Raw genomic sequence first — 55,867 nt, forward strand, 5'->3', positions numbered from 1 at the left:
CGGCCCCAGCTGACCGCGAGGGCGCGCGGCACGGGCCGCAGCGCCGCGAGCATGTCCGCTGCCGCGCGGGCGACCCGCTCCAGCGCGGCGCCGGCCTCTTCGGCTGTCGGCACGACGACGGCATCCTTCAGTCCGAACCGCTCGACGAGCGCGCGCTCGGCGCCGAGCCTGCGGGCGCGCGGGTGCACGATCTCGATGCGCACGATGCCGCGCTCGCGGGCCTGCACGAGCAGCCGCCCGACCTTCCAGCGCGAGATCCCGAGGAGGGCGCCGATCTCGTCCTGCGTCCTGTTCTCGTCGTACGAGAGCTCGGCCACGCGCACCATGAGCAGTTCGTCGTCCACGGCATCCTCCTTCCGCGTTCCAGCTTAGGAGCAGACCGACGCACGCGCATGGCTCTGCTCAGATGAGCAGAGATGCTGTGCGCAGGTGCGCATCCGTTGCCGGACACGCGAAAGGGCGGCCCGGCGTGATGCCGGACCGCCCTTCTGCGATGACGCGCTCAGCCGCGCTTGCGCGAGGTGAGCACCTGGTCGACGATGCCGTACTCCTTGGCCTGCTCGGCCGAGAGGATGTTGTCGCGATCGATGTCGCGGTTCACCTTGGCGACGTCCTGGCCGGTGTGCTTGGCCATGGTCTCCTCGAGCCAGGTGCGCATGCGCAGGATCTCCGCGGCCTGGATCTCGATGTCGGATGCCTGGCCCTGACCGGCCTCGCCCATCGCCGGCTGGTGCATGAGCACGCGCGCGTTGGGCAGGGCGAGCCGCTTGCCGGGAGCGCCGGCGGCCAGCAGCACCGATGCGGCGGATGCCGCCTGGCCGAGCACCACGGTCTGGATCTGCGGCGCCACGTACTGCATGGTGTCGTAGATCGCCGTCATGGCCGTGAACGAGCCGCCGGGCGAGTTGATGTACATCGTGATGTCGCGCTCGGAATCCTGACTCTCCAGGACGAGCAGCTGCGCCATCACGTCGTCGGCGGAAGCGTCGTCGACCTGCACGCCGAGGAAGATCACACGGTCCTCGAACAGCTTGTTGTACGGGTCCTGGCGCTTGAAGCCGTAGGCCGTGCGCTCCTCGAACTGCGGCAGCACGTAGCGGCTGGAGGGAAGGTTGCCCGCGGCGCGGAAGGTGGGGGTGTACATGTGTGTCGTCCTGCCTTACTTGTCCGCGCCGGTTCCGCCACCGCCGTGCACGTCACTGGCGTGCTCGCGGATGTGGTCGACGAATCCGTACTCGAGTGCCTCGTCGGCGGTGAACCAGCGGTCGCGGTCACCGTCCTCGTTGATCTGCTCGACGCTCTTGCCGGTCTGGCCCGCGGTGATCTCAGCGAGGCGCTGCTTCATCGAGAGGATGAGCTGCGCCTGCGTCTGGATATCGCTGGCCGTTCCGCCGAAGCCGCCGTGCGGCTGATGCAGCAGCACGCGAGCGTTCGGGGTGATGTAGCGCTTGCCCTTGGTGCCGCTGGTCAGCAGCAGCTGGCCCATCGACGCGGCCATGCCGATGCCGACGGTGACGATGTCGTTCGGCACGAACTGCATGGTGTCGTAGATGGCCATGCCCGCGGTGATCGAGCCGCCGGGCGAGTTGATGTAGAGATAGATGTCCTTCTCGGCATCCTCGGCGGCGAGAAGGAGGATCTTCGCGCAGATCTCGTTCGCGTTCTCATCGCGCACCTCAGAGCCCAGCCAGATGATGCGATCCTTCAGCAGCTTGTCGAAGACGCTTGTCGCCATCAGGGGTTCAGCCATGTCAGCTCCTGTTTCCGTGTTTCGGTGATTCGAATCTACCGGCGACAACGCGGGCGTCCGGCCGTGTTCGCCCTGAGCACAGAGCGTGTCACTCGCCGCGCGGGTTCACCAGCTCCGCCGCGTATCCGGTGACCGAGCGCGTGTACCGGGTCAGGTGCGGCGCGAGTGCACCCAGAGCGATGGATGCCGCGCGCATGGCGTCGCCGGAGGACGCCAGCGCAAGGGCGTAGAACGCCGCTGCCTCGTCGGCCATCTCTCCCCCGCGGGTCGCGACGTACTCGTCGCCGAGCAGGTCCAGCGCCTCGTCGATCTTGCCGAGGTTGCGGATGGTGCTGGCGAGCTGGATCACCGCTCGCGTGCGGCGCACCGGATCGAGACCCGCCTCGAGCGCCGCCCGGTACAGCGGCTCGGCCTCCAGCTCGCGGCCGGCGCTGTCGCGGGCGCCGGCGCACTCGAACAGAGCGATCGGATGCTCCCGGCCGAGCTCCCCTGCCAGCTCATCGATCGGATCGACGCGGGCGTCGTCATCGAGGCCGCCGTCCTGCCACACGGCATCCACCCGGCGCTGCCAGTCGTCACTCACGTCGGTCATGTCTTCCCCTGAGACGGAGAAGGCGGATGCCGCAGCATCCGCCTTCTCTCTGAATCGATCGACCCTCGGAGTCGATCGGCGATCACTCGGCCGTCTCGGCCTCGTCCTTCTTCGCGGCTGCCTTCTTCGCGGCTGCCTTCTTCGCGGGAGCCTTCTTGGCGGCCGGCTTCTTGGCGGCCGGCTTCTCTTCCGCGGCGGCCTCCTCGGCCTCGGCCTCGTCGACGTCGCCGATGAACTCGGACAGATCGACCGGCTTGCCGTTGCTGTCGACGACCTTGACCTTGCCCAGCACCGAGGCGAGCGCCTTGTTGCGCGCGATCTCGCCGACGAGCGCCGGGAGCTGGCCGGCGCCCTGCAGCGCCTCGACGAACTCCTGCGGAGCCATGCCGTACTGCGCGGCGGACTGCACGATGTACTGGCTCAGCTCCTCCTGCGAGACCTGCACGTCGGCGCCCTCGGCGATGGTGTCCAGCAGCACCTGCGTGCGGAACTGCTTCTCGCTGGCCTCGGTCACCTCGGCGCGGTGCTCGTCGTCCTCGAGACGGTTCTCGTTCTCGAGGTGGTTGTGCACCTCGTCCTCGATCAGCTGCGGGGGAACCGGGATCTCGACCTTCTCGAGCAGTACGTCGAGCAGCTGGTCGCGAGCGGCGGCACCCTGCGTGAAGACCCCCTGCTGGCCGACGCGCTCGGCCAGGCTGTCACGCAGCTCGCCGATCGTGTCGAACTCGGATGCCATCTGAGCGAAGTCGTCGTCGGCTTCGGGGAGCTCGCGCTCCTTGACCGCCTTGACGGTCACCGAGACCTCGGCCTCCTCGCCGGCGTGGTCGCCGCCGACGAGCTTGGAGCGGAAGGTGGTCTGCTCACCGGCGGTGAGCGACTCGATCGCCTCGTCGATTCCCTCGAGCAGCTCGCCCGATCCGACCTCGTAGGAGACGCCGTCGGCGCGGTCGATCTCGGTGTCGTCGATCGTGGCGATCAGGTCGAGCTCGACGAAGTCGCCCTTCGCGGCGGGGCGGTCGACGGGGATCAGCGTGCCGAAGCGCGCGCGCAGGCCGTCGAGCTCGGCGTCGATGGCGGCGTCGTCGGTCTCGACGGCGTCGACGGTGAGGGTGATGTCCTCGAAGGACGGGACCTCGATCTCGGGGCGCACGTCGACCTCGACGTCGACGAGCAGGTCGCCGGAGAAGTCCTTCTCGTTCGGCCACTGCGTGATGTCCGCCGACGGACGACCCACGATGCGCACGTTGTGCTCGGTGGCGGCCTCGCGGAAGAACTTGTCCAGGCCCTCGTTGACCGCGTGCTCGATGACGGCACCGCGGCCGATGCGCTGGTCGATGATCGGCGCGGGGACCTTCCCCTTGCGGAAGCCGGGGATCTGCACGTCCTGAGCGATGTGCTCGTACGCGTGCTGGATGCTGGGCTTGAGGTCGTCAGGGGTGACCGTGATGCTGAGCTTGACCCGGGTCGGGGAGAGCTTCTCGACGGTGCTGTTGGCCATACTGGTGTGTTCTCCTTGTGGTTTCCGCGCGGAACGCGCGGTCATGAAGTCTGATGCCGTGGTCGGGGCGACAGGATTTGAACCTGCGACCTCCCGCTCCCAAAGCGGGCGCTCTACCAAGCTGAGCTACGCCCCGGCTTGAACCCGCGCGCACGGGAACGGCCCCCACGAGTCTAACGGACGGGAGCACTCCCGACGTCCGCTATGCTTTACGAGGTGCTTCGCCGCGTGCGGCACCGAGCGGGGATGTAGCTTAATGGTAAAGCCTTAGTCTTCCAAACTAATGACGCGGGTTCGATTCCCGTCATCCCCTCCATCACGACTCTCCTCCGGTGACCAGGACTCACTTCCGGAAACCCCGGCTGTCACTACGCTGACGCCAAGCGTGCTACCCACACGCGATCGAGAGGGGAATCTCATGAATCGTCCATCCACCGCATCCCTGCACCGCCGCAGGGTCTACGCCGTGCTCGCCGGCGGACTCGTCCTGGGAGTGGGCGCCGCCGTCACGCTCGCCGCCTGAAACGACTCCGAGTGGGCGAAGTCCACCTTCACAGCCGGATCCTTCGTCTTCCAGGGCTCCGACGATGGCACGACGTTCGACGATCACGCATCCGAGGCCGGTGCTGCCGACCTGGCGTTCACCGTGAACCCGACCAACCTCGCCCCCGGCGACGTCGTGTACGCCCAGTACGCCCTGAAGCTCACGGGTTCGGCGGACGCCGATCTCTCGCAGACGGTCGCCATCGCCGCCGGCAGCACGCTCACCGCCGACGAGGTCGCGTTCGACGCCGTGCAGACCGCGACGCTCGGATGCGACGCGGATGCCTTCGACGCGGGCAGCGCGGTGCCCACCTCCATACCCCGGGGTCACGAAGGCCGCCTGGATCCAGCTGAAGACGTCCGGAACGCTGGGCGGCACGATCACGCTCTCGGGCGTGACCGCCCCCGCATCCGGAGCGGCGAACGTTGATCTGCGGGATGCACTCAGGTCGGTGGTCGTGCAGGTCGACGATCCCAGCCTCTGCACCCCCTCGACCACCAGCACGACCATGTCGCCGTCGCCGTTGCTGCCAGGACCGACAACGACTCAGCTGCCACCCGCCACACTGCAGGGCGGCGGCGCGAGCACCGTGACGTACTGCGTGATCGTGACGCTGCCGGTCGATGCACCCTCCACAGCCCAGGGCGGCGTCGTCACGCCCACCTGGACGTTCACCGGGACGACGGGGTGATCACGTGAGCGCGGCGGGAACGAGCATCCGGCGCGTCGGCCGCGCGCTGCGCGAGACGCTGCTCACTCTCGCCGCCGCCGGCGGGGTGATCTGCATCGTGCTCACGATCCTCGCCTTCACCGGCGGCTTCTCACTGATGATGTTCAGGACCGGCTCGATGTCGCCGACGATCCCGGCGGGGTCGGTGGCGCTGGTGCAGCGGATTCCGGCATCCGGGATCGAGATCGGCGACGTGGTGACGGTGGATCGCGCCGGCATGCTGCCGATCACCCATCGCGTCACCAGCGTCTCCGCCGGGCCCTCGCCGGACGCGCGCACGATCACGATGAAGGGCGACGCGAACGAGGTGGCGGATCCGGAGCCGTACACGATCACCGAGGGACGCATCGTGCGCGGATCCGTGCCGAACCTGGCGTACGTGATCGTCTGGTTCGGGAATCCGTGGGTGCTCGGCGCCCTCACCATCGCCGCCGCGCTGCTGGTGTCGTGGGCGTTCTGGCCGCGCGAGGGCCGCAGCGGACCGGATGCCGAGCCGGAGACGCAGGAGACTGCGGATGCCGTGGAGGATGCGGCGGACGAAGAGCCCACCACGCGAGCCGAGCTCCGGCGGCGCCGCACGGCGGGCGTGCTCGCGATCGGTCTTCTCGTGGGGGCGGCGGGCGCACTGACGCCGGCTCCGCCGGCATCCGCCGCGGGCATCCTGAGCATCCGCTCCAGCCTGCAGGACGGGGCGACGTACCATCTCGACGCGCACACGCCGTTCTTCTGGGACCTCGACGTGGACGCCTCCGCCGCTCCCGACGATGGCGAGCTCACCGTCGAGCTGTCCGGCGAGGCGCCGGCGGAGATGCAGGTCGTCGCCGAGGTGCGGGGATGCCGGGCGGCGTGGACCGAGCAGGGCTGCCCCGCGGGCGAGCAGGTGCTGCGGACAGCGGACGCGCTGAGGATGGATGGCACCGCCACCCTGGTGCAGCGGCGGCCGACGCCGAGCATCGCCCATCTGCGCATCGCCCTCACGGCGGCCGTCGACGGCGTGCCCTCCGCCACGGCGACGTTCGGCGTGCATGCGCTGGCCGAGCAGGATGCCGCGCAGCAGCAGATCGGCGCAGATGCGGGTCTCGCGCGCACCGGCGGGGCATCGCAGGCGTTCCTCGCCGCGCCCGCCGCCGTGCTCATGGGCCTCGGCATCGCGTTCATCGCGCAGGCACCGCCGGAGGGCGGCACGATGAGGCATCGGATGCTGGCGGCCGGAGTCGGCGTGCTGTGCGTCACAGCCGCACTGATCGGGCCCGCGCATCCCGTGCCGACGGAGGGGGCGTGGGCGTCGGGTCAGGTCGCGAAGACGGCGATCTCAGCGGCGCAGCTCACCGCCCCGACGATCACCTCATGCACCGTCAGCACGGTCTCGGTCCTCGGAATCGGATTGGTCTTCAAGGACGTCACCGTCAAATGGAAGTCTCCGTATGAGACGTCGAACCAGCGCGTCTACTTCGGCACGGCTCTCGGCACGAAGGCGCCGACGCGCACCGGGCCCGTTGAGGGCGTCTACACCTACTCGGTGACCTACGACTCTGATCTGCTCAGGTCGCTCGTCAGCAACCTCCTGGGCTCCTCGACCCCCATCAGGGTGCAAGCCCAGTACGGTGCCGACTGGGTGTCGCCGGCAGCGACGAAGACTCTGAAGATCGCCCTGCTCGGACTCAGCCCCAGCTGCACGTGAGCCCGCACAGCACTGATCCCCAGGGCGGATGCCCCGGGGATCAGTCGATTCGGTCTGCTGTCAGCCCTGGCCGCGGCGCTCGCGCAGCTGGGTGAGAGCATCCTCGAGAAGCTGTGCGGCCTCTTCGTCGGTGCGGCGCTCCTTCACGTACGCGAGATGCGTCTTGTAGGGCTCCGCCTTCGCCAGCGCGGGCGGGTTCTGCTGGTCGCGTCCGGCGGGCAGACCCGAGTGCGGGTGGTCGATCGTCTCGGGGATCTCCTCCTCGGGGAGCCCCGCCGCGAAGTAGCGCACCGTCTCGTTGCCGAGGCCGTCCCAGTACGAGACCGCGATGCGGTCGGCGTGGTAGCCGTGATCCTGCTCGCCCATCGGGCCGGATCCGACGCGCGTGCCCCGGATCGCGTTTCCGCCGGTCGCCATCAGATCACCGAGAACTTCGTGATCAGGCCGAGCGCGACGATCGCCACGAACCAGACCAGCGCGAGGATCACGGTGAACCGGTTGAGGTTGCGCTCCGCGAGGCCGGACGAGCCGACGGCCGCGGACATGCCACCGCCGAACATGTCGGACAGGCCGCCACCGCGGCCCTTGTGCAGCAGGATGAGGAGTGTCAGCAGAACGCTGCTGATACCCAGCAGCACCTGCAGCACGAACTCGAGAACAAGCACGAGATTGAAGCCTTTCGCCAGGGCCGGAAACGACCCGCCTAGCAGTCGATTATAGGACGAGGCGCCGAGGCGCCCCGTCCGACTCACACGCCGACGTGCTTCTGGAAGCGCACGATCGCCGCGAACTCGTCCACGACCAGGCTCGCTCCGCCCACCAGGGCGCCGTCGACATCGGGCTCGCGCATGAAGCTCGCGATGTTTCCGGACTTCACCGAGCCGCCGTACAGCACGCGGGTCCGCGCGGCGGCATCCTCGTCCAGCGCCTTCGCGAGCACGCCGCGAAGAGCGGCGCAGACATCCTGCGCCTGCTGCGGCGTCGCCGCCTGGCCGGAACCGATCGCCCAGACCGGCTCGTAGGCGACCACGATGTCGGCGGACGCGGGCACGCCCTCGAGCGCCTTCTCGAGCTGCCCGGCAGGGACCGCACTCGCGCCGAACCTCTCCAGGTCCTCCGCGGTCTCGCCGACGCAGATCACCGGCACGAGCCCGTGCTTGAGCGCGGCCTTGACCTTCGCCGCCACCACGTCGTCGTCCTCGCGGTGGTACTCGCGGCGCTCGGAGTGGCCGATGATCACGTAGCCCACGCCCAGCTTCGAGAGGAACGCACCCGACACCTCACCGGTGTAGGCACCCGAGTCGTGCGCCGACAGGTCCTGAGCACCGAGCGCGAACGGGATCCGGTCCGCATCGATCAGCGTCTGCACCGAACGGATGTCGGTGAACGGCGGGAACACGGCCACCTCGACGGAGTCGTTCTCGTGACCGGCGTCCTTGAGAGTCCAGTGCAGCTTCTGCACCGTGGCGACCGCCTGCAGGTGGTCGAGATTCATCTTCCAGTTCCCCGCGATCAGCGGGGTGCGGGTCGTCACTGCCATCCGAGGACCTCCAGTCCGGGTAGTCTCTTGCCCTCGAGGAATTCGAGGCTGGCGCCGCCACCGGTCGAGATGTGGCCGAACTGGTCGTCGGCGAAGCCCAGCTGGCGCACGGCGGCCGCCGAGTCCCCGCCGCCGACCACGCCGAGGCCGTCGACCTCGGTGAGCGCCTGCGCGACCGCACGCGTGCCGGCCGCGAACGCCGGGAACTCGAACACGCCCATCGGGCCGTTCCAGAACACCGTCTTCGAGTCCCGGATCGCCGCCGCGAAGCGCTCGGCCGTGTCCGGCCCGATGTCCAGGCCGATGCCCGAGGCGCCGAACGAGCTCTGCTCGATGGCATCCGCGGCGACGGTCTCGTGCTCGGCATCCGCCGCGAACCCGGAGGCGACCACGACATCCGTCGGGAGCACCAGCTCGACGCCTCGCTCCTTCGCCTCGGCGATGTATCCGCGAACCGTGTCGAGCTGGTCCTTCTCGAGCAGGCTGGATGCCACGGCGTGGCCCTCCGCAGCCAGGAAGGTGAACAGCATCCCGCCGCCGACCAGCAGACGGTCCACCCGCGGCAGCAGGTGCGAGATGACACCGAGCTTGTCACTGACCTTCGAGCCGCCGAGGACGACCGTGTACGGACGCTCCGGGTTCTCGGTCAGACGATCGAGCACGTCGAGCTCGGTGGCGATCAGCAGGCCGGCCGCGGACGGCAGCAGCTGAGCCAGGTCGTACACGCTGGCCTGCTTGCGGTGCACGACGCCGAACCCGTCCGAGACGAGGGCATCGCCGAGAGCGGCGAGCTCGCCCGCGAAGGCCTGACGCGTCGCGTCGTCCTTGGAGGTCTCGCCCGGATTGAATCGCAGGTTCTCCAGCACGACGACGCCGCCGTCGGTGAGCGAGGCGACCGCGTCGCGGGCGGACTCCCCCACCGTGTCGCGCGCGAACGCGACCGGGTTGCCGAGCAGCTCGGAGAGCCGCTGCGCGACCGGTTCGAGGCTGTACTGCGGGTCGGGCGCGCCGTCGGGGCGACCGAGGTGCGAGCACACGATCACCCGCGCGCCGGCGTTGATCAGGGCGTTCAGGGTCGGCAGCGAGGCGCGAACACGACCATCGTCCGTTATGACCCCGTCCCGCAGCGGGACGTTGAGGTCACAACGGACGATGACGCGCTTGCCCTCGAGGGAACCGAGCGATTCCAGGGTGCGCAGAGTCATGTGTACGAGCTTAGAGGCGCTCGGCGACGTACTCGGTCAGGTCGACGAGGCGGTTGGAGTAACCCCACTCGTTGTCGTACCAGCTCGACACCTTGACCAGGTTGCCGCTGACGTTGGTCAGCTCGGAGTCGAAGATCGAGGAGTGCGGGTTGAGCTGGATGTCGCTGGAGACGATCGGGTCCTCGGTGTACTGCAGGATGCCCTGCAGTCGTCCGTCAGCGGCAGCGGCGCGGTACGCGGCGTTGATCTCGTCGACGGTCAGGTCGTCGCGCTCGGCGATGATCGTCAGGTCGACGATGGAACCGGTGGGAACCGGCACGCGGTACGAGGATCCGCTGAGCTTGCCGTTCAGCTCGGGCAGCACCAGGCCGATCGCCTTGGCCGCACCGGTCGAGGCCGGCACGATGTTGATCGCCGCGGCACGGGCGCGACGCAGGTCGCTGTGCGGACCGTCCTGCAGGTTCTGGTCGGCCGTGTAGGCGTGCGCGGTCATCATGAAGCCGCGCTCGATGCCGAACGTGTCGTTGAAGACCTTCGCCAGCGGCGCCAGGCAGTTGGTGGTGCACGACGCGTTCGAGATGACGTTCATCGTGGCGGGGTCGTAGGCGTCCTCGTTCACGCCGACCACGAAGGTGCCGTCCACGTCGGTGCCGGGAGCCGAGATGATGACCTTCTTGGCGCCGCCGGCGATGTGCTTGGAGGCGTCGGCCGCCTTCGTGAAGCGCCCGGTCGACTCGATGACGATGTCCACGCCCAGCTCGCCCCACGGCAGAGCCGCAGGGTCGCGCTCGGCGAAGACCTTGATCGCCTTGCCGCCGACGGTGATGACGTCGCCCTCGTGCGAGACCTCGACGCCCAGCGGGCCGCCGACGGAGTCGTACTTCAGCAGATGCGCCAGCGCGGCGTTGTCCGTGAGGTCGTTGACCGCGACGATCTCGAGGTCAGCGTTCTGTGCGAGTGCTGCGCGAAGGAAGTTTCGCCCGATACGACCGAAGCCGTTGATACCGATCTTGACAGACACGAAAGTCTCCTGGTTCTTAAGAGGGTTTCCTGCGGGTTACGCGGACAACGGCGTCCTGACGGGCGAATCGCCCATCAGGACGCCCATCTTTTACGACAGTACCAGCAGACCGTTGGTCTTCTCGCGCGCTGTTTCAAACCGCTGGGCGACGTTCTCCCAGTTGGCGATGTTCCAGGCCGCCTTGATGTAGTCGGCCTTGACGTTCAGGTAGTCCAGGTAGAAGGCGTGCTCCCACATGTCCAGCTGGAACAGCGGGACGGTGCCCTGCGCCGTGTTGCCCTGCTGATCGAACAGCTGCTGGATGATCAGCCGCGCGCCGATCGGGTCCCAGCTCAGCACGGCCCAGCCGGAGCCCTGGATGCCTGCGGCGGCCGCCGCGAAGTGGGCCTGGAACTTCTCGAACGAGCCGAAGAACTCGTCGATCGCGGCCCTCAGCTCGCCTTCCGGCTGTCCGCCGCCGTTCGGGGAGAGGTTGGTCCAGAAGATCGAGTGGTTGACGTGACCGCCGAGGTTGAACGCCAGATCCTTCTCCAGCTTGTTGACGTTCGCGAGGTTGCCCGTCTCGCGGGCCTCTGCCAGGCCGTCCAGCGCGGCGTTGGCGCCGGCGACGTAGGCCGCGTGGTGCTTGTCATGGTGGAGCTCCATGATCTTGCCGCTGATGTGGGGCTCGAGGGCCGCGAAGTCGTAAGGAAGGTCGGGGAGCGTGTAAGTCGCCATGTCGAATTCATCCAATCCGCGCCGCGCCGCGGCGCTTGCGTTCTCCGCGGTGCCGTGTGCGTCGCGGAGCAGACCTCTCACATCCTACTGAGGACAACCGCCCCGGCGACAGGAACCTTCCCGGTCAGTCCTCCAGGCCGGCGGGAACCGCGGACTCGGTGCCGGGCAGTCCCTCCTGCTGGGCGCGCTTGTCGGCCATGGCGAGCAGGCGGCGGATGCGGCCGGCGACGGCGTCCTTGGTCAGCGGCGGATCGGCGTGATGACCGAGCTCGTCGAGGCTGGCATCGCGATGCGCGAGGCGCAGATTGCCCGCCGTGCGCAGATGATCCGGCACGTCGTCGCCGAGGATCTCGAGTGCACGCTCGACACGCGCGCAGGCGGCGACCGCCGCCTGCGCCGATCGACGCAGATTCGCGTCGTCGAAGTTCACCAGGCGGTTCACGCCGGCGCGCACCTCGCGCCGCTGGCGCATCTCCTCCCAGGCCGCCGCCGTTCGTCGCGCTCCCATCGCCGCGAGGATGGCGCGGATCGCCTCGCCCTCGCGCACGACGACGCGAGGCAGCCCCCGCACTTCGCGCGCCTTGGCCGCGACGCCCAGCCGGTGCGCGGCGCCGACGAGCGCCATCGCCGCCTCGCCGGTGGGGCAGGCCACCTCCAGCATGGCCGACCGCCCGGGCTCGCTCAGCGAGCCGGCCGCCAGGAACGCACCGCGCCAGAGTCCGGCGAGCTCTTCCGGCGATCCGGTGGTCAGGCGGTTCGGAAGGCCGCGCACGGGACGACGACGGGCATCCAGCAGACCGGTCTGACGGGCCAGGGTCTCCCCCGCGCCGATCACACGCACCGCCCAGCGCGCGCCGTCGCCGCTCTGAGAGGAACTGGCCTTCACCTGCGCGATCTCGGGACGCACGCCGTAGATCTCGGTCAGATCGCGGCTGACCCGGCGTGCCAGGGTCTCGGCGTCGACCTCGGCCTCGACGGCCACACGGCCGGCGATGGAGTGCAGTCCCCCGGCGAACCGGAGGATCGTCGTCACCTCGGCGACACGCACGGTCGGGTGTGCGTTGCGGATGCTGACGAGCTCAGCCTTGACGTCGGTGGTCAGTGCCACGGGACTCCTTCACGTTCCTCGCGTCGAGGGCGCGACGCAAGGAACCAGCCTACAAGGCCGCGGGCCCTCCCACAGCCGCGGTCCGGGTCATTCCCGTCCGAGATCGCGATGACGCACGTTCACGGCCACCCCGGGCACGTCGGCGAGACGCCGCGCGAGCTCCTCCGCCGTCGCCACCGATCGATGCTTGCCGCCGGTGCATCCGATCGCGACCGTCGAGTGCGACTTGTTCTCGCGCTGATAGCCCGCCAGCACCGGTTCCAGTGCCTGCACGTAGGCGTCGAGGAACTCCTGCGCCCCCTCGCGGGAGAGCACGTAGTCGCGCACCTCGGCATCCTTCCCGGTGTGCTCTCGCAGCGCCTCGTTCCAGAACGGGTTGGGCAGGAAGCGCATGTCGGCGATGTGGTCGACGTCGGTGGGGATGCCGTACTTGAAGCCGAAGCTGAGCAGCGTGAGGCGGTGCCGCGCCGCCCCCTCCTCGGAGAACATCTCGGAGACCTGCGTGGCCAGCTGATGGATGTTGAGCCCGGAGGTGTCGATCAGCAGATCGGCCGCTTCCCGGATCGTCGCCAGGCGGGCGCGCTCCACCCGGATGCCGTCCAGCAGCGTCCCGTCCTCCTGCAGCGGATGCGGCCGCCGGACTGACTCGAAGCGCCGGACGAGCACGTCGTCGGACGCGTCCAGGAACAGCACCTTCACCCCGCCGCGAGAGCGCAGCGTGCGCGCGATGCCCGGGAAGTCGTCGAACAGTCCGCGGCCGCGCACGTCGACCACGGCCGCGATCTTCGGCAGGTTGCCGGCGCCCATGCCGGTGAGCTCGAGGAGCGGTCGCAGCATCTGCGGGGGAAGATTGTCGACCACGTACCAGCCGAGATCCTCCAGCGCGTTCGCGGCGGTGGAGCGCCCCGCGCCCGACATGCCCGTGACGATCAGGAACTCGCCCTCATCTGCGGCCGCCATCGTCTGCTCCCTTCCCTGTCCCCAGCCTATCGACTCGGATCGGCCCGGCCGCCGGACAGGTGCTCGCGGATGCCCTCGGCGAGTGCGGGACCGATGCCTTTGACCTGGCGGATCTCCTCCGAGGATGCCGCGCGCAGCGCCGTCACCGATCCGAAGTGCCTCAGCAGGGCCTTGATCCGCGCCTCGCCGAGTCCGGGGATCTCGCTGAGCACGGTGGTGATGTCGCGACGACGGCGCCGCCGCTGGTGCGTGATGGCGAACCGATGCGCCTCGTCGCGCAGGCGCTGCACCAGGTAGAGCGCCTCGCTGGTGCGCGGCAGGATCACCGGGAAGTCGTCGCCGGGGAGCCACAGCTCCTCGAGTCGCTTGGCGATGCCGGCCAGTGCGATGTCGGTGCGGCCGCTGTCGCGCAGCGCGCGCGCGGCGGCGTTCACCTGCGGCTGGCCGCCGTCCACCAGCAGCAGCTGCGGGTTGTACGCGAAGCGCCGCCGCTGCGCGACCGGCTCGTCGCCGGCGACATCACCCGACGCCTCCTCCGCGCCCTGGGTCGCCGCGTCCACCCGCGCCAGCCGCCGCATCAGCACCTGGTACATCGAGTCGGTGTCGTCGGTGGTCTCGGCGATGTTGAACGACCGGTACTGATCCTTGCGGGGCAGGCCGTCCTCGAAGACCACCATCGAGGCGACCACGTTCGTGCCGCTCAGATGCGAGATGTCGTAGCATTCGATGCGCAGCGGCGCCTCGCTCATGCCGAGCGCCTCCTGCAGATCGGTGAGCGCCTGCGTGCGCGCGACGTAATCGCTCGTGCGGCGGGTCTTGTGCCGCAGCAGCGCCTGCTGCGCGTTCAGCGTCGCGGTGCGCATCAGGTCGGCGCGCTGGCCGCGCTGCGCGACGGCGATGCTCACCTTGCGCCCGCGGCGCTCGCAGAGCCACTGCTCGAGCTCGTGCGCACCGTCCGGCAGCACGGGCACCAGCACCCGCCGCGGGATGTCCGAGGAGTCGCCGTACACGCGCTGCAGCACCTGGTCGACCAGTTCGCCGCCGGAGATGTCGAGCTCCTTGTCGAGGGTGAGCGAGCGCACTCCGCGCACGCGGCCGCCGCGGATCACGAAGTGGTGCACGGCGGCGGCGAGCTCGTCCTCGGCCAGGCCGAACAGGTCGGCGTCCTCGTCGGCGGGAAGCACCAGCGCGCTCTTGCCCAGCACCGCTTCCAGCGAGGCGAGCTTGTCACGGTACTTCGCGGCGGCCTCGTAGTCCATCGCGGCCGAGGCCGCCCGCATCCGCTTGGTGAGGTCGCGGGTGAACCGCTCGTCGCCGCCCGCCATGAAGGCGATGAAGTCGTCGACCATGGCCCGATGCTCCTCGATCGTGCAGGTCATCGAGCACGGGCCCCCGCACTTGCCGATCTGGCCGGGGAAGCACGGCCTTCCCGTCTGCATGGCGCGCCGGTAGCTGGCGTCGCTGCAGGTGCGGATCGGGAACGCCTTGATCATCAGGTCGATCGTGTCGTGCACCGCCCACACCTTGGGGTACGGGCCGAAGTAGCGTGCGCCGGGGATGCGGCGGTTGCGCGTCACGATCACCCGGGGCGCCTCGTCGGCGAGCGTGATCGCCATGAACGGGTAGGACTTGTCGTCCTTGTAGCGCACGTTGAAGGGCGGATCGAACTCCTTGATCCACATGTACTCCAGCTGCAGGGAGTCCACGTCGGTGGCCACGACGGTCCATTCCACGGACGCCGCGGTGGTCACCATCCGCCGCGTGCGCTCGTGCAGGGTGCGCAGCGGGGCGAAGTAGTTCGACAGTCGCTGGCGCAGGTTCTTGGCCTTGCCGACGTACAGCACCCGCCCCTCTGCGTCGCGGAAGCGATACACGCCGGGGTCGGTCGGGATCTCCCCCGCGCGCGGCTTGTAGGGCAGCACGTCGGCCATCAGCCGGCCTTGCGCGCTGCCCGGCCCGAACTCCGCGTGCCGGGCAGCACCTCGGCGAGGAAGCGCCCGGTGTGGCTCTCCTCCACCTCGGCGATCTGCTCGGGCGTGCCCGTCGCCAGGATCTCGCCTCCACCCGACCCGCCTTCCGGACCGAGGTCGATCACCCAGTCCGCCGACTTGATCACGTCGAGGTTGTGCTCGATGACGACGACGGTGTTGCCCTTGTCGACCAGGCCGTTGAGCACCTCGAGCAGCTTGCGCACATCCTCGAAGTGCAGGCCCGTGGTGGGCTCGTCGAGCACGTAGATGCTGCGGCCGTTGCTTCGCCGCTGCAGCTCGGTGGCGAGCTTGACGCGCTGCGCCTCGCCGCCGGAGAGCGTGGTGGCGGCCTGGCCGAGCCGCACGTAGCCCAGGCCGACGTCGACCAGCGTCTTCATGTAGCGGTGGATCGCCTGGATCGGCTCGAAGAACTCGGCCGCCTCGGCAATGGGCATCTCGAGCACCTCGGCGATGTTCTTGCCCTTGTAGTGCACGGCCAGGGTGTCGCGGTTGTACCGCTTGCCGTGGCAGACCTCGCAGTCCACGTACACGTCGGGCAGGAAGTTCATCTCGATCTTGATCGTGCCGTCACCGGAGCACGCGTCGCACCGGCCGCCCTTGACGTTGAAGCTGAACCGGCCAGGCAGGTAGCCGCGCACCTTCGCCTCGGGCGTCTCGCTGAACAGCGTGCGGATGCGGTCGAACACGCCCGTGTACGTGGCGGGGTTCGATCGGGGGGTGCGTCCGATCGGCGCCTGGTCGACGTGCACCACCTTGTCGAGGTTGTCGAGCCCGGTCACCCGGGTGTGCTTGCCGGGCACCGTGCGGGCGCCGTTGAGGCGGCCCGCGAGCACCTGGTACAGGATGTCGTTGACCAGCGAGGACTTGCCTGATCCGCTCACGCCGGTGACGGCGGTGAGCACGCCCAGCGGGAACTCCGCCGTGACGTTCTTGAGGTTGTTGGCGCGCGCCCCGACCACCGACAGCATCCGCTTGCGGTCGATCCTGCGCCGCTTCTTCGGCGTGGCGATCTCGCGGCGACCGGCGAGGTAGTCGCCGGTCATCGAGTCGGTCTCGCTCAGCAGCGCGGAGTACGGGCCGGAGTGCACCACCGCTCCCCCGTTGACGCCGGCACCGGGTCCGATGTCGACGACCCAGTCGGCCGCCTCGATGGTCTCCTCGTCGTGCTCGACGACGATGAGCGTGTTGCCGAGGTCGCGCAGTCGCACGAGCGTCTCGATCAGGCGGCGGTTGTCCCGCTGGTGCAGGCCGATCGACGGCTCGTCGAGCACGTAGAGCACGCCGGTCAGGCCCGATCCGATCTGGGTGGCCAGCCGGATGCGCTGCGCCTCGCCACCGGAGAGCGAGCCCGCCGAGCGGCCGAGGTTCAGGTACGACAGTCCCACCTGCAGCAGGAACTCCAGCCTCAGCCGGATCTCACGCAGCACCTGCGCCGCGATCCTGGCCTCACGCTCGGTGAGCTCGAGCGTGTGCATGAAGCGACTGGCGTCGGCCAGGCTCAGGCTGGACACCTCGGCGATCGAGTGCCCGTGCACCTTGACCGCGAGCACCTCGGGCTTCAGCCGCGCGCCGTCGCACACCGGGCACGGGACCTCGCGCAGGTACTCGCCCCAGCGGCTGCGCTGCGTGTCGGACTCGGCCTGCATGTACTGCCGCTCGATGTAGGGCACCACGCCCTCGAAGCCGGAGGTGTACCGCATCTCGCGTCCGTAGCGGTTCTTCCACTTGACGCTGACCTTGTAGTTGTCGCCGCGCAGCACCGCCTCGCGCACATCGGAGTGCAGCTGGTTCCACGGGGTGTCCAGCGAGAAGTGCAGGTCTCGGGCGAGGCCCTCGAGCAGACGCTCGTAGTACTGGAACAGTCCCTTGCCCTGGGTGGTCCACGGGATGATGACGCCTTCGCGGATGGAGAGCTCCTCGTCGCCGAGCATGAGGTCGACGTCGACCGACATCCGCGTGCCCAGACCCGCGCATGCGGGGCAGGCGCCGAACGGCGCGTTGAACGAGAAGGTGCGCGGCTCGATCTCGGTGAGGGTGATGGGATGCCCGTTGGGACAGGCGAGCTTCTCCGAGAACGACTGCCAAGCGTCGTCGCCGGACTCGTCCACGTAGTTGACCTGCATGATGCCGCCGGCCAGCCCGAGTGCGGTCTCGACGGAGTCGGTCACCCGGCCCAGGATGTCGGCGGATGCCACCAGCCGGTCCACCACGACCGCGATGTCGTGCTTGTAGCTCTTCTTGAGCTTCGGCGGCTCGGCGAGCTGGATGAGCTCACCGTCGACGATCGCCCTCGAATAGCCCTTGGCGCCGAGCTCCTTGAACAGGTCGACGAATTCGCCCTTCTTCTGCGTGACGACCGGTGCGACGATCTGATAGCGGGTGCGATCGGGCAGCTCCATGAGCTGATCGGCGATCTGCTGCACGGTCTGCCGCTGGATGCGCTCGCCGCACTCGGGGCAGTGCGGAATGCCGATCCGCGCCCAGAGCAGACGCATGTAGTCGTGGATCTCGGTGATCGTGCCGACCGTGGAGCGCGGGTTGCGGTTGGTCGACTTCTGATCGATCGACACCGCAGGGCTCAGACCCTCGATGAAATCGACGTCGGGGCGGTCCACCTGCCCCAGGAACTGGCGCGCGTAGGCGCTCAGCGATTCGACGTATCGGCGCTGCCCCTCGGCGAAGATCGTGTCGAACGCCAGGCTCGACTTGCCGGACCCCGACAGGCCCGTGAACACGACCAGGGAGTCGCGCGGGATGTCGATGTCGACGTTCTTGAGATTGTGCACGCGGGCACCGCGGACACTGAGTTTTCCGGAGGAGGCGACGGGAACAATGGGCACCAGACAAGTCTAGGAGGGGCCACCGACACTCGGCTCCGAGCCCATTCAGGTGAGCACTCGGCTCCGAGCCCGTTCAGGTGAGCACTCGGCTCCGAGCCCGTTCAGCGGACGCCACTGGACTCGCGCGGCGCGGGATAGCCCGCGGCCGGCGTGCGCCGCAGCATCCGCACCGCGCCGACGGCCAGCACGACCACCGCCAGCGATGCGCCGATCACGGCGGCCGGAACCGTGCGCCCCTCCGGGACGAGCCAGGTCAGAGCGCCGACCGCCTGCGCGATCAGCTGCACGACGACGAAGCGCCGCGCTGTGGGCTGCAGCGCCCTGAGCGCGACGCGTGCGCGCAACGGGATCGTCAGCGCGAGCGACCCGAGCACGTGCAGCAGGTGCACGGCGAGCACGACGACGGCCGTGCGCCAGCCCGCCGGCTCGGATGTCGTCAGCACGACGACCAGCACCGCGATCGACAGCCAGGGACCGCCGATCGCGCGGACGAACGCGCTCAGCAGGCACGCGGCGCCCAGCATCGCGAGCCACCCTGTCGCGGCTCCGATCAGCATCCCGCCGCCGACGGCGATCAGGAGCGATGCCGCAGGCAGCACGGCGCCAGGCACCGCCGCGCCGATCCGCAGCACGTCGTCACGGCTCATGCGGCACCCCCGCGCACCGGCATCCGCCGTCCGTTCCGGGCGAGTCCCGCAAGCTGCGCGCCCGCGTCCGATGACCAGTGCATCGTCTCCACTCCCGACTGCCGCAGCTGGTGCATCATGTCCTGGCGCTCGGCCAGCAGCACGCGCAGGGCGAGTGAGCGCTCGACACCGAGGCGGGTGGTGTCCAGTTCCGGCAGGGTGTCCACGGCGACGACGCGATGCCCCGCCGCGCGCCAGCGCATCGCGATCTCGGCAGCGGCGCCGTCGAAGAACGTCGACAGGACGTAGATGATCGAGCCGTGCGGCACCGGCGGCGTGCGCCGGAACCGCGCGTCGTCTCCGGCACGTCCGCTCGAGGAGATCTCCGCCACGACGCGGGCGAGGTGACGGCGCCCCGCACCGGATCGCACCGACCTCCCGCCGTGCACGAGGGTGTGGAAGGCGACCCGGTCGCCCTGCTCGATCGTGGCGGCGGCGATGGAGCGCGCCGCGCTGCGCGCCTGGTCCAGGGACGTGGTGCCGCTGCGCGCCGGATCGGATCCGCCCCACGTCGCCACGACCGTCCCCAGGTCGTCTGCGGTGTCCATCATGATCACGGCCGACGCGTCGCTGAGCGCGTTCGTGCGGCGGATGAGCAGGTCGCCAGGGCGCCGGGCGGCGCGCGCGGTCGCCTTCCAGTCCACGCGCCGCAGCTCGTCCCCCGGCGCGAACGGATGGATGTCGCGGAAGTCGCCGCCCTGCCCCAGCCGGCTTCCCTCGTGAGCGCCGTGCAGGCCGCTCAGGCGCGGAGCCAACGGCATCCGCGGCAGTCGCCGCATGACCGGCTGCACGGTGCGGGTCACCCCGACCGGCGGCTGCGGCGCCCCGAGCATCCCGGCGTCAGCATCGATCCCCCGCACGGCCGCCTGCACGGTCACCACCGGGCCGGAGTGCAGCGGACGGATGCTGCCGCGCAGGCGTGCGCGGCCCGGCGCGAAGACGTGTCGCCGGGTGCGCTCCGCCTGCACGACCGCGAGCTCGACCATGTCGGCATCCGATTCCACGACGATGTCGTCATCGAGACGCCCGTCCTCGGCGTCGGTGACCTTCTCGACGTCGACGACGACGTCGCCGTGACGACGCGGCGTGAGCGCGTGCACCGCCCAGAGCGCCGGCGCGAGGCCCACGGCGATCGCATCGGGGCGGGAGAAGACGATTCCCACGGCCACCGCGCCGATGGCGGCGCAGACGGCGAGCACGGTCGACGGCCCCGCGCGCCGCGCCGCCCGGTTCGATGTCTCTGTGGTCATGCTCGGGCGGGCGCTCCGGCGATGCTCGGTGGCACGGGCGCCGACGAGACGACCGTGTCGACCACTCCGGCGGGGTCGACGCCCTGCGCCCACGCCTGCGGCGTGAGGGTGAGGCGGTGCGCCAGCACGGGCACGGCCACGCGCTTGATGTCGTCGGGGCGCACGTAGTCGCGGCCGCCGAGCGCCGCGAGTGCGCGGCCGAGCAGCACCAGCGACTGCGAGCCGCGGGGCGAGGCGCCGACCGCGACGTGCGGTGCGGTGCGGGTGGCCGCCGTGAGCGCCACGCAGTAGGCGGCGACGTCGGGATCGACGTGGATCCGCTCCACCGCCTGCTGCAGCTCGACGAGCTGACCGGGCTCGAGCACGGGCTCCACGCTGGTCGCCTCCTGCTGACGCCGCAATCGTCCCAGCAGGATCTCGGTCTCGCCCTGCTGGTCGAGGTAGCCGACGGACAGGCGCACCATGAAGCGGTCCAGCTGCGCCTCCGGAAGCGAATAGGTGCCCTCGTACTCGATGGGGTTGGCCGTCGCGATGACGTGGAACGGCGCCTCGAGCGGGAAGCTGTTGCCCTCGACGGTCACCTGCCGCTCGGCCATCGCCTCGAGCATGGCCGACTGGGTCTTCGGCGTGGTGCGGTTCACCTCGTCGGCCAGCAGCAGCCCGGTGAAGATCGGCCCGGGCCGGAACACGAACTCGCCGGTGTCGGGTGCGTAGACGTACGACCCGGTCACATCGCCGGGGAGCATGTCGGGCGTGCACTGCAGCCGTCGGAACGACAGGCCCAGAGCGGATGCCAGGCTGCGTGCCGCCAGTGTCTTGCCGAGTCCTGGCACGTCCTCGAAGAGCACGTGCCCACCGGCCAGGATCGTCGCGAGCGCGATCTCGAGCGGGTCGTCCATGCCGACGACGACCGTCGCCACGGCCTGCCGTATGCGCTGGCCGAGCTCGGCGATGTCGGTGAAGTTCATGTGGTGCTCTCCCTCTGAGGTCGGGGTTCCGGATGCTGCATCGCGTCGTGCGGGTAGGGCAGCCGCTCCACCGCGGCAAGGGCGTCGCGCAGATCGGCGATCCGCGTGCGGCGCCCGTTCAGCCGCTGCCACAGGCCGGGCCCGAGGAGGCGGTCGGCGGCCGCCCGCTGTGCGTCGTCATCGATGTCGACGCCGTGCTGCAGCAGCCGGCGGCGCAGCGTCGCGCGCACCCGGCGGGTGACGCCCTCGTTGACCGTGTCGCTGTGCGTGTTGATCGCCCAGGCCAGCCGGGAGACGTCCGATCCCACATACTCCGGAGGCGCAGGCGTGCGGGGCCCGTCGGTCCGAGGATCGTCGGGCAGGCCGACGCTGACCAGCAGCGTGAGGCCGGCCACGAGCAGCGCCCATCCCCAGAGGAACTCGGTCTGCACCTCGAGCAGCAGCAGCACGATCACGGTGAGCGCACCCGCGGCGATCGCGGTGAGCACGACGCGAAGCGGTCTCATCGCCACCCCTCCTCGATCTGGGCGAGGGCTTCGGCCGCTGCGGCCCGATCCGGCTCGCCGGCCGCATGGCCGCCGAACCTCACGCCCTCGTACAGGTCCAGCAGCCGCCGCGTCGGATCCTCGATGCCAGGGCGGCGCAGCAGTATCCGCAGCGTGAACTCGGCCGGAGTCTCGCTGACGCCGCGGCCCGCCCCGGAGTCCTTGGCCGTCTCCTCCAGGCCGATCCAGGCGGCGATGATGGCGTCGCCGGGGTCGGTATCGCCTTCGATGGCCGTGCGTGCGGCGGCGATGCCGCGCCGGATCACCGGGGCGTCGGGCTCGGCCTCCTCCGGCAGCGGCGCACCCGCGATCTCGCTGTCGAGCTCGGCACCCGCGCGCTCGGGAAGAGCCCCGTTGCGCAGGGCGTCGATGATGGCCCTGACCAGCCACGCCAGCCCGAGCGCGAGCAGCCCGAGCACGATCAGCGCGAGCACCACGCCGATGATGATGAGGGTCGAATCGGGCCCTTCGGCCTCGTGCTGCGGCGGTGGCTGCGGCACGAAATCGGAGGTCTGCGTGACGCGCGGCTCGGGCACCGGCGTGTAGTCCGGAATCGCGCGCAGCGTGGGGTGACCGGCGATCGATGTGGCGAGGATGGCGATGGCGAACAGAGCGATCGTGATCATCACCGGCAGCAGGCGGCGAAGCACCGATCCGCGCCGGCGCGCGCCGACGACCGTCGCATCCTCCGCGTCGTGCTGCACCGCCCCCGTCACCCCTTCACTCTATGCGAGCCGGGTCGCGCATCCGGCCCGACGGGCCGGGCTCAGCTGCGCAGCGAGCTGTTGAACGGACCCAGCGCCTCTCGCAGCGCGGTGACGCCCTTCAGGTCCAGGCCCACTCGCCGCATGACCTGCGACGGCACGTCGACGGCGCGCGCGCGCAGCGCCCGGCCTGCGTCCGTCAGGCTGATCTCGAGCCGGCGTTCATCCTCGTCGCTGCGCACGCGTTCGACCAGGCCGTCCTTCTCGAGCCGCTTGACCAGCGGCGACGCGCTCGCGGGCTCCAGTGCGAGGGCCTCGGCGAGGTCGCCGAGGGACCGCGGCGCACGTTCCCAGAGGGCGAGCATCACGAGATACTGCGGATGCGTGAGCCCGAGCGGCTCGAGGATCGGCCGGTACACGGAGAGGACGTTGCGTGCGGCCGTGACCATCGCGAAGCACAGCTGGTTCTCGAGGCGCAGGAGATCATCGACTTCGGTCACGATCCGATGATACCCACACCCAAATAGTTAGTACGCTAATCATCATGCCCGATGACGATCACCGAGTACCGTTGCGCACCCGCATCCGCGAAGCGGGAGGCTTCTACGCCTGGTTCAACACGAATCTGATCCGCTTCGCCGGGCCGGCCTCGGTCGGCCCTTACGAGGCGACCCCGCCTCCGAGCGCCGCAGAGCGCGCGGAACGCGCCTGTCCGCTGTGCGGGCAGGCGATGAATCTGCACATCATCGACCGCTCGGGGCCGAAGCCGCTGATTCACTGCCCGTGAACCGGGCGTCGCGGCCTGGGCGCGCCGGGTCGCGTCACGCGTGCCCGGCGCGCTCCATGGCCCGCAGCTCCTTCTTCAGGTCCTGCACCTCGTCGCGCAGTCGCGCCGCGAGCTCGAACTTCAGCTCTGCTGCCGCGGCGAGCATCTGCTCCGACAGGTCGGCGATGGTGTCCTCGAGCTGCTGGGCGCCCTCGGCGGCGATGCCGGTGCGACGCAGGTTGGGCGTGGGCGACTTGCCCTTGCCGGGCTTGTTCCTGCCCGCTCGCAGGTCGGCCGTGTCCGCAGCCTCGCGCGCCAGCACCTCGGTGATGTCGGCGATCCTCTTGCGCAACGGCTGCGGGTCGATGCCGTTCGCCGTGTTGTAGGCGATCTGCTTCTCACGACGGCGCTCGGTCTCCTCGATGGCCTTCGTCATGGAGTCCGTCATGTTGTCGGCGTACATGTGCACCTGGCCCGACACGTTACGAGCCGCGCGGCCGATGGTCTGGATGAGCGAGGTCCCCGAGCGCAGGAAGCCCTCCTTGTCGGCATCCAGGATCGCCACCAGCGAGACCTCGGGAAGGTCGAGACCCTCGCGCAGCAGGTTGATGCCGACCAGCACGTCGTAGACGCCGGCACGCAGCTCCGTGAGCAGCTCGACACGGCGCAGCGTGTCGACGTCGGAGTGCAGGTAGCGCACCCGCACGCCGTGCTCGCCCAGGAAGTCGGTGAGCTCCTCCGCCATCTTCTTGGTCAGCGTCGTCACCAGCACGCGCTCGTCGCGCTCGACGCGGATGCGGATCTCCTCGAGCAGGTCGTCGATCTGCCCCTTGGAGGGCTTGACGATGATCTCGGGATCGACCAGGCCCGTGGGCCGGATGATCTGCTCCACGACGCCGTCGGCGATGCCCATCTCGTACTTGCCGGGCGTGGCTGAGAGGTACACGGTCTGCCCGATGCGGTTCTTGAACTCGTCCCAGCGCAGCGGCCTGTTGTCCATCGCGCTCGGCAGGCGGAAGCCGTGCTCGACCAGCGTGCGCTTGCGCGACGCGTCGCCCTCGTACATGGCGCCGATCTGCGGCACGGTCACGTGCGACTCGTCGATGACCAGCAGGAAGTCGTCGGGGAAGAAGTCCAGCAGCGTGTGCGGCGGCTCGCCGGGCTGCCGTCCGTCGAGATGGCGCGAGTAGTTCTCGATCCCCGAGCAGAAGCCGAGCTGCTGCAGCATCTCCAGGTCGAAGGTCGTGCGCATGCGCAGTCGCTGCGCCTCCAGCAGCTTGCCCTGGCGCTCCAGCTCGGCGAGGCGATCGGCGAGCTCGGCCTCGATGGTCCCGATCGCCCGCTGGATGACGTCCGTTCCCGCGACGTAGTGCGACGCGGGGAAGATCGGCACGGAGTCCAGCTTCTCGATGACCTCGCCGGTGAGCGGATGCAGCGAGTAGAGCGCCTCGATCTCGTCGCCGAACAGCTCGATCCGGATGGCGTGCTCCTCGTACACCGGGATGATCTCGATCGTGTCCCCTCGCACGCGGAAGTTGCCGCGGGAGAAGTCGACGTCATTGCGGTTGTACTGCATGGAGATGAACTGCCGGATCAGGGCGTCGCGATCGTAGCGCTCGCCCACCTGCAGGGCGACCATCGCGCGCAGGTACTCCTCCGGCGCGCCGAGCCCGTAGATGCACGAGACGGTGCTGACGACGACCACATCCCGGCGGCTCAGCAGCGAGTTGGTCGTCGAGTGCCGCAGGCGCTCGACCTCGGCGTTCACCGAGGAGTCCTTCTCGATGAAGGTGTCCGTCTGCGGCACGTACGCCTCGGGCTGGTAGTAGTCGTAATAGCTGACGAAGTACTCCACGGCGTTGTTCGGCATGAGGTCGCGGAACTCGTTCGCCAGCTGCGCCGCCAGGGTCTTGTTGTGCGCCATCACGAGCGTCGGGCGCTGCACCTGCTCGATGAGCCAGGCGGTGGTCGCGGACTTGCCGGTGCCGGTCGCGCCGAGCAGCACGACGTCGGTCTCGCCCGCGTTGATGCGGGCCGCGAGCTCGGCGATGGCCTGCGGCTGGTCCCCCGCGGGCATGTACTCGCTGACGACCTCGAAGGGACGGACGCTGCGCGTTGGTTGCATCCCTCCAGCCTACGAGGGGCCACCGACACCAGGGCCTCGCGGACCCATCGCCGGACTCCGACCCGCCTAGGGTGGAGGCGTGATCGAGTTGCTCATCGGCTCCAGCCTGGCGGCGTCCGCCGGCCTCAACGCATGGATGCCCCTGTTCCTGCTCGGTCTCGTCGACCGCTTCCTCCCCGCCGTGCAGCTGCCGGCGGGGTGGTCGTGGCTGTCCAGCGACGTGACGCTGTGGGTCGTCGGGGCGCTGCTGGTGCTGGAGATCATCGCGGACAAGATCCCCGCCCTGGACTCCCTCAACGACATCGTGCAGAGCGTGCTGCGACCGGCATCCGGCGGCATCGCCTTCGGTGCGGGGGCGAGCGCCCAGACGATCGCGGTGGAGGACCCCTCCGCCTTCTTCACCGACAACGCCTGGGTGCCGATCGTCGTGGGCGTCGGCATCGCGCTCGCGGTCCATGCGGTCAAGGCGGTCGGCCGCGTGGCCGCGAACTCCGTCACCGGCGGGCTCGCCGCGCCGGCGCTCAGCACCGCCGAGGACGGCGCATCGTTCCTCCTCGCGGTCGCCGCGATCATCGTGCCGATCCTCGCGCTGGTCCTGCTGATCGGTCTGATCGTCGGAGCGGTGGCGCTGGCCAGTCGCCGGCGCGCCCGCAAGCGCGCCGCCGACTGAGATCACCGCGGACGGATCCGCTCCCACAGGGCATCCGTCTGCTCGTGCGTGCGCTCGAGCGCACCCGACGTGTCGATCACGACATCCCCGACCGCTCGGCGCTCGGCGTCCGACACCTGCGAGGCCAGCCGCGCGCGCGCCTCGTCCGCGGTCAGCCCGCGCAACTCGACGAGGCGCCGCACGCGCACCTCGGCGGGTGCGTCCGCGACGACGACGAGTTCCCACGGGTCGTCCACTCGGGCCTCGACCAGCAACGGCACGTCGTACACCACGACGGCATCGGCATCGGCGGCGAAGGCCGCGGCGAAACGACGTGCGGACTCCTCACGCACGGCGGGATGCACGATCGCGTTCAGCTGCGCGAGCCGCTCCTGGTCGCCGAACACCCGGGCACCGAGGACGCCGCGTTGCAGCGAGCCGTCCTCGGCGATCACGTCGTCGCCGAACGCCGCGGCGATCGCGGCCAGCACCGGCGAACCCGGCGCCTGCACATCGCGGACGATCCGATCGGCATCCACGATCACGGCGCCGTGCTCGGCCAGGCGCGCGGCGATGGTCGACTTGCCGGAGGCGATGCCCCCGGTGAGAGCGATGAGCGGCATCCTCCCATCCTGGCACGCACCGGAGAGCGCGCCCGCAGACGCGGAACGGGCCGCCACCACCGCCCGAAGGCGGGGTGACGGCCCGTTCCGTCGAAGCGGATGCTTACGCGTTGCCGCCCGAGAGCTTCTCGCGCAGAGCGGCGAGGGCCTCGTCGTCGGCGAGGGTGCCGGCGCCCGAGTCGCTCGTGAAGGACTGCGCGGCGGCGAAGTCGTCGCCCGCAGCGGCCTCGGCCTCGGCGGCCTTGACGACCTGGGCCTTGTGCGCCTCCCAGCGAGCCTGGGCAGCGGCGTACTCCTGCTCCCATGCCTCGCGCTGGGCGTCGAAGCCCTCCTTCCAGGCACCGGTCTCGGCGTCGAAGCCCTCCGGGTACTTGTACTCGCCGTTCTCGTCGTACTCGGCGAGCATGCCGTACAGGGCCGGGTCGAACTCGGTGCCGTTGGGGTCGACCGACTCGTTGGCCTGCTTCAGCGACAGCGAGATGCGACGACGCTCGAGGTCGATGTCGATGACCTTGACGAAGACCTCTTCGCCCACCGACACGACCTGCTCGGCCAGCTCGACGTGCTTGCTGGAGAGCTCGGAGATGTGCACCAGGCCCTCGATGCCGTCCGCGACCCGGACGAAGGCGCCGAACGGAACCAGCTTGGTGACCTTGCCCGGCGCGATCTGACCGATCGCGTGAGTGCGGGCGAAGACCTGCCACGGGTCCTCCTGCGTCGCCTTCAGCGACAGGGAGACGCGCTCGCGGTCCAGGTCGACCTCGAGGATCTCGACGGTGACCTCCTGGCCCACCTCGACGACCTCGGAGGCGTGCTCGATGTGCTTCCAGGACAGCTCGGAGACGTGCACCAGGCCGTCCACGCCGCCCAGGTCGACGAACGCGCCGAAGTTGACGATCGACGAGACGACGCCCTTGCGAACCTGGCCCTTGTGCAGGTTGTTCAGGAACGTGGTGCGGGACTCCGACTGCGTCTGCTCCAGCAGCGCGCGACGGCTCAGGACCACGTTGTTGCGGTTCTTGTCCAGCTCAAGGATCTTCGCCTCGAGCTCCTGCCCGAGGTACGGGGTGAGGTCGCGGACGCGGCGCAGCTCGATGAGCGACGCGGGCAGGAAGCCGCGCAGTCCGATGTCGACGATGAGGCCGCCCTTGACGACCTCGATGACGGTGCCGGTGACGACGCCGTCCTCCTCCTTGATCTTCTCCACATCGCCCCACGCGCGCTCGTACTGCGCACGCTTCTTGGAGAGGATCAGACGGCCTTCCTTGTCCTCCTTCTGGAGAACGAGGGCCTCGACCTTGTCGCCGACGGCGACGACCTCGTTGGGGTCGACGTCGTGCTTGATGGAGAGCTCACGCGAGGGGATGACGCCCTCGGTCTTGTAGCCGACGTCGAGCAGAACCTCATCGCGGTCGATCTTGACGATCGTGCCCTCGATGATGTCGCCGTCGTTGAAGAACTTCAGGGTCTTCTCGACCGCGGCCAGGAAGTCCTCGGCAGATCCGATGTCGTTGATCGCGACCTGCTTGGTGGCCGGGGCGGTCGTTGCGCTAGTCATGTAGTGGGTTGTCCTTGTGAATGGAAGATCAGGCCTCGGGCACCGGCGACGTGCCAGCATGGTGCCGAAGCGGATGGATGTGGGATTGCGATGTCACGAGGGCATGCGGATGCTCGCCACGAGTGACACTCCAGGTTATCAGATCCGCGCCGGCGTCCGCACCCGTGTCTAGGCTGATCCCGTGATCGATCGCCTCATGCTGCTGGACACCGCCAGCCTCTACTTCCGCGCGTTCCATGGAGTGCCCGACAGGGTGAAGGCGCCGGACGGCACATCGGTCAACGCGGTGCGCGGCCTGCTCGACATCGTCGCCAAGCTCGTCACGCTGCACCGGCCCACGCAGGTGATCGCCTGCTGGGACGACGACTGGCGCCCGCAGTGGCGCGTCGACCTGATCCCGAGCTACAAGGCGCACCGCGTAGCGCAGGTCGTGCCGCAGGGACCGGATGTCGAGGAGGTCCCGGAGGCGCTGCAGCAGCAGCTGCCGCTGATCCGCGAGGCGCTCGAGGCGATCGGCATCCCGATCATCGGCGCGGCGGAGCACGAGGCGGATGACGTGATCGGCACGCTCGCGACGCGCTCGGCGCTTCCCGTGGACATCGTGACCGGAGACCGCGACCTGTTCCAGCTCGTCGACGACGCCCAGGGCGTGCGTGTCGTGTACACGGCGCGCGGGATGAGCAATCTGGAGATCGTGACGGATGCCGTCGTCGTCGCCAAGTACGGGGTCCTCCCTTCCCAGTACGCCGATTTCGCGACGATGCGCGGCGATGCCTCCGACGGACTTCCCGGCGTGAAGGGAGTGGGCGAGAAGTCGGCGGCGGCGCTGCTGCAGGCCCACGGCGATCTGCAGGGGATCCGCGAGGCGGCCGCCGCCGGGCGGCTCAGCGCCGCGGCATCCGCCCGCTTCGCCGACGCCTCGGACTACCTCGACGTCGCACCCGCCGTGGTGCAGGTGGTGCGCGATCTGGACGTCGTCGCGCCGGGCGCGCCGGTGCGCGGATCGGATGCCGCCGGCACCGCCGCCGCGCAGCGGCTCGCGGAGCGGTGGAACCTGGGCACGTCGATGACGCGGGCCCTGGCGGCGCTGTCCTCCGCCGACTGAGTCCGCCGCGGCCTCACGCTTCGCTCGGACTCGCCGGCGCTCGCTCAGCACAGGCGACGGGCTCGGCGACACCTCACCCGGCCCAGGCGCGCAGCCGCTCCAGTCCCCAGGTGGTGACGATGCGCTCGGGCGGCACGCCTGCCGCCTCGGCGCGGGCGGCGCCGTGGTCGAGCAGCGAGAGCTGACCGGGCGCGTGGGCATCCGAGTCGATCGAGAACAGGCAGCCCTGCTCCAGCGCGATCGCGATCAGCTCGTCCGGGGGGTCCTGCCGCTCGGGACGCGAGTTGATCTCGACGGCGACGCCGTGCTCCGCGCACGCCGCGAACACCGCCCGCGCGTCGAACGCGGATGCCGGGCGCGTCCCGCGCTCCCCCTGCACGAGCCTGCCCGTGCAATGCCCGAGCACGTTCACGTGCGGGTCGGAGACCGCCGCGATCATCCGCCTGGTCATCGGCGCCGCGTCCATCCTCAGCTTGGAGTGCACCGACGCCACGACGATGTCCAGCTCGCTCAGCAGCTCGGGGACCTGGTCGAGCGCACCGTCCTCCAGGATGTCCACCTCGATGCCGGCGAGCACGGCGAGCCCGTCTCCGGACGCCGCGCGCACCTGCGGGATCTGCTCGCGCAGCCGCTCGGCGGAGAGACCGTGCGCTACCCGCAGCCGCGGCGAGTGATCCGTGACGGCGACGTATTCATGGCCGAGCGCGCGTGCGGCGCCGGTCATCGCGGAGATCGGCGTCGTGCCGTCAGACCAGTCCGTGTGGCTGTGCAGGTCGCCGCGCAGCAGCGCCCGCAGCGCCGAGACCCGCTGCGGCTCGACCTCTCCGCGCAGCTCCACGAGGTAGTCCGGCGCCCTCCCCTCCTGCGCCTGGCGGATCACCTGGAAGGTCGAGTCGCCGATGCCCTTCTGCGCGCGCAGCCGCGCCGGGTCGCGCACGACGTCCTCCGGCAGGCCGCCGAGAACGGATGCCGCCTGGCGGAACGCCTTGGCGCGGTAGCGCGACGCCCGTTCACGCTCGAGCAGCTCGGCGATCTCCAGCAGGGCTTCGACGGCATCCATCGCTTCTGCCGCGCCGCTCAGGCCTGCGGCGCCTCCCGCGTCGTGTCGATCCAGGCGTCCAGCTTCGCGAGCGCGCGTCCGTCGTCGATCGCGGCGGCGGCACGCCCGTACGCGTCGCGCAGTCGTTCCACGATCGGCTGCTGGGTGAGCGCCGCGTCGTGCGAGAGCTCGTAGGCGACGATGCCGGCGGCGGCGTTCAGCAGCACGATGTCGCGCACCGCGCCCTTCTCGCCGTCGAGGGTGCGGCGCAGGATCTTCGCGTTGTGCTCGGGCGCGCCTCCGACCAGGTCGGACAGGTCAGCGAGGGGGATGCCCAGGTCGCGCGGGTCGAGATCGTGCTCGTGGATGTCTCCGCGGGCGACCTCCCAGATCCGGCTGTGCCCGGTCGTGGTCAGTTCGTCGAGGCCGTCGTCGCCGCGGAACACGAGGGCGGTGGCGCCGCGCGTGCGGAACACGCCCGTGATCAGCGGCACCAGGTTGAGCTTGGCCACGCCCACGGCGTTCGCCTCGGCACGGGCCGGGTTGCACAGCGGCCCGAGCACGTTGAAGACGGTCGGCACCGCGAGTTCGGCGCGCACGGCGCCGGCGTGCCGGAAGCCGGGGTGGAACGCGGCCGCCCACGCGAAGGTGATGCCGGTGCGATCAAGCACGGATGCGACCCGATCCGGGTCGAGCGAGATGTCCAGCCCCAGCGCGGCGAGCACGTCGGAGGAGCCGGATGACGAGCTGGCGGCGCGGTTGCCGTGCTTGACCACGGGGACACCGGTCGCGCCGATGATGATCGCGGCCGTGGTGGAGACGTTCACCGTGCCCACCCTGTCTCCGCCCGTGCCGACGATGTCGAGCACGTCCGAGGAGACGCGGAGCGGGACCGCGGCCTCGAGGATCGCGTCGCGGAAGCCGACGACCTCGTCGACGGTCTCCCCCTTCGCCCGCAGGGCGACCAGGAAGCCGGCCAGCTGCGCCTGGCTCACGCGCCCCTGCATCACCTGGCGCATCGCCCAGGTGGATTCCCACACGCTCAGGTCGCGTCGCTCGAGAAGAGCGGTCAGCAGATCGGGCCAGGTGAGGGAGTCAGCCATGTCAGCGATCATAATCGCGCGGCGAAAGATGCCGATTCGAGATGACGCGGCGCGACTCGCGCGCGACTCGCGGCGCGACCTGCGGGATTCATCGGCTTCCGAGGGCATTCGCAGGCGGCTCCGAGCCGGCCCGGAGGCGGCGAACAGCGAAACGGGCAAGGGGGGTGCAAGAATCGTCGGACCGAATCGGCCATAATGGACTTGTGACCACCTCAGCGACGCATGCCCCGGCGGCAAGAACCATCAAGCGCCCCAATCCGGTCGCTGTCGGCACCATCGTGTGGCTCGGCAGCGAGGTGATGTTCTTCGCGGGACTCTTCGCGATCTACTTCACGCTCCGCAGCACTTCCCCTGAGCTGTGGGCCTCGCGCACCGAAGAGCTGAACGTCCCGTACGCGCTCGTGAACACGATCATCCTGGTGATCTCGTCGTTCACCTGCCAGATGGGAGTCTTCGCCGCCGAGGACCTCCAGCCCTATCACGTCGCCAAGGGCCGGGTGAACGCCGCCGGCCGGCGCCGCCTGTTCGGCTGGGGCATGGTCGAGTGGTTCTGGCTCACCTTCATCCTGGGCGCGATCTTCGTCAGCGGTCAGGTCTGGGAGTACGCCACCCTCGTCGCCGAGGGCATGCCGATCCAGGTCGACTCCTACGCATCGGCGTTCTACCTGACCACGGGCTTCCACGCCCTGCACGTCACGGGCGGTCTGATCGCCTTCGTGCTCGTCATCGGGCGCGCGTACGCCGTGAAGAGCTTCCGCCACAAGGAGGCGACCTCCTCGATCGTCGTGTCGTACTACTGGCACTTCGTCGACGTCGTCTGGGTGGTGCTGTTCTTCGTCATCTACTTCCTGAAATGAGAGCGGAGCGTTTTTCTGAAATGGCACGAGAGAAGAAGCGTCGCTCGCGCGGCCGCCGCAGTCCCTTCGCCGCAGCGGCGCTGATCGGAGCCGGCCTGCTGCTGACCGGTGGCGTCTACGCCGGCGCGACCGCCGCGATGGCATCGACCGACACCCAGACCAGCGCCACTGCTGAGCTGACCGCGGCCGACGGCCAGAAGCTGTTCAACGCCAACTGCGCCACCTGCCACGGCATGGATCTGCAGGGCACCACCGAGGGCCCCAGCCTGATCGGCGTGGGCGAGCTGGCCGTCGAGTTCCAGATGGCGACCGGCCGCATGCCGCTGCAGATGCAGGGTCCGCAGGCTCCGCAGAAGCACCCGCAGTTCACCGAGGCTCAGATCCGCGCCGTGGCCGCCTACGTGCAGTCCGCAGCCCCGGGCCCGACCTACCCCGAGGGCTGGGTCACCGACGGCGAGACGAACCCGGACGACTCCTCCGATGAGGTCAGCCTGTCCAAGGGCGCGGAGCTGTTCCGCATCAACTGCGCGATGTGCCACAACGTCGCCGCGGCCGGCGGCGCCCTCACCGAGGGCAAGTACGCTCCCGCGCTGACCTCCACCAGCGCACTGCACATCTACGCGGCCATGGTCACCGGCCCGCAGAACATGCCGGTGTTCGGCGATATGAACCTGAGCGACGAGGACAAGCGCGACATCATCGCCGCCCTCGTCTACCAGCAGAACGAGGTGCAGGTCGGCGGCTTCACGCTCGGCTCCCTGGGCCCCGTCTCCGAGGGCCTGTTCATCTGGATCTTCGGCATCGGCGCTCTCGTCGCCCTCACCGTGTGGATCACGGCGAAGTCCAACTGACGCACTTTCATCGACGAATCACGTACGAGGAGCACCATGGCACACGACGACGACACGCAGGCTCTGGAACGGGCCTACCAGCCCTCACCGGGGCTGGGCGTCGCAGTCAGCGATCCCGCTGTGAACCCGGGACTGCCGCCGCACCGTCAGCGCATGACGGACAAGGATCCGAAGGCCGAGCGGACCGCAGCGCGCACCGTCTACACGCTGTTCTACCTGTCGCTCGCGGGCAGCATCTGGGCCGTCGCGGCGTACATGCTGTTCCCGATCGAGTCGGGCGCGCTCATCGATGTGCGCTACAACAACATGTTCATCGGGCTCGGCATCGCGCTCGCCCTGTTGAGCATCGGCATCGGCGCGATCCACTGGTCCAAGTCGCTGATGAGCGACAAGGAGTTCGTCGAGCACCGTCATCCCACCCGCGGTCGCGACAGCGTCCGCGAGGCATCCGTCCAGGCGTTCGCGGACGCCAACGAGGAGTCGGGCTTCGGCCGCCGCGTGCTGATCCGCAACTCGATGATCGCCGCAGTGGTGGCATCGATCGTCCCTGGGGTCACCCTGTTCCGCGGACTGGCGCCGTTCAACACCGAGGACGATCCGATAGCCGGTGACCCGGTGGCCCTGCTGCAGCACACGATGTGGAAGAAGGGCACCCGCCTGGTCCACGACTCCGAGGGCACGCCGATCCGCGCCGCCGACGTCACGCTCGGCTCCGCCGTGCACGTGATCCCCGAGGGCCTGAACGAGCTCGGCCACGAGGGCGGCCTGCTGGAGGAGAAGGCGAAGGCCATCGTGCTCCTGATGCGCCTGCGCCCCGAGGACCTGATCGAGTCCGAGGAGCGCAAGACGTGGTCGTACAACGGCATCGTCGCCTACTCGAAGGTGTGCACCCACGTCGGCTGCCCGGTGGCGCTGTACGAGCAGCAGACGCACCACCTGCTGTGCCCGTGCCACCAGTCGCAGTTCGACGTCACCGACCACGCGAAGGTCATCTTCGGGCCGGCCTCGCGCCCGCTGCCTCAGCTGCCGATCACGGTCGACGACGAGGGCTACCTCATCGCGCAGAGCGATTTCCAAGAACCTGTCGGCCCGAGCTTCTGGGAGCGTCATTGAGCACCGCAACTCCTCACGAGGACACCAAGCCCGCTGAGACGCGCGACAAGCCCCTCGGGGGCCGCTTCCTGGCCGGCACCGCCAACTACCTCGACGAGCGCACGAGCCTGTCCGGCTTCGTCAAGGAGCTCGGTCGCAAGATCTTCCCCGACCACTGGTCGTTCATGCTCGGTGAGATCGCGCTGTGGAGCTTCGTCGTCGTCTTCCTGTCGGGGACGTTCCTGACGTTCTTCTTCCAGGCTTCGATGGTGCCCACGCACTACACCGGTGCCTACGAGCCGATGCGCGGCATCGAGATGTCGGCCGCACTCGAGTCGACCCTGCACATCTCGTTCGATCTGCGCGGTGGCCTGCTGGTGCGCCAGATCCACCACTGGGCCGCGCTGGTCTTCGTCGCCGGCATCGGCATCCACATGCTGCGCGTGTTCTTCACGGGCGCGTTCCGCAAGCCGCGCGAGCTGAACTGGGTGATCGGCTTCGTGCTGTTCATCCTGGCGATGGCCGAGGGCTTCACGGGATACTCGCTGCCGGACGACCTGCTCTCGGGCAACGGCCTGCGCATCATCGACGGCATGATCAAGGGCATTCCGCTGATCGGCACCTGGACCTCGTTCCTGATCTTCGGCGGCGAATTCCCCGGCTCCGACATCGTCGGCCGGCTGTACACGATGCACATCCTGCTGCTGCCGCTGCTGGTGATCGCGTTCGTCGCGCTGCACCTGATGCTGATGGTCATCAACAAGCACACCCAGTTCGCCGGCCCCGGCCGTTCGAACGACAACGTCGTCGGCTACCCGATGATGCCGGTGTACATGTCCAAGATGGGCGGCTTCCTGTTCATCGTGTTCGGCACGATCGTGCTGATAGCGACCTTCTTCCAGATCAACCCGATCTGGAACTACGGCCCGTACGATCCCTCGCCGGTCTCGGCGGGAACTCAGCCCGACTGGTACATCGGCTTCGCCGACGGCGCCCTGCGTCTGGCTCCCCCGCACCTGGATGTGCCGCTCGGCCCGTTCACGCTGTCGCTCGGCATCCTGATCCCGGTCGCCGTGCTGGGTCTGTTCATCGTCGTCGTGGCGCTGTACCCGTTCATCGAGGCGTGGGTCACCGGCGACAAGCGCGAGCATCACATCGCCGACCGTCCGCGCAACGCCGCCACGCGCACGGCGATCGGCGTCGCGGGCGTGATCTTCTACGCGGTGCTGTGGGCCGCGGCCTCGTCCGACCTCATCGCGACGCACTTCATGCTCACGATGGAGGGCGTGATCCACACCCTCCAGGCGCTGCTGTTCATCGGACCGGTGCTCGGGTACTTCGTCACCAAGCGCATCTGCATCGCGCTGCAGAAGAAGGACCGCGAGATCGTGCTGCACGGCTACGAGTCCGGTCGCATCGTGCGCCTGCCGGGCGGCGAGTTCATCGAGGTGCACCAGCCGGTCGACGTCTACGACCGGTGGAAGCTGATCGACTACGAGAACTACGAGCCCCTCGTTGTGCGTCCCAACGCCAAGGGCCGCATCCCGTGGCACGAGAACCTGCGCTCCGCGCTCTCGCGCTGGTTCTTCGAGGACCGTCTCCAGCCCCTCACCCAGGCTCAGCTGGATGAGGCCGACGCGCACCAGCAGCACGCTCTCGCGCACGACGCCGAGATCGAGGCCGAGGAGATCGCCGGTGCGCACGCACGCGCGGGCGTGACCTCCGACGATGAGATCCAGGCTGCGGACCCGACGGTCGGCGAGACGCCGAACACGCCGAGCTCCGTGATCGCGAAGGATCCGGAGCCGCGCAAGCGCACGTCGGAGGACGGCGAGTAAGCACCGCCGCTCCCCCAGCTGAGGGCCTCGTCCACCCGGACGGGGCCCTCAGCCGTCCGCCCACACGTCAGTACGCTGGAGGCATGCCCTTCCGCATCCGCGCCGCGCTGCCCGGCGATGCCGCCCCGATCGAGCAGATCGAGGTCGAGGCCGATCGGATGCTGGTCGACAGATTCCAGGCGCACTGCTGGCCGGCACCCGATGCCGGCACCGAACGTCTCGCGCAGCCGGGCTTCCTGCTCGTGGGTGATCCGGATGACGCGGCGGCCCGGCTCGCGCCAGTGGGATTCGTTCACGTGCTCGAGATCGAGGGTCACGCCCACCTCGAGCAGGTCTCGGTCCTCCCCCGCTTCACGGGGCGAGGACTGGGGCGGATGCTGGTGAACGCGGCGCTGGCGCAGGCGAGGTCGCGCGGTCATCAGGAGATCACACTGCGCACTTACGCGGATGTGCCCTGGAACGCTCCGTTCTACGCCTCCTGCGGCTTCGCTGTGACCGAGCCCCCGCACCCCCTTCCTGCAGCGGCTGGTGGACGTGGAGGCCGACCTCGGACTCGCGAGGCACGGCCGGCGCGTGCAGATGACCGCGCAGCTGTCTCCGCTCGTCGGGTAACGTTCCACGACGGCGGGCACGCACGGCGTAGCCTGTGCGTATGGACCGCACCGCATTCTTCGAAGCCAAGCTCGCCTGCGAGACGGACGCCAGCGACCTGTACGCCACGCAGAAGGCGGGCAGCGCTGTGACCGTCATCGATGTCCGCACGGACGAGGCCTGGGCGCAGGGTCGCGTTCCTGGAGCCGTGCACATGCATTACCGCGAGATCGCCGAGCGTGCTGCGAAGGAGATCCCGGCCGGTTCCGAGGTCGTCGTCTACTGCTGGAGCCCCGGCTGCAATGCGGGGGCCAAGGGCGCGCTGGAGTTCGCGAAGCTCGGCTACGCCGTGCGTGAGCTGATCGGCGGTTTCGAGTACTGGGTGCGCCAGGGATTCCCGATCGAGGATCACGACGGCATCCATCGCCGCCCGATCGACCCGCTCACCAACATCCCGCGCGTGCGGACCCACGCGTGACCTGAGCTGCACCACGTTCGCGGGTCCCATCTTGCGGCCTCGAACGCCCGCGAGGCCGCGAATCGGGACCCGCGAAACGCTCGTGTCACGCAGAAGGGGCCTTCCGGTCGAATCCGGAAGGCCCCTTCTGCACGTTCTCAGCTCAGCGCGCGAAGTGTCCGCGGTAGTACTCGTAGACCCAGCCGACGATCGCGACCAGGAAGATCGCCACGCCGATCGGAAGCAGGAACTCGCCGACCGCCAGGCCGATCAGGAAGACCGCGGCGGAACCGGCCAGCACGAGCGGCCACCAGGACCACGGGCTGAACTCGCCGAGCTCGGGGTCGCCGTCATCGATGTCGGCGGTCAGCACGTCCTCGGGAAGCTCGCCGCCCTGCGCCTTGTAGGTCTTGCGCAGGTACACGGCGATCATCGCGCCCATGAACGCGACGAAGAGCAGTGCGACCGTGCCGACCCACTCCACCCTGCCGTGGTACTCGTCCACCAGGCTCCACAGCGTGTAGACGGCCGACATCACGAGGAAGAAGCCGGTGATGACCCACCAGACGACGATATTGCTGCGCATGGGTTACTTGACCTCTCCGGCTGCGGCACCGACGGGCTGCTCGGCGGCCTCGGGGTGGTTCAGATCGAACGCGGGGCGCTCGCTGCGAATGCGGGGAATCGACGTGAAGTTGTGTCGTGGCGGCGGGCACGAGGTCGCCCACTCGAGCGAGGCGCCGTAGCCCCACGGGTCGTCGACGGTCACCTTCGGCGCCTTGCGCGCCGTGATCCAGACGTTCAGGAAGAACGGCAGCATCGACGCACCGAGCAGGACGGCGCCGATCGTGGACACCTGGTTGCCCCACTCCCAGCCGTCATAGGTGGCGTAGTCGGCGTAGCGGCGCGGCATGCCGTCCACGCCCAGCCAGTGCTGCACGAGGAACGTCATGTGGAACCCGATGAACAGCATCCAGAAGTGGATGTAGCCGAGGCGCTCGTTCAGCATCCGTCCGGTCCACTTCGGCCACCAGAAGTAGAAGCCCGCGAACATCGCGAACACCACGGTTCCGAACACCACGTAGTGGAAGTGCGCCACGACGAAGTAGGTGTCGGTGACGTGGAAGTCCAGCGGCGGCGAGGCCAGGATGACGCCCGTCAGTCCGCCGAACACGAAGGAGGTCAGGAAGCCCAGCGAGAACACCATCGGCGTCTCGAAGGTGATCGAGCCCCGCCACATCGTGCCGATCCAGTTGAAGATCTTCACGCCTGTCGGCACGGCGATGAGCATGGTCATCAGCGAGAAGAAGGGCAGCAGCACACCGCCGGTGGCGTACATGTGGTGCGCCCACACGGCGACCGACAGTGCAGCGATCGAGATGGTCGCGTAGACGAGGGTCTTGTACCCGAAGATCGGCTTGCGGCTGAAGACCGGGAAGACCTCGGAGACGATGCCGAAGAACGGCAGGGCGATGATGTACACCTCGGGGTGCCCGAAGAACCAGAACAGGTGCTGCCACAGCAGCACGCCGCCGTTGGCGGGGTCGTACACGTGCGAGCCCAGTACGCGATCCGCGGCGGCCGCGAACATGGCGGCGGCGAGCACCGGGAACGCCATCAGGATCAGCAGGCTGGTGATCAGCGTGTTCCACGAGAAGATCGGCATGCGCCACATGGTCATGCCGGGTGCGCGCATCGTGATGACGGTGGTGATGAAGTTCACCGCACCCAGGATGGTTCCGAAACCGGACATGCCCAGTCCCAGCATCCAGAGGTTGCCACCGGCGCCCGGCGAGAACGTCGCGCTCGCGAGGGGCTGGTAGGCGAACCAGCCGAAGGCTGCGGCGCCCTGCGGGGTCAGGAACCCGGCGACCGCGATGGTCGAGCCGAACAGGAACAGCCAGAAGGCGAACGCGTTCAGACGCGGGAACGCCACATCGGGGGCGCCGATCTGCAGCGGCAGGATCGCGTTGGCGAAGCCGGCGAACAGCGGCGTCGCGAACATCAGCAGCATGATCGTGCCGTGCATCGTGAAGAGCTGGTTGTACTGCTCCTTGGTGGGCACGATCTGCATGCCCGGCGCGAACAGCTCCGCACGGATGATCAGCGCCATCACGCCGCCGAGCAGGAAGAACAGCACCGAGGCGATCAGGTACATGTACCCGATGGTCTTGTGGTCGGTGGAGGTGATCCACTTGACGACGATGTTGCCCTTCTGCTCCACGCGAGTGGAGGAGAGCAGCGCGGCCTGCCGGGGCGGGATCGTCGTGGGCCGCGCGCCCTGAAGCATGTTGGGTTCGGCTGTCGTGGTCATGACTTACTTCTCTTCCTCGTCGCCCGTGCTCGCGGCGCCGGTGCCCGGGAGATTGCCGAGACGATCGTAGGCATCGGTGATGTCTCCGGTGTTGCCCTCGTCGCGCAGCGTCTGCAGATACGCGTCGTAGTCGGACTGCGAGACGACCTTGACGTTGAACAGCATCATCGAGTGGTACTCGCCGCAGAGCTCGGCGCACTTGCCGTCGTACTCGCCGATGCGAGTGGGGATGAACGACCAGCTGTTGTCCTTCCCGATGTACATGTCCTTCTTGTAGAGGAAGTCGATGATCCAGAAGGAGTGGATGACGTCGCGAGAGCGCAGGTCGATCGTGACCTTCTGGTCGACGGGCAGCACCAGCGTGGGCAGCTTGTCGCGGTCGATGTCGCCGTTGGCGTCGGGATCGGCCTGCACGCCCATGGTCCAGACGGCGTCGGAGTTGTCCTCCTCATCGCCGTCGTACTGGAAGTCCCACGCCCACTGCTTGGCGATCGCCGTGATCTCGACGTCGGGGTCGGCCCAGGGACGCTCGATCTCGGCCTGGTCCTTCGCGGTGAAGAAGAACATGCCCATGATCAGGATCAGCGGCACGACCGTGTAGAGGATCTCGATCGGCATGTTGTAGCGCAGCTGTACGGGCAGCCCGGTCTGACCCGCGCGACGGCGGTACATGACGAGCGCCCAGCCCATCAGGCCCCACGTGACGATGCCGACGAGCAGCAGGATGACCCAGGAGGTGACCCACAGTCCCTCGACCCGGTCGGTCTGGTTCGTCGCAGACTTCGCGCCCTCCACGAAGCCGGGGAGGAATCCGTGGGTCTGGGTGGCAGTACATCCTGCCAGGGCCACGGCTACCGCTACTCCCAGGGGGAGCGCGGCCCAACGAAGGCGGCGTTTCGAGGGCACGATGCACCTTTCAGATCTCGGACAGGAGCATCCCCAAGTCTAGGGCAAGCTCACACCTGATTCATGCCAACCACGCAGGTCGGCGGGGCGTCAGTGGAAGCTGTCGCCGCACGCGCAGCTGCCTGCGGCGTTGGGATTGTCGATCGTGAAGCCCTGCTCGGAGATGGTGTCCTTGAAGTCGATCGAGGCGCCCTCCAGGTAGGGGATGCTCATGTTGTCGACGATGACCTCGACCCCGTCGAAGTCCACCGTCTCGTCGCCCTCGAGGAAGCGCTCGTCGAAGTAGAGCTGGTAGATCAGGCCCGAGCATCCCCCGGGCTGCACGGCGACGCGCAGGCGCAGGTCGTCGCGTCCCTCCTGCTCGAGCAGGCTCTTGACCTTCTGCGCGGCGGCGTCCGTCAGCGCGACGCTGTGGGCGGCGGTGGTCTCTTCGGTCAGCGTGGTGTCGCTCATGTCACTCCTTGCAGACGTGCAGCGCGGACGGCTGCTCCTCAGCTTCGAGTCTACCGCCGGCGTGCGCGCGGAGGGTCCCTTCCGCGCGCAGGCGGTGCCGGGTCAGGATGCCGCCGTGCGGGCGTTCATGCGGGCCAGAAGCAGCGCCTCGGCCCGCACCGCATTGCGGAACGTCTGCAGGTGCAGGGACTCGTTCGGGCTGTGCGCGCGCGAATGCGGGTCCTCCACGCCGGTGACCAGGATCTGCGCGCCGGGGAACTCGCGCACCAGGTCGGCGATGAAGGGGATGGATCCGCCGACGCCCAGATCGACGGGGTCGGTGCCGTATCCGTCGGCCATCGCGCCGCGGGTCAGCTCGACGGCCCAGCCGCCGGTGTCGACGAGGAATCCGTCGCCGAGGTCGACATCCGAGAAGATGAGCTCGGCGCCGTGGGGAGCATGCGCGCGCAGGTGGGCCTCGATCGCGGCGTACGCGTCGGCGGCATCCTGTCCCGGGGCGACGCGGGCGCTGATCACCACGCTCACCTCGGGCAGCAGGGTGTTCGAGGCCTGCGCGACGCCGGTGGCGTCGATCCCGGTGATGGTGATGGAGGGCTTGTTCCAGATGCGGCCGAGGATGTCGTCTCGTCCCACGGGCGAGACGCCGGCGAGCAGACCGGTCTCCTCGCGCAGGGTCTGCTCCGAGTAGGCGGGGGTCTCCCCCGGGCGCGAGGTCATCCCCTCGACGGCGACGGCGCCGTCGGCATCCCACAGCGTGGACAGCAGCGTGACCGCGGCCATCATCGCATCGGGCACCGCGCCGCCGAACATGCCGGAGTGCGAGGCGTGCTCGAGCGTGCGCACGCGCAGCGTGAAGCGCGCGTTGCCGCGCAGCGAGACCGTCAGCCCGGGCGTGGTGGAGTCGAGGTTCCCCGAGTCGGCGACGACGATGGCATCCGCCCGCAGCGCCTCGGCGTTGTCGCGAAGGAAGCGGGCGAAGGAGCGCGACCCGTACTCCTCCTCCCCTTCGATGAACAGGGCGACGCCCAGATCGAGATCGTCGCCGAGCACCTCGGCCACCGCGCGCAGGGAGGCGATGTGCGCCATGATGCCCGCCTTGTCGTCGGCTGCGCCCCGTCCGTACAGCCGCCCGTCGCGGACGGTCGGCTCGAACGGCGGGGTGTCCCACAGCGCGTCGTCGCCGGGAGGCTGCACATCGTGGTGGGCGTACAGCAGGATGGTCGGCTTGCCGCGCCGCGCGGCACGGGTGGCCAGCACTGCGGGCTGGCCGAGCTCCTCGGTGTCGTCGACGTGCGCGCGCAGCACGCGCACCTCGTCGAACACGCCCGTGCCGCGGGCGAGTTCCGCCACCGCCTGCGCGCTGCGCTCCAGCTGCGTCTGATCGAACGCGGGCCAGGCGATCCCGGGGATGCGCACGAGCATGCCCAGATCGTCGAGGGCCGCGGGGATGCCCAGCGCGACCGTTTCGAGGAGAGCGGATTCGGATGCCGGCGAAGCCGACGCTGCTGACGAGGTCATGCGAGTAATCTTAAGGGCGAACCCGATTCCGAACTGAGGTCGAACGTGCCCAAGCCCACCCCCGCCGCCAACGACGACGCCACTGAGACGCCCATCGTGGGCAAGGGGCGCGCGACGCCGACGCGAGCCGAGCGCGAGGCGGCCAACCGCCGCCCCCTGGTCGCGAACACGAAGGAGGCGCGGGCCGCCGCGAAGGCGGATCTGCAGGCGCGTCGCGAGCGCGCCCGCATCGGCATGGAGAACGGCGAGGACCGCTATCTGCCCGCCCGCGACAAGGGCCCGCAGCGTCGTTGGGTGCGTGACTACGTCGATGCCGGCTGGCACGTCTCGGAGTGGGTCATGGCGGCCATGGTCGGCGTGATCGTGCTGAATCTCGTGCCGATCCCGTCGGTGCAGGTGTGGTCGTTCATCGTGCTGTGGGGCTACATCCTGCTGGCCGTGGTCGACATGGTGCTGCTCAGCACGCGCGTCAAGAAGAAGGTCGCCGCCAGGTTCGGCCCCGAGCGCCGCGAGCGCGGTCTCGGCTGGTACGCCGCGATGCGCGCGATGCAGATGCGCTTCATGCGCCTGCCCAAGCCGCAGGTCAAGCGCGGTCAGTACCCGGAGTGACCCCGCCTCGTCGGGCGCAGGTCCCGGCGGTCCGCGTGCTGCTCAGCGGCGCAGGCCCCGGTTGATCTGCCGGGCCCACAGCGGCCCGCGGTACAGGAACGCGGTGTAGCCCTGCACGAGGGTCGCGCCGGCATCCAGCAGCCGCTGCACATCGTCGGCGGTCTCCACGCCGCCGACCGCGATCACGCAGAAGTCGGCCGGGACGGCGGCCCTGACCACGCCGAGCACCTCGCGGGCGCGCTCCTTCAGCGGGGCGCCGGAGAGTCCCCCCGCACCGGCCGCCTCGACGACGGCGGGATCGGTGCGCAGCCCGTCACGGGAGATCGTGGTGTTGTGCGCGATGATGCCTGCGAGTCCCTCCGAAACCGCGAGCCGAGCGATCCCCGCGATCTCCTCGTCGGGCAGGTCGGGGGCGATCTTCACCAGCAGGGGCGTCTCGCCCGCGGCATCCTTCACCGCCCGCAGCAGGGGGGCGAGCGTCTCGACGGCCTGCAAGCCGCGCAGCCCTGGCGTGTTCGGCGAGGACACGTTCACGGCCAGGTAGTCGGCCAGCGGAGCCAGCCTCGTCGCCGACGCCACGTAGTCGGCGATCGCGTGCTCGACGGGGACCACGCGGCTCTTGCCGATGTTCACGCCGACCACGGCGCGCGGCGCGCGGCGGCGCAGTGCTCTCAGGCGCCGCTCGGCGGCCTCGGCGCCCCTGTTGTTGAACCCCATCCGGTTGATCACGGCGCGGTCGGGCACCAGACGGAACAGCCTCGGTCTGGGGTTGCCGTCCTGCGGGATCGCGGTGACCGTGCCGACCTCGACGTGCCCGAAGCCCAGTGCATCCAGGCCCCGCACGCCGACGACGTTCTTGTCGAAGCCGGCCGCGACGCCGAACGGCGACGGGAAGGTCAGTCCGAGCGCGTGCACCTGCTGGCCGGCCGCGGGCGCGGTGAGGGCCCGTGCCGCCCAGGAGAGCGGCCGGACGCCGAGTGCGCGGATGACCGCCATGGCGGCGTGGTGCGCGAACTCCGGGTCCAGGCGCGCGAGGACGAGGCGGAAGAGGAGGGGATACATCCCTGCCAGGTTACCGGCTCGCAGGGTCCGCTCCGGTTCTGGCGTGATCGGCGCGCAGCTCGCTGATCGATCGCTCGAAGTCCTCGAGCGAGTCGAACTCCTGGTAGACGCTGGCGAAGCGCAGGTACGCGACCTCGTCCAGCTCGCGCAGCGGTCCCAGGATGGCGAGCCCGATCTCGTTGGTGTCCAGCTGCGAGACGCCGGTCTGGCGGACGGCCTCCTCGACCTTCTGCGCCAGCACGGCCAGGTCGGCCTCGGTCACCGGGCGTCCCTGGCAGGCCTTGCGCACCCCCGAGATCACCTTGTCGCGGCTGAAGGACTCCATCACGCCGGAGCGCTTGATGACCATCAGGCTGGCGGTCTCGGTGGTCGAGAAGCGACCGCCGCACTCCGGGCACTGCCGTCTGCGGCGGATCGACAGTCCGTCGTCGCTGGTGCGGGAGTCGATGACTCGGGAATCCGGATGCCGGCAGAAGGGGCAGTGCATGATGTCCCAGCCTACTCGGCGCTCTCCGCGGCGCTTCCTGTGCGCGTGAACCGCGCCTCGACGGCCTCGCCGTGCGCGGGAAGGAGCTCGGCGGCGGCCAATGCGACGACACCCGCGCGCACGTGCGCGAGCGCCTCGTGGTCGTACTCGATCACCTGCTGGGGACGCAGGAACGTGTATGCACCGAGCCCGGCGGCGTAGCGCGCCTGTCCCCCGGTGGGCAGCACGTGGTTGCTTCCCGCCATGTAGTCGCCCAGGCTGACAGGCGTCTGCGCGCCGACGAACACGGCGCCCGCGCTGGTGAACCGCGCGGCCGCCGCCGCTGCGTCCGCCAGGTGCAGCTCGAGGTGCTCGGGTGCGTAGGCGTTGCTGAACGCCTCGGCCATGGCGCGATCCTCGACCAGGACGATCGCGGACTGCGGACCGCCCAGCGCGGCGGCGACGCGTTCGACGTGCGCGGTGAGGGCGGCACGGGTCGAGACGCGCGCGGCCACGTCCTCGACGAGCGCGGCGGAGTCGGTGACGAGCACGGCCGATGCCTGCTCGTCGTGCTCCGCCTGACTGACCAGGTCTGCGGCGATGAGGTCAGGGTCGGCGTCGGCGTCGGCGACGATGAGGATCTCGGTCGCGCCGGCCTCGGAATCTGTGCCCACCGCGCCGGCGACCGCGCGCTTGGCGGAGGCGACGTAGTTGTTGCCCGGCCCCGTGACCACGTCGACGGGATCGAGGTCGAGTCCTGGAACGCCGTGCGCGAGCGCGCCGATGGCTCCGGCGCCGCCCATCGCGTAGACCTCGTCGATGCCGAGCAGAGCCGCGGCCGCGAGGATCGTCGGGTGCACACGACCGTCGTGGCCCGCCTGGGGCGGTGAGGCGAGCGCGATGCTCGTGACGCCGGCGACCTGCGCGGGGACGACATTCATGACCACGCTGGACGCCAGTGGCGCCTTGCCGCCGGGGATGTAGACGCCCGCTCTGGTGACGGGCTGCCAGCGCTGCGTGATGCGCGCGCCGGGGCCGAGCTCGGTCACCTGCGCGGCCGGCACCTGCGCCGCGGAACCGCGGCGCACGCGCTCGATGGCCGTCTCGAGGGCCGTGCGCACGCCGGAATCGAGCGTCGCTGCGGCCTCGGTCAGGTGCTCCGCGGGAACGCGGATGGCGTGGCCGGTCACGTGATCGAAGCGCTCGGCCTGGTCGCGCAGCGCGCTCTCGCCGTGGGAGCGCACGTCCTCGACGATGCGCGCGGCGGCGGCGAGCGCCTCGGCGCGCGCCTGCGCGGCGCGCGGGACGGCTGCGAGCATGTCCGCGGTGGAGAGGGTCCGCCCGCGAAGATCGATGGTGCGCACGTGTGTCAGCCCTTCGTGATGTCTGCGAGGTCGTGGAGGTAGCCGATCCGGCCGTCGTCGTGCCGGACCACGTAGGCGCCGCCGCGGTCCTCGATGACGAGGGTCCACGCGTCGGGTCCGATCCGGAACAGTGGATGCCCGTGCTCGTCCAGCACGTCCCGCTCGGTCCGCGCGAGAATCCAGAACGGCTGCGGATCGGCGTAGGTCGGCGGGGTCCGCTCGCTGCGGTTGCGCCGGAGCGGCGGCTCGCCTTCGGACGGAGGCGGGGCGGCGAACCGGTGCGGGTCGCTCTGCTGCTCTTCGCTGTGTTGAGCGTCGCTCTGTTGAGCGTGCTCGGCGAAGATCTCGTGCAGCGCCCCGATGGGATCGGTGTACGCCGTTCCCGCGTCCCGCGGCTCGGGATCGGCGGCGGGGCCGTCGACCTCCGGCACATCGTCGACGACCGCAGTATGGGCGGCGACAGCATCCCCCTCGGGCGTGCTCCCCTCGGGCGTGCTCCCCTCGGGCGTGCTCCCCTCGGGCATGCTCACCTCCGGCGCGCTCACGACGGAGGCCGGGGGCGGCGGGATCACATCGATCGCGCGGGTCGCGTCATCGTCCACCTCGAAGTCCGGGACCGGCTCGAAGCCGGAGGCCTGCTCGGTACCGGAAGCCTGCTCGGCGCCGGAAGTCTGCTCGGTGCCGGAAGTCTGCTCCGGAACGGGCATCTCGGCGGAGGCGGCGTGCTCGGCAGTGCGGGGCGGTGCGGGAAGAGGCTCGGCGGCCACCGTCAGACTCGTCTCGGCGACCGGTGCGACCGCAGCATCCACCGGGCCAGCGTCCGCCTGCCCAGCATCCACCTGCTCGTCATCGGCGACCGGCTGCTCCGGTCGCGGCCGGGGGATCACCGGGCGCACGGGGTTCGCGTTGCGATGCGCGAGAGTCTCCATCCGGCCGACGAAGTCCTCGCGCAACCCGGGAACGAGCGGCGCGAAGATCGTCGCCGCAACCAGCACGAGCAGCGCGACCAGGGCGACGATCGGCACCCAGCCGACGAGCAGCGTGCCCGCATCGAGAGTCGCCGCGACCTGACGCCACAGCAGCTGCGCCCACGCCGTCGCCGAGACCGCGGCGGCGACCGACGCGAACTGGTCGATCCCCAGTGAGCCCACCCGTCGGATCCCCTCGGGCGAGAATCGACGCAGCACGACGAGGAACACGGCCGCTGTCGGCAGGCCGATCGTCAGGATCCAGTCGATCCCGCGAGTCCAGACGGACGCTCCGAACGGTGACGCCGCGAAGAACGACACGGTGAAGGCCACGACCCAGGCGCCGACGATGATGAGCTCGCGCAACGTGAAGCCCAGGATGCCGTGCTCCGGCTGAACCTCGTCCTCGTAGTAGACAGCGTCCGCGTCGTACACCGAGTCGTCGGAGTCCGCCTGGTCGTCGGGTCCGGTGCCGGCAGCTGCGGTGCTCATCGAGCGGGATCCTCTCGTCTCTCGGTCATGTCCTCTCGCGAGTCCCGATCCTACCGAGGCCGACGGGAGGAACCTGAGAGACGTTTCATGCAGCGCCCTCTCATCAGCCCAGGCAGGTGGGCCCGAGCAGCGATTTCAGGTCCCCGAACAGGTCGGCGGAGACGGTCACAGGCATGGGCACCTCGAACACCTTCGCCGATCCGCCGCGATGCACGCGCAGGAGCACCTCGGTCTCTCCGGCGTGGCGACGCAGCACCTCGGCGAGCTCCTGCATCATCCGCTCGGTCGCACGCTGCTCGGCCACCAGCAGCGAGAGCGGTCCGGCGGCGTCGAACGAGCCGACGTCGGGCGCGAACGCCGACTGCGCGTGCAGGTTCAGCCCGTCATCGCGCCGCGAGACCCGCCCGCGCACCGCGAGGATGGCATCCTGCTGCAGCACGTGCTGGTACTCGGTGTACGTCTTGCCCATGAACATCACGGTGACCTCGCCGTTGAAGTCCTCGACGGTGATCATGCCGTAGGGGTTGCCGCTGGCCTTGGCGACCCGGTGCTGCACGCTGGTGACCAGCCCCGCCACGGTGACCTGATCGCCGTCCTGCAGATCCTCCGAGGTCAGCAGGTCGTTGATCGAGATGGACGCGTGCTTGGCCAGCGGCACCTCCAGTCCAGCGAGCGGGTGGTCCGAGACGTACAGGCCGAGCATCTCGCGCTCGAAGGCGAGCTTGTCCTTCTTGACCCATTCCGGGCGCTCCGGCACCTTGGCGGGCGCGGCCTCCTCGTCGTACAGGCTGTCGAAGTCGAAGCCGATGGCGCCCTGGGCCTCGTTGCGCTTGCGATCCACCGACGCCTCGACCGCGTCCTCATGGATCTCCAGCAGCGCACGGCGCGTGTTCCCCATCGTGTCGAACGCGCCGGCCTTGATCAGCGACTCCACCGTGCGCTTGTTCGACACGTGCAGCGGCACCTTGTCGAGGAAATCGTGGAACGAGGCATACGGGCCGTCCTTGCGGGCCTGGATGATGCCGTCGACGACGTTGCCGCCCACGTTGCGCACGGCGCCAAGCCCGAAGCGCACATCCTCCCCGACGGCTGCGAAGAAGTTGATCGACTCGGACACGTCCGGCGGAAGCACCTTGATGCCCATCCGGCGGCACTCGTTGAGATACACGGCCATCTTGTCCTTGGAGTCGCCGACGCTCGTCAGCAGGGCAGCCATGTACTCGGCCGGGTAGTGCGCCTTCAGGTACCCGGTCCAGTACGACACCAGTCCGTAGGCGGCGGAGTGCGCTTTGTTGAACGCGTAGTCCGAGAACGGCAGCAGGATGTCCCAGAGCGCCTTGACCGCGCCCTCACTGAATCCGCGGTCGATCATGCCCTGGTGGAAGCCGGCGTACTGCTTGTCGAGCTCGGACTTCTTCTTCTTTCCCATCGCGCGGCGCAGGATGTCTGCTTCGCCGAGCGTGAAGCCGGCGACCTTCTGCGCGATGGCCATGACCTGCTCCTGATAGATGATCAGGCCGTAGGACTCCGAGAGGATCTCATCCAGCGGCTCCTCGAGCTCGGGATGGATCGGGGTGATCGGCTGCTGCCCGTTCTTGCGCAACGCGTAGTTGGTGTGCGAGTTCGCGCCCATCGGACCCGGACGGTACAGGGCGATGAGGGCCGAGATGTCGTCGAAGGTGTCGGGCTTCATCAGGCGCATCAGCGAGCGCAGCGGGGTGGAGTCGAGCTGGAACACGCCCAGCGTGTCGCCGCGCGTGAGCAGCTCGTAGGTGGCGCGATCATCGAGTTCGAGATGCTCGAGGTCGAGCTCCTCTCCCCGGTTCATCCGGATGTTGTCCAGCGCGTCGGAGATGATCGTGAGGTTGCGCAGCCCCAGGAAGTCCATCTTGATCAGGCCGAGCGATTCGCAGGACGGGTAGTCGAACTGCGTGACGATCTGGCCGTCCTGCTCGCGCTTCATGATGGGGATGATGTCGAGCAGCGGATGCGACGACATGATGACACCTGCCGCGTGCACGCCCCACTGGCGCTTGAGGCCCTCCAGCCCGAGTGCTCGGTCGAAGACCGTCTTCGCCTCGGGGTCGGTCTCGATCAGCGCGCGGAACTCGCTGGCCTCCTTGTACCGCGGATGCTCGGAGTCGAACATTCCGCTCAGCGGCATGTCCTTGCCCATCACGGCCGGCGGCATGGCCTTGGTCAGACGCTCCCCCATGCTGAACGGGAAGCCGAGCACACGGCCGGCGTCCTTCAGCGCCTGCTTGGACTTGATCGTGCCGTAGGTGACGATCTGCGAGACGCGCTCCGAGCCGTACTTCTCGGTGACGTAGTCGATGACCTCGCCGCGACGGCGGTCGTCGAAGTCGACGTCGAAGTCGGGCATCGAGACGCGGTCGGGGTTCAGGAAGCGCTCGAAGATCAGGCCGTGCTCGAGCGGATCGAGATCGGTGATCCGCATCGCGTAGGCGACCATCGACCCGGCGCCGGATCCGCGACCGGGGCCGACCCGCACGCCGTTGTCCTTGGCCCAGTTGATGAAGTCGGCGACCACGAGGAAGTAGCCGGGGAACTTCATCTGCAGGATGATGCCCAGCTCGTAGTCCGCGCGCTCGCGCACCTTGTCGGGGATGCCGTTCGGGTAGCGGTAGTGCAGGCCGCGATCGACCTCCTTGACCAGCCAGCTCTCCTCGGTCTCGCCGTCGGGCACCGGGAAGTTCGGCATGTAGTTGGCCGACGTGTCGAACTCCACCTCGCAGCGCTCGGCGATCAGCAGCGTGTTGTCACAGGCATCCGGGTGATCGCGGAACAGCTGCCGCATCTCCTGCGCGGTCTTGATGTAGTACCCGTCGCCGTCGAACTTGAAGCGGTTGGGGTCGTCCATCGTGGAGCCGGACTGCACGCACAGCAGGGCCTCGTGCGCGTCGGCCTCGTGCTGGTGCGTGTAGTGCGAGTCGTTGGTGGCCACCAGCGGGATGCTCAGTTCCTTGGCGATCCGCAGCAGATCCGAGTTCACCCGCCGCTCGATGGACAGGCCGTGATCCATCAGCTCGCAGAAGTAGTTCTCCTTGCCGAAGATGTCCTGGAACTCCGCCGCAGCGGCCTTCGCGGCATCGTACTGCCCCAGCCGCAGGCGAGTCTGGATCTCGCCGGAGGGGCATCCGGTGGTCGCGATCAGCCCCTCGCTGTAGTTCTGCAGCAGTTCGCGATCCATGCGCGGCTTGAAGTAGTAGCCCTCGATGCTGGAGAGCGAGCTGAGCCGGAACAAATTGTGCATCCCGGTGGTGTTCTGGCTCCACATCGTCATGTGCGTGTAGGCGCCTGACCCGGAGACGTCATCGCTCTTCTGGTCGGGCGACCCCCAGGCCACGCGCGATTTGTCGCTGCGGTGCGTGCCGGGCGTGACGTACGCCTCCAGCCCGATGATGGGCTTGACTCCGGCGTTCTTCGCCGCGTTGTAGAACTCGAAGGCCGCGAAGGTGTTGCCGTGGTCGGTGACGGCGATCGCCGGCATCCCGTAATCGGCCGCCGCCTGCGTCATCGCGGCGATCTTGGCCGCCCCGTCCAGCATGGAGTACTCGCTGTGGACATGCAGGTGCACGAAGGAGTCGGAGGCCATGCTTCGAGTCTACGAGGCGGCCCCGACACCGGGTACCGGTGCCGGGGCCGGGAGGAGCGGATGCGGAACGACGAGCATCTCCTCAGGGCAACGAGTCCACGACCGAAGTGCTGAAGGACTGCAGATCCCCGGGCTCATCTGCGGGGATCAGGTTCCCCACAACACCCCAGGGCGAGTCCGCGACTTCGACGATCATGCCGGCTTCGGTATCGATGACGAAGCTCTGCCATGATCTCCCGCCGCCCGGGACATCGAAGAAGCGCGTCAGGGTGGCCCGTGAACCGTCTTCATGTGCGACCTCCCATCCGGGGACGAGAGCGAGGGCCCGAAACAGAGCCGCACGAAGATCTGCCGGTGGAAGGCCCAGGTACACGGCATTGAGGATAGAGAGCGATTCGTATCCCGGCTGCGCGTTCTCGTTCACCCTGAACCATCGGATCAGCTCCTCGGGATCCCGAGGCATGGCGGCGAACTCCTCGGCCGAGTATGCGACGTAGCCGTTCTCGACGAGATGCTGCCCTTTCATGCGCAATCTGATCAGTTGCTCATCGCGGACAGGAGCGTCCGAGAAGATCGAGCGCCGAAACTTCTCAGCGTCCTTTCCCCACTCCTTCGTGATCTCGACTGGAGCCCGGGTGTCCACGTACCAGTCATCGGAACGGTCAGCGGGGACGTAGAAGACGTCTGTCACGACCTTCCGGAATGCGTTCTCGGTCGGCTTGTCTCCGGCATTCTGCGAGTCGGTGACGAGTTGGTCGGTCTTTCTCTCAATCCGGAGATACTGTCCTGGCAGCAGCGTGGTATCCGACGCATGGATCGTGACCTCGGCGGCGTGGTTCATCACCTGCGCCACCGCTGCTGAGGCTGTCGGAACCGCTGCGGGGACCGGGGCGACGACCGAGCCGAGCACGATCGCCGTGACTGCTGCGGCGCCCGCGACGACTCCGCCGATGCCGAGCCCCGCCCAGCGCGGCATCCGTCGTCGAGCGCGCAAGGCGGGCTTGCTCCGCGCGATCTCCCGCATCAGTGCACCGCGAGCTCCTGCCACCGTGCTCTCCTCGATGTGCGCCTGCTCGGTGCCGACCTCACGCACCCGTTCCATAAGCGACATCGCTCTCCTCCTTCGCCATCCAGGTCAGTCGGGCCGCGGAATGCGAACCCGGGGGTGCGAGCTTGCGGCGCACCCGGTTCAGGCGCGACCGCACCGTGCCGACCGGCACGTGCAGCGCCAGGGCGATCTGCTCATAGGTCAGATCACCCCACGCGTACAGCAGCAGGGTGTCCCGGTCGCGCGGCGACAGCGCGGCGATGCGCGGCGCGAGCGCACGCAGCGCGGCATCCGCATCCATCCGCTCCTCGGCCGCGCCGTGACCGGCATCCACAACGGATGCCGCCCCGGACGCCGCCTCGAACGACCGCCACTGCCGCGCCTCGTCCGCACGGTGCCGCTTGACGACGCGCGTGGCGATGCCCAGCAGCCACGGCAGCGCCGAACCGACGGCGAGGTCGTAGGACGAGCGCCGCCGGAACGCCACCAGGAACGTCTCGCTGAGGGCGTCGTCCACGGCATCCGCGCCCACCCGACGGCGGATGTAGCCGCCGACGGGCCGCACGTGCCTCTCGAAGATCCCCGAGAAGGCCTCGGGCTCCTCGAGCGACCGTTCGATGATCTCGCTGTCTGTGCTCACACTCGGTATTGCCCGGGTCCGCGCTTTCGGTTCACGCTTTCTTCCCTTCGCACGCCGATACGCTGAATCGTATGGCCACTCCCGACTTCGTCCTGTCTCTGCGCGAGCGCATCGGGCATGACCCGCTCCCCCTCGTCGGCACGACGGCGGTCGTGTTCCGCGATGAGAAGGTCCTGCTGGGAAAGCGCGCCGACAACGGCACCTGGCAGTGCGTCGCCGGCATCGTGGAGCCCGGAGAGGAGCCGGCGGATGCCGCGGCACGCGAGTGCCTCGAGGAGGCCGGCGTCGTCGTGTCGGTCGAGCGGGTCGCGCTGGTGCACGCCCTGCCGCGGATCACCTACGCCAACGGCGACCAGGTCGACTACACCGAGATCGTCTTCCGCTGCTCGTGGGTGTCGGGCGAACCGCATCCGGCGGACGGCGAGCTGACCGAGGTGGGCTTCTACGACCTCGCCGCGATGGGCGACGTCGACGGCGCCCACGTGCGCAAGATCGCCCTGGCGATGGCCGAGGACGACCCTGCGCACTTCCGCGGCGGCCGCGTCAGGCGCTGAGACCCCGCAGGGTCACCTGCTCGCGACGATCCGCTGGTCGGTGTTCGTGTAGCCGATCGAGTCGGCGATGGTGCCGACCAGTCCCATGCTCACGTGCAGCAGGCCGGGTTCGACGTCGTCCAGCGACGGCGGAGTGTCCACGCCGAGCGAGAGCAGCGTCTCGCCGTCCCTGCCCGTGGCTGTGAGCGAGCCCAAGTACACCGTGACATGCCCTTTCAGCGACATCGTGTCGGCGTCCGTGACGAGGCCGTCCCGCTGCGGCGGCCGAACCGACAGTGAGAAGCCGGTGAGCGTGATCTCGTCGGCGCTGATCTTGAGCACCCGGATGCGCTCGCCGTCGATCGTGGGCACCGTGACCAGGCCGATCGACCGCAGGCCGCTGAACGACAGCCCGTCCGATGCCATCTGCGCGGGAGTTCCGGTGAACACCGGCGCGTCCGGATCGGGCTGGGCGGGCGGCGGGGTCGCCGTCTTCTCCGAGTCGGGATCGGCAGGATGCTCGGGATCAGCTACCGCATCGCCATCGGTGCCGGAGTCCTTCTCGGAGTCGGCGCCCTCCGGATCGTCCGTGCCCCGCTCGTCGCCACCCTGGCCGTCGGCATCCTGATCGGCCCCGCCCTGGTCGCCCGCACCCTCATCGCCCGCACCCTGGTCGCCCGCGTCCTGCTCCGGGCCGGTGGGCTCGGGGGTGCTCGTGGCCGGCGATGACGGCGTCGGATCCGGCTGAGGACACCAGATCAGCGGGATGCACAGCGCCGGGCGCACCCCCGCCGGCGCCGAGGCGCCGAGAGTCAGCGGCGTCAGCAGCGCGCACAGCACGACCGCGGCGACCGCCGAGCGGCTGAGGCGCCGACTCACGCAGCCGCCTCCTCGGATTCCCGGGCGCGCCGGCGGCCCGGCATCCACGCGACCACGAGGATGCCGCCGATGCAACCGAGCAGCATCCCCACGATGAACCCGCCCAGGTTCACGCCGACCAGCGAGTACAGCGCCACAGCCAGCGCGATCACGCCGTAGAAGACATGATGGGCGGGCATCGTCATGGCCAGGACGCCCAGCAGCACCAGCACGACGGGGATGATCGTAGCCTGCAGTCCCTCGATGCCCAGCTGGATGTGCAGTTCCCCGAAGTCCAGCTGACCCGAGAAGAACAGCTCGAGGCCCGAGAGCACCAGGAGCAGCCCGCCGACGAAGGGTCGCTGCCCTCGCCAGCGACGGAACCGCGACATCGCGGTGCTGCGCGTGCGGTTCGTCATGGCCGCCTCCGGAGTCTCAGAGATCGCCTCGCTCAGAAGCATCCCTTGGATCCGTCCGTGAGCTCCAGTGTCATGCCCGTCAGGGTGAAGACGGATGCCTGGGTGCTCCATGCGGTCTGCTGCAGGTTCTTGATGGTCACGGTGTCGGCATCCTGCGCGAAGTCGCCCGCGCTCCCCTTGGCGGAGGTGCTGACGGTCGATGCATCCACCCCGATGCGGATCTTTCCGAACGAGGCGTCGCCCTTGAGCCCGGTCATGCCGATCTGCAGATCGGATGCGCTGGCGGGGCTGTCGCCGCCGGCCTTGATCAGCACGCCCACCTTGCCCAGCGGCGTCTCGGACACGACCGACTGGCACAGGTCGGAGAGCGTTGCGCTCTTGATGTTCGCGATCGCGACCGTGTGCTCGCCGCCTTCGGTGTCCTCGGCCACCCCGGCGTACTGCGAGAAGCCCGTGCCCTCGAGCAGGCTCGCGCTGATCTGGAACTGGCTGCCGGAGACGGCGAACGACACCGGCACCTGTCCCTGCGCGACGCCTCCCACGAGCAGTGCGGCGACGACGCCCACGGGCACCGCTGCCAGAGTGAGGCGTCCTGCGTGCGTGCCGGTGGCCTTCGAGATCAGCTTCTTGGGGCTGCGGAACTTCATCGATCCTCCTGTGTGGCGTCGTCGTCGGCGCGCGAACCAGAATACCTCTCATTGACTCTTAGTCAATACCGTGCCCGGCTAGGATCGGAGCCATGCCCGCCGAGCGTCGCGTCCGCCTCACCCCGGACGAGCGCCGTGCGCAGCTCATCGCGGCAGGAGTCGGCTACCTGGCCGACCACGCGCTGGATGATCTGACCATCGACGTGCTCGCCGGTCTGACCGGCGTCTCACGGGCGCTGGTGTTCCACTACTTCGACACCAGGCAGGGAATGCACCGGGCGGTCGTGCAGGCCGCTCGCGACGCGCTGCTGACAGCCACGCTCCCCCAGCCCGAGCTGCCCCCGCGGGAGCGCGTGCACGACGTGCTGCTGCGCATCACGCAGTTCGTCGACGACCACCGCGGCACGTTCTTCTCCCTGGTGCGCGGGATCGCGAGTGGAGATCCGTCGGTGCGAGCGGTGGTCGATCAGGCGCGCGAGGCGAACGCCGAGCACCTGCGCGAATCCCTGGTGGAGCTCGGCGAGCGGGACACGGCCGCACTGCGCCTGGCGCTGCGATCGTGGGTCGCGTTCACCGAGGAGACGCTGATCGCGCTCGCCGCCGAGCGGAGCGGTGCGCGCGCGACGGACGCGACGATCGTCGCGTTCCTGGAGCGCACGCTCGAGGGCGTGGTCGCCGCCGCCCGCGAAGCGTCGTTCTGATCGGGATGCCGGGGGTCAGCCGTTCGGCTCGCGCCCCGGATCGAGCACCTCGAGCGCGTGCTCGAAATCGGCCGGGTACGGCGACTCGAACCGCACCCACTCCCCCGTGCCCGGATGCGTGAACGCCAGCCGGTGCGCGTGCAGCCACTGCCTGGTCAGGCCCAGCCGGGCCGACAGGGTCGGATCGGCGCCGTACAGCGGGTCGCCGACGCACGGATGCCGGTGCGCGGCCATGTGCACGCGGATCTGATGCGTGCGCCCCGTCTCCA

General features: G+C 69.2%; 57 protein-coding genes and 2 tRNA genes (2 of these 59 only partly in view). 16 read left to right on the forward strand and 43 right to left on the reverse strand.

Annotated elements, in window-relative coordinates:
- The 6 genes from Q9R19_RS07520 to Q9R19_RS07545 form a co-directional block, all read right to left on the reverse strand.
- Window positions 1-344, reverse strand: the 5' end (the start) of a protein-coding gene (locus Q9R19_RS07520) for a sugar-binding domain-containing protein (protein WP_311255691.1). Its footprint begins 592 nt before the window's first position; 344 of the gene's 936 nt are visible here — the first part of the coding sequence; the start codon lies at window positions 342-344; the stop codon falls past the left edge of the window.
- A gap of 158 nt (window positions 345-502) precedes the next feature.
- On the reverse strand, window positions 503-1,144 hold the full coding sequence (locus tag Q9R19_RS07525; protein ID WP_292698172.1) for an ATP-dependent Clp protease proteolytic subunit: 642 nt from the start codon (window positions 1,142-1,144) through the stop codon (window positions 503-505).
- Window positions 1,145-1,159: 15 nt separating this feature from the next.
- Complete coding sequence (locus tag Q9R19_RS07530) at window positions 1,160-1,798, reverse strand: ATP-dependent Clp protease proteolytic subunit (RefSeq protein ID WP_311255692.1); 639 nt, start codon at window positions 1,796-1,798, stop codon at window positions 1,160-1,162.
- A gap of 40 nt (window positions 1,799-1,838) precedes the next feature.
- A complete protein-coding gene (locus tag Q9R19_RS07535) occupies window positions 1,839-2,342 on the reverse strand; it encodes a tetratricopeptide repeat protein (RefSeq protein ID WP_311255694.1) in 504 nt (167 codons plus the stop codon).
- Window positions 2,343-2,424: 82 nt separating this feature from the next.
- Window positions 2,425-3,840, reverse strand: coding sequence for a trigger factor (gene tig / locus Q9R19_RS07540; RefSeq protein ID WP_311255695.1), 1,416 nt, complete (start codon window positions 3,838-3,840; stop codon window positions 2,425-2,427).
- Window positions 3,841-3,899: 59 nt separating this feature from the next.
- Window positions 3,900-3,976, reverse strand: a tRNA-Pro gene (locus Q9R19_RS07545).
- 106 nt (window positions 3,977-4,082) lie between these two features.
- Here Q9R19_RS07545 and Q9R19_RS07550 point away from each other — a divergent pair.
- From Q9R19_RS07550 to Q9R19_RS07565, 4 genes are all read left to right on the forward strand, one after another.
- Window positions 4,083-4,156, forward strand: a tRNA-Gly gene (locus tag Q9R19_RS07550).
- A gap of 330 nt (window positions 4,157-4,486) precedes the next feature.
- Complete coding sequence (locus tag Q9R19_RS07555) at window positions 4,487-4,813, forward strand: hypothetical protein (RefSeq protein WP_311255696.1); 327 nt, start codon at window positions 4,487-4,489, stop codon at window positions 4,811-4,813.
- Window positions 4,779-5,075 (forward strand): hypothetical protein, encoded by a 297-nt coding sequence (locus Q9R19_RS07560; RefSeq protein ID WP_311255697.1) that lies wholly within the window; start codon window positions 4,779-4,781, stop codon window positions 5,073-5,075. The genes Q9R19_RS07555 and Q9R19_RS07560 overlap by 35 nt, the downstream gene beginning before the upstream one ends.
- Before the next feature lie 4 nt (window positions 5,076-5,079).
- A complete protein-coding gene (locus tag Q9R19_RS07565; RefSeq protein ID WP_311255698.1) occupies window positions 5,080-6,795 on the forward strand; it encodes a hypothetical protein in 1,716 nt (571 codons plus the stop codon).
- A gap of 60 nt (window positions 6,796-6,855) precedes the next feature.
- Here Q9R19_RS07565 and Q9R19_RS07570 read toward each other — a convergent pair whose 3' ends face one another.
- The 16 genes from Q9R19_RS07570 to Q9R19_RS07645 form a co-directional block, all read right to left on the reverse strand.
- Entirely contained in the window at window positions 6,856-7,212 is a 357-nt protein-coding gene (locus Q9R19_RS07570) for an RNA polymerase-binding protein RbpA (RefSeq protein WP_311255699.1), read from the reverse strand.
- On the reverse strand, window positions 7,212-7,460 hold the full coding sequence (secG, locus tag Q9R19_RS07575) for a preprotein translocase subunit SecG (RefSeq protein WP_311255700.1): 249 nt from the start codon (window positions 7,458-7,460) through the stop codon (window positions 7,212-7,214). The genes Q9R19_RS07570 and secG overlap by 1 nt, the downstream gene beginning before the upstream one ends.
- Window positions 7,461-7,543: 83 nt before the next feature.
- Window positions 7,544-8,335 (reverse strand): triose-phosphate isomerase, encoded by a 792-nt coding sequence (gene tpiA, locus Q9R19_RS07580; RefSeq protein WP_311255701.1) that lies wholly within the window; start codon window positions 8,333-8,335, stop codon window positions 7,544-7,546.
- Complete coding sequence (locus tag Q9R19_RS07585; RefSeq protein WP_311255702.1) at window positions 8,326-9,540, reverse strand: phosphoglycerate kinase; 1,215 nt, start codon at window positions 9,538-9,540, stop codon at window positions 8,326-8,328. The genes tpiA and Q9R19_RS07585 overlap by 10 nt, the downstream gene beginning before the upstream one ends.
- Window positions 9,541-9,550: 10 nt before the next feature.
- Window positions 9,551-10,561 carry a type I glyceraldehyde-3-phosphate dehydrogenase gene (gene gap / locus Q9R19_RS07590; protein WP_311255703.1) on the reverse strand — a complete coding sequence of 337 codons (1,011 nt, stop codon included), beginning with the start codon at window positions 10,559-10,561 and terminating at the stop codon, window positions 9,551-9,553.
- Window positions 10,562-10,651: 90 nt separating this feature from the next.
- Window positions 10,652-11,278, reverse strand: coding sequence for a superoxide dismutase (locus tag Q9R19_RS07595; RefSeq protein ID WP_311255704.1), 627 nt, complete (start codon window positions 11,276-11,278; stop codon window positions 10,652-10,654).
- 124 nt (window positions 11,279-11,402) lie between these two features.
- On the reverse strand, window positions 11,403-12,386 hold the full coding sequence (gene whiA / locus Q9R19_RS07600; protein ID WP_311255705.1) for a DNA-binding protein WhiA: 984 nt from the start codon (window positions 12,384-12,386) through the stop codon (window positions 11,403-11,405).
- Window positions 12,387-12,473: 87 nt separating this feature from the next.
- Entirely contained in the window at window positions 12,474-13,346 is an 873-nt protein-coding gene (gene rapZ, locus Q9R19_RS07605; protein WP_311255706.1) for an RNase adapter RapZ, read from the reverse strand.
- A gap of 26 nt (window positions 13,347-13,372) precedes the next feature.
- A complete protein-coding gene (uvrC, locus tag Q9R19_RS07610) occupies window positions 13,373-15,277 on the reverse strand; it encodes an excinuclease ABC subunit UvrC (RefSeq protein ID WP_311255707.1) in 1,905 nt (634 codons plus the stop codon).
- Window positions 15,277-18,177: an excinuclease ABC subunit UvrA gene (gene uvrA, locus Q9R19_RS07615; protein WP_311255708.1), complete on the reverse strand. Its 2,901-nt coding sequence runs from the start codon at window positions 18,175-18,177 to the stop codon at window positions 15,277-15,279. The genes uvrC and uvrA overlap by 1 nt, the downstream gene beginning before the upstream one ends.
- 101 nt (window positions 18,178-18,278) lie before the next feature.
- Entirely contained in the window at window positions 18,279-18,824 is a 546-nt protein-coding gene (locus Q9R19_RS07620; RefSeq protein WP_311255709.1) for a hypothetical protein, read from the reverse strand.
- The gene (locus Q9R19_RS07625; RefSeq protein WP_311255710.1) at window positions 18,821-20,113 is read right to left on the reverse strand and encodes a DUF58 domain-containing protein; all 1,293 of its coding nucleotides are present in this window, start codon (window positions 20,111-20,113) and stop codon (window positions 18,821-18,823) included. Before Q9R19_RS07625 ends, Q9R19_RS07620 begins: the two co-directional genes overlap by 4 nt.
- Entirely contained in the window at window positions 20,110-21,081 is a 972-nt protein-coding gene (locus tag Q9R19_RS07630) for a MoxR family ATPase (protein ID WP_311255711.1), read from the reverse strand. The genes Q9R19_RS07625 and Q9R19_RS07630 overlap by 4 nt, the downstream gene beginning before the upstream one ends.
- Window positions 21,078-21,587: a hypothetical protein gene (locus Q9R19_RS07635; protein WP_311255712.1), complete on the reverse strand. Its 510-nt coding sequence runs from the start codon at window positions 21,585-21,587 to the stop codon at window positions 21,078-21,080. The genes Q9R19_RS07630 and Q9R19_RS07635 overlap by 4 nt, the downstream gene beginning before the upstream one ends.
- Window positions 21,584-22,342, reverse strand: a complete 759-nt coding sequence (locus tag Q9R19_RS07640; protein ID WP_311255713.1) for a DUF4129 domain-containing protein — start codon at window positions 22,340-22,342, stop codon at window positions 21,584-21,586. Before Q9R19_RS07640 ends, Q9R19_RS07635 begins: the two co-directional genes overlap by 4 nt.
- Before the next feature lie 50 nt (window positions 22,343-22,392).
- Window positions 22,393-22,830: a MarR family transcriptional regulator gene (locus tag Q9R19_RS07645; RefSeq protein WP_311255714.1), complete on the reverse strand. Its 438-nt coding sequence runs from the start codon at window positions 22,828-22,830 to the stop codon at window positions 22,393-22,395.
- A 44-nt stretch (window positions 22,831-22,874) separates the two neighbouring features.
- Here Q9R19_RS07645 and Q9R19_RS07650 point away from each other — a divergent pair, with 44 nt between their 5' ends.
- Window positions 22,875-23,117 (forward strand): hypothetical protein, encoded by a 243-nt coding sequence (locus Q9R19_RS07650; RefSeq protein WP_311255715.1) that lies wholly within the window; start codon window positions 22,875-22,877, stop codon window positions 23,115-23,117.
- 34 nt (window positions 23,118-23,151) lie between these two features.
- On the opposite strand, the gene uvrB is transcribed toward Q9R19_RS07650, so the two are convergent.
- Complete coding sequence (gene uvrB, locus Q9R19_RS07655; protein ID WP_311255716.1) at window positions 23,152-25,221, reverse strand: excinuclease ABC subunit UvrB; 2,070 nt, start codon at window positions 25,219-25,221, stop codon at window positions 23,152-23,154.
- Window positions 25,222-25,300: 79 nt separating this feature from the next.
- Here uvrB and Q9R19_RS07660 point away from each other — a divergent pair, with 79 nt between their 5' ends.
- Complete coding sequence (locus Q9R19_RS07660) at window positions 25,301-25,891, forward strand: DUF4126 domain-containing protein (protein WP_311255717.1); 591 nt, start codon at window positions 25,301-25,303, stop codon at window positions 25,889-25,891.
- 2 nt (window positions 25,892-25,893) lie between these two features.
- Here Q9R19_RS07660 and coaE read toward each other — a convergent pair whose 3' ends face one another.
- Both coaE and rpsA read right to left on the reverse strand, forming a co-directional pair.
- Window positions 25,894-26,493, reverse strand: coding sequence for a dephospho-CoA kinase (coaE, locus tag Q9R19_RS07665; RefSeq protein WP_311255718.1), 600 nt, complete (start codon window positions 26,491-26,493; stop codon window positions 25,894-25,896).
- Window positions 26,494-26,596: 103 nt separating this feature from the next.
- Entirely contained in the window at window positions 26,597-28,051 is a 1,455-nt protein-coding gene (gene rpsA, locus Q9R19_RS07670) for a 30S ribosomal protein S1 (protein ID WP_311255719.1), read from the reverse strand.
- A 181-nt stretch (window positions 28,052-28,232) separates the two neighbouring features.
- Here rpsA and Q9R19_RS07675 point away from each other — a divergent pair, with 181 nt between their 5' ends.
- A complete protein-coding gene (locus Q9R19_RS07675; protein ID WP_311255720.1) occupies window positions 28,233-29,156 on the forward strand; it encodes a 5'-3' exonuclease in 924 nt (307 codons plus the stop codon).
- 73 nt (window positions 29,157-29,229) lie between these two features.
- Here the strand turns inward: Q9R19_RS07675 and Q9R19_RS07680 are convergent, their stop codons facing one another.
- Both Q9R19_RS07680 and trpD read right to left on the reverse strand, forming a co-directional pair.
- Window positions 29,230-30,216 carry a PHP domain-containing protein gene (locus Q9R19_RS07680; RefSeq protein ID WP_311255721.1) on the reverse strand — a complete coding sequence of 329 codons (987 nt, stop codon included), beginning with the start codon at window positions 30,214-30,216 and terminating at the stop codon, window positions 29,230-29,232.
- A gap of 17 nt (window positions 30,217-30,233) precedes the next feature.
- Window positions 30,234-31,298: an anthranilate phosphoribosyltransferase gene (gene trpD, locus Q9R19_RS07685; RefSeq protein WP_311255722.1), complete on the reverse strand. Its 1,065-nt coding sequence runs from the start codon at window positions 31,296-31,298 to the stop codon at window positions 30,234-30,236.
- 203 nt (window positions 31,299-31,501) lie between these two features.
- On the opposite strand from trpD, the gene Q9R19_RS07690 reads away from it, so the two are divergent.
- From Q9R19_RS07690 to Q9R19_RS07715, 6 genes are all read left to right on the forward strand, one after another.
- Entirely contained in the window at window positions 31,502-32,155 is a 654-nt protein-coding gene (locus Q9R19_RS07690) for a heme-copper oxidase subunit III (RefSeq protein ID WP_311255723.1), read from the forward strand.
- Window positions 32,156-32,175: 20 nt separating this feature from the next.
- Window positions 32,176-33,006: a cytochrome c gene (locus tag Q9R19_RS07695; protein WP_311255724.1), complete on the forward strand. Its 831-nt coding sequence runs from the start codon at window positions 32,176-32,178 to the stop codon at window positions 33,004-33,006.
- A 36-nt stretch (window positions 33,007-33,042) separates the two neighbouring features.
- Complete coding sequence (locus Q9R19_RS07700; protein WP_311255725.1) at window positions 33,043-34,119, forward strand: Rieske 2Fe-2S domain-containing protein; 1,077 nt, start codon at window positions 33,043-33,045, stop codon at window positions 34,117-34,119.
- Window positions 34,116-35,936 carry a cytochrome bc complex cytochrome b subunit gene (locus Q9R19_RS07705; RefSeq protein ID WP_311255726.1) on the forward strand — a complete coding sequence of 607 codons (1,821 nt, stop codon included), beginning with the start codon at window positions 34,116-34,118 and terminating at the stop codon, window positions 35,934-35,936. Before Q9R19_RS07700 ends, Q9R19_RS07705 begins: the two co-directional genes overlap by 4 nt.
- A 158-nt stretch (window positions 35,937-36,094) precedes the next feature.
- Window positions 36,095-36,679: a GNAT family N-acetyltransferase gene (locus Q9R19_RS07710; protein WP_311255897.1), complete on the forward strand. Its 585-nt coding sequence runs from the start codon at window positions 36,095-36,097 to the stop codon at window positions 36,677-36,679.
- Window positions 36,589-37,005 (forward strand): rhodanese-like domain-containing protein, encoded by a 417-nt coding sequence (locus Q9R19_RS07715; protein ID WP_311255727.1) that lies wholly within the window; start codon window positions 36,589-36,591, stop codon window positions 37,003-37,005. The genes Q9R19_RS07710 and Q9R19_RS07715 overlap by 91 nt, the downstream gene beginning before the upstream one ends.
- A gap of 142 nt (window positions 37,006-37,147) precedes the next feature.
- On the opposite strand, the gene Q9R19_RS07720 is transcribed toward Q9R19_RS07715, so the two are convergent.
- The 5 genes from Q9R19_RS07720 to Q9R19_RS07740 all read right to left on the reverse strand — a co-directional run bounded on the left by Q9R19_RS07720 (window position 37,148) and on the right by Q9R19_RS07740 (window position 42,175).
- Entirely contained in the window at window positions 37,148-37,570 is a 423-nt protein-coding gene (locus Q9R19_RS07720) for a cytochrome c oxidase subunit 4 (RefSeq protein WP_311255728.1), read from the reverse strand.
- Window positions 37,571-37,573: 3 nt separating this feature from the next.
- Complete coding sequence (ctaD, locus tag Q9R19_RS07725; protein WP_311255729.1) at window positions 37,574-39,298, reverse strand: cytochrome c oxidase subunit I; 1,725 nt, start codon at window positions 39,296-39,298, stop codon at window positions 37,574-37,576.
- A 3-nt stretch (window positions 39,299-39,301) separates the two neighbouring features.
- Window positions 39,302-40,204, reverse strand: coding sequence for a cytochrome c oxidase subunit II (coxB, locus tag Q9R19_RS07730; RefSeq protein WP_311255730.1), 903 nt, complete (start codon window positions 40,202-40,204; stop codon window positions 39,302-39,304).
- A gap of 90 nt (window positions 40,205-40,294) precedes the next feature.
- Window positions 40,295-40,657 (reverse strand): iron-sulfur cluster insertion protein ErpA, encoded by a 363-nt coding sequence (erpA, locus tag Q9R19_RS07735; RefSeq protein WP_311255731.1) that lies wholly within the window; start codon window positions 40,655-40,657, stop codon window positions 40,295-40,297.
- 102 nt (window positions 40,658-40,759) lie between these two features.
- Complete coding sequence (locus Q9R19_RS07740) at window positions 40,760-42,175, reverse strand: dipeptidase (protein WP_311255732.1); 1,416 nt, start codon at window positions 42,173-42,175, stop codon at window positions 40,760-40,762.
- Between the two features lie 45 nt (window positions 42,176-42,220).
- On the opposite strand from Q9R19_RS07740, the gene Q9R19_RS07745 reads away from it, so the two are divergent.
- Window positions 42,221-42,784, forward strand: a complete 564-nt coding sequence (locus Q9R19_RS07745; RefSeq protein WP_311255733.1) for a DUF3043 domain-containing protein — start codon at window positions 42,221-42,223, stop codon at window positions 42,782-42,784.
- Window positions 42,785-42,826: 42 nt separating this feature from the next.
- Here Q9R19_RS07745 and Q9R19_RS07750 read toward each other — a convergent pair whose 3' ends face one another.
- From Q9R19_RS07750 to Q9R19_RS07780, 7 genes are all read right to left on the reverse strand, one after another.
- Entirely contained in the window at window positions 42,827-43,846 is a 1,020-nt protein-coding gene (locus Q9R19_RS07750) for a quinone-dependent dihydroorotate dehydrogenase (RefSeq protein ID WP_311255734.1), read from the reverse strand.
- 10 nt (window positions 43,847-43,856) lie between these two features.
- Window positions 43,857-44,333: a transcriptional regulator NrdR gene (gene nrdR, locus Q9R19_RS07755; protein WP_311255735.1), complete on the reverse strand. Its 477-nt coding sequence runs from the start codon at window positions 44,331-44,333 to the stop codon at window positions 43,857-43,859.
- Window positions 44,334-44,344: 11 nt separating this feature from the next.
- Window positions 44,345-45,631: a histidinol dehydrogenase gene (gene hisD, locus Q9R19_RS07760; RefSeq protein ID WP_311255736.1), complete on the reverse strand. Its 1,287-nt coding sequence runs from the start codon at window positions 45,629-45,631 to the stop codon at window positions 44,345-44,347.
- Window positions 45,632-45,681: 50 nt separating this feature from the next.
- Window positions 45,682-47,136, reverse strand: coding sequence for a hypothetical protein (locus Q9R19_RS07765; RefSeq protein WP_311255737.1), 1,455 nt, complete (start codon window positions 47,134-47,136; stop codon window positions 45,682-45,684).
- Window positions 47,137-47,239: 103 nt separating this feature from the next.
- Window positions 47,240-50,752, reverse strand: coding sequence for a DNA polymerase III subunit alpha (dnaE, locus tag Q9R19_RS07770; protein ID WP_311255738.1), 3,513 nt, complete (start codon window positions 50,750-50,752; stop codon window positions 47,240-47,242).
- A gap of 82 nt (window positions 50,753-50,834) precedes the next feature.
- Window positions 50,835-51,863 (reverse strand): hypothetical protein, encoded by a 1,029-nt coding sequence (locus tag Q9R19_RS07775; RefSeq protein ID WP_311255739.1) that lies wholly within the window; start codon window positions 51,861-51,863, stop codon window positions 50,835-50,837.
- A complete protein-coding gene (locus Q9R19_RS07780; protein ID WP_311255740.1) occupies window positions 51,838-52,440 on the reverse strand; it encodes an RNA polymerase sigma factor in 603 nt (200 codons plus the stop codon). The genes Q9R19_RS07775 and Q9R19_RS07780 overlap by 26 nt, the downstream gene beginning before the upstream one ends.
- 71 nt (window positions 52,441-52,511) lie before the next feature.
- Here Q9R19_RS07780 and Q9R19_RS07785 point away from each other — a divergent pair, with 71 nt between their 5' ends.
- Window positions 52,512-52,994 (forward strand): NUDIX domain-containing protein, encoded by a 483-nt coding sequence (locus Q9R19_RS07785; RefSeq protein WP_311255741.1) that lies wholly within the window; start codon window positions 52,512-52,514, stop codon window positions 52,992-52,994.
- Between the two features lie 12 nt (window positions 52,995-53,006).
- On the opposite strand, the gene Q9R19_RS07790 is transcribed toward Q9R19_RS07785, so the two are convergent.
- Genes Q9R19_RS07790 through Q9R19_RS07800 form a run of 3 tightly spaced genes read right to left on the reverse strand, consistent with a single transcriptional unit; the run spans window position 53,007 to window position 54,897 of the window.
- A complete protein-coding gene (locus Q9R19_RS07790; RefSeq protein ID WP_311255742.1) occupies window positions 53,007-53,852 on the reverse strand; it encodes a hypothetical protein in 846 nt (281 codons plus the stop codon).
- Window positions 53,849-54,250: a DUF6114 domain-containing protein gene (locus tag Q9R19_RS07795; protein ID WP_311255743.1), complete on the reverse strand. Its 402-nt coding sequence runs from the start codon at window positions 54,248-54,250 to the stop codon at window positions 53,849-53,851. The genes Q9R19_RS07790 and Q9R19_RS07795 overlap by 4 nt, the downstream gene beginning before the upstream one ends.
- A 32-nt stretch (window positions 54,251-54,282) precedes the next feature.
- On the reverse strand, window positions 54,283-54,897 hold the full coding sequence (locus Q9R19_RS07800) for a DUF6230 family protein (protein ID WP_311255744.1): 615 nt from the start codon (window positions 54,895-54,897) through the stop codon (window positions 54,283-54,285).
- A gap of 92 nt (window positions 54,898-54,989) precedes the next feature.
- Here Q9R19_RS07800 and Q9R19_RS07805 point away from each other — a divergent pair, with 92 nt between their 5' ends.
- Entirely contained in the window at window positions 54,990-55,598 is a 609-nt protein-coding gene (locus Q9R19_RS07805; protein ID WP_311255745.1) for a TetR/AcrR family transcriptional regulator, read from the forward strand.
- Between the two features lie 15 nt (window positions 55,599-55,613).
- On the opposite strand, the gene Q9R19_RS07810 is transcribed toward Q9R19_RS07805, so the two are convergent.
- Window positions 55,614-55,867: the final stretch of an RluA family pseudouridine synthase gene (locus Q9R19_RS07810; protein WP_311255746.1), read on the reverse strand. The gene runs 682 nt beyond the window's last position; only the last 254 of its 936 coding nucleotides appear in the window; its start codon lies beyond the right edge, outside the window; it ends in the stop codon at window positions 55,614-55,616.

It is taken from the genome of Microbacterium sp. ARD32, assembly GCF_031844385.1.
Lineage (GTDB): Bacteria > Actinomycetota > Actinomycetes > Actinomycetales > Microbacteriaceae > Microbacterium.

Bases quoted from the DNA above. Each gene is read 5' to 3' on its own strand.
- Q9R19_RS07525 (WP_292698172.1), bottom strand. From the start codon at position 1,144: ATGTACACCCCCACCTTCCGCGCCGCGGGCAACCTTCCCTCCAGCCGC.
- Q9R19_RS07535 (WP_311255694.1), bottom strand. From the start codon at position 2,342: ATGACCGACGTGAGTGACGACTGGCAGCGCCGGGTGGATGCCGTGTGG.
- tig (WP_311255695.1), bottom strand. From the start codon at position 3,840: ATGGCCAACAGCACCGTCGAGAAGCTCTCCCCGACCCGGGTCAAGCTC.
- Q9R19_RS07570 (WP_311255699.1), bottom strand. From the start codon at position 7,212: ATGGCGACCGGCGGAAACGCGATCCGGGGCACGCGCGTCGGATCCGGC.
- tpiA (WP_311255701.1), bottom strand. From the start codon at position 8,335: ATGGCAGTGACGACCCGCACCCCGCTGATCGCGGGGAACTGGAAGATG.
- Q9R19_RS07585 (WP_311255702.1), bottom strand. From the start codon at position 9,540: ATGACTCTGCGCACCCTGGAATCGCTCGGTTCCCTCGAGGGCAAGCGC.
- Q9R19_RS07595 (WP_311255704.1), bottom strand. From the start codon at position 11,278: ATGGCGACTTACACGCTCCCCGACCTTCCTTACGACTTCGCGGCCCTC.
- rapZ (WP_311255706.1), bottom strand. From the start codon at position 13,346: ATGGCGGCCGCAGATGAGGGCGAGTTCCTGATCGTCACGGGCATGTCG.
- uvrC (WP_311255707.1), bottom strand. From the start codon at position 15,277: ATGGCCGACGTGCTGCCCTACAAGCCGCGCGCGGGGGAGATCCCGACC.
- Q9R19_RS07620 (WP_311255709.1), bottom strand. From the start codon at position 18,824: ATGAGCCGTGACGACGTGCTGCGGATCGGCGCGGCGGTGCCTGGCGCC.
- Q9R19_RS07625 (WP_311255710.1), bottom strand. From the start codon at position 20,113: ATGACCACAGAGACATCGAACCGGGCGGCGCGGCGCGCGGGGCCGTCG.
- Q9R19_RS07630 (WP_311255711.1), bottom strand. From the start codon at position 21,081: ATGAACTTCACCGACATCGCCGAGCTCGGCCAGCGCATACGGCAGGCC.
- Q9R19_RS07635 (WP_311255712.1), bottom strand. From the start codon at position 21,587: ATGAGACCGCTTCGCGTCGTGCTCACCGCGATCGCCGCGGGTGCGCTC.
- Q9R19_RS07650 (WP_311255715.1), top strand. From the start codon at position 22,875: ATGCCCGATGACGATCACCGAGTACCGTTGCGCACCCGCATCCGCGAA.
- uvrB (WP_311255716.1), bottom strand. From the start codon at position 25,221: ATGCAACCAACGCGCAGCGTCCGTCCCTTCGAGGTCGTCAGCGAGTAC.
- coaE (WP_311255718.1), bottom strand. From the start codon at position 26,493: ATGCCGCTCATCGCTCTCACCGGGGGCATCGCCTCCGGCAAGTCGACC.
- rpsA (WP_311255719.1), bottom strand. From the start codon at position 28,051: ATGACTAGCGCAACGACCGCCCCGGCCACCAAGCAGGTCGCGATCAAC.
- Q9R19_RS07680 (WP_311255721.1), bottom strand. From the start codon at position 30,216: ATGGATGCCGTCGAAGCCCTGCTGGAGATCGCCGAGCTGCTCGAGCGT.
- trpD (WP_311255722.1), bottom strand. From the start codon at position 31,298: ATGGCTGACTCCCTCACCTGGCCCGATCTGCTGACCGCTCTTCTCGAG.
- Q9R19_RS07695 (WP_311255724.1), top strand. From the start codon at position 32,176: ATGGCACGAGAGAAGAAGCGTCGCTCGCGCGGCCGCCGCAGTCCCTTC.
- Q9R19_RS07700 (WP_311255725.1), top strand. From the start codon at position 33,043: ATGGCACACGACGACGACACGCAGGCTCTGGAACGGGCCTACCAGCCC.
- Q9R19_RS07710 (WP_311255897.1), top strand. From the start codon at position 36,095: ATGCTGGTCGACAGATTCCAGGCGCACTGCTGGCCGGCACCCGATGCC.
- Q9R19_RS07715 (WP_311255727.1), top strand. From the start codon at position 36,589: ATGGACCGCACCGCATTCTTCGAAGCCAAGCTCGCCTGCGAGACGGAC.
- Q9R19_RS07720 (WP_311255728.1), bottom strand. From the start codon at position 37,570: ATGCGCAGCAATATCGTCGTCTGGTGGGTCATCACCGGCTTCTTCCTC.
- ctaD (WP_311255729.1), bottom strand. From the start codon at position 39,298: ATGACCACGACAGCCGAACCCAACATGCTTCAGGGCGCGCGGCCCACG.
- erpA (WP_311255731.1), bottom strand. From the start codon at position 40,657: ATGAGCGACACCACGCTGACCGAAGAGACCACCGCCGCCCACAGCGTC.
- Q9R19_RS07740 (WP_311255732.1), bottom strand. From the start codon at position 42,175: ATGACCTCGTCAGCAGCGTCGGCTTCGCCGGCATCCGAATCCGCTCTC.
- Q9R19_RS07750 (WP_311255734.1), bottom strand. From the start codon at position 43,846: ATGTATCCCCTCCTCTTCCGCCTCGTCCTCGCGCGCCTGGACCCGGAG.
- nrdR (WP_311255735.1), bottom strand. From the start codon at position 44,333: ATGCACTGCCCCTTCTGCCGGCATCCGGATTCCCGAGTCATCGACTCC.
- hisD (WP_311255736.1), bottom strand. From the start codon at position 45,631: ATGCTCGCAGCCGTCCCGCGCGCCGCGCAGGCGCGCGCCGAGGCGCTC.
- Q9R19_RS07765 (WP_311255737.1), bottom strand. From the start codon at position 47,136: ATGAGCACCGCAGCTGCCGGCACCGGACCCGACGACCAGGCGGACTCC.
- dnaE (WP_311255738.1), bottom strand. From the start codon at position 50,752: ATGGCCTCCGACTCCTTCGTGCACCTGCATGTCCACAGCGAGTACTCC.
- Q9R19_RS07775 (WP_311255739.1), bottom strand. From the start codon at position 51,863: ATGTCGCTTATGGAACGGGTGCGTGAGGTCGGCACCGAGCAGGCGCAC.
- Q9R19_RS07785 (WP_311255741.1), top strand. From the start codon at position 52,512: ATGGCCACTCCCGACTTCGTCCTGTCTCTGCGCGAGCGCATCGGGCAT.
- Q9R19_RS07795 (WP_311255743.1), bottom strand. From the start codon at position 54,250: ATGACGAACCGCACGCGCAGCACCGCGATGTCGCGGTTCCGTCGCTGG.
- Q9R19_RS07800 (WP_311255744.1), bottom strand. From the start codon at position 54,897: ATGAAGTTCCGCAGCCCCAAGAAGCTGATCTCGAAGGCCACCGGCACG.
- Q9R19_RS07805 (WP_311255745.1), top strand. From the start codon at position 54,990: ATGCCCGCCGAGCGTCGCGTCCGCCTCACCCCGGACGAGCGCCGTGCG.